Annotated in this window: 40 protein-coding genes, 1 tRNA gene and 1 pseudogene (1 of these 42 only partly in view); 32 read left to right on the forward strand and 10 right to left on the reverse strand. The window is 62.8% G+C overall.

Features of this window, described 5'->3' with window-relative positions:
• Together ACFWEM_RS30320 and ACFWEM_RS30325 are read left to right on the forward strand one after the other, a co-directional pair.
• Positions 1-1,391: the 3' portion of an amidohydrolase family protein gene (locus ACFWEM_RS30320; protein WP_378539435.1), read on the forward strand. The gene continues 400 nt to the left of window position 1, outside the view; the window shows 1,391 of its 1,791 coding nt (coding positions 401-1,791); its start codon lies off the left edge, out of view; its stop codon occupies positions 1,389-1,391.
• On the forward strand, positions 1,388-2,233 hold the full coding sequence (locus tag ACFWEM_RS30325) for an alpha/beta fold hydrolase (RefSeq protein ID WP_378539436.1): 846 nt from the start codon (positions 1,388-1,390) through the stop codon (positions 2,231-2,233). Before ACFWEM_RS30320 ends, ACFWEM_RS30325 begins: the two co-directional genes overlap by 4 nt.
• 73 nt (positions 2,234-2,306) lie before the next feature.
• Here the strand turns inward: ACFWEM_RS30325 and ACFWEM_RS30330 are convergent, their stop codons facing one another.
• Genes ACFWEM_RS30330 through ACFWEM_RS30340 form a run of 3 tightly spaced genes read right to left on the reverse strand, consistent with a single transcriptional unit; the run spans position 2,307 to position 5,405 of the window.
• Positions 2,307-3,446 carry a sulfotransferase family protein gene (locus ACFWEM_RS30330; protein WP_378449311.1) on the reverse strand — a complete coding sequence of 380 codons (1,140 nt, stop codon included), beginning with the start codon at positions 3,444-3,446 and terminating at the stop codon, positions 2,307-2,309.
• A 7-nt stretch (positions 3,447-3,453) separates the two neighbouring features.
• Positions 3,454-4,236 carry an SDR family oxidoreductase gene (locus ACFWEM_RS30335; RefSeq protein ID WP_378539437.1) on the reverse strand — a complete coding sequence of 261 codons (783 nt, stop codon included), beginning with the start codon at positions 4,234-4,236 and terminating at the stop codon, positions 3,454-3,456.
• 2 nt (positions 4,237-4,238) lie between these two features.
• The gene (locus ACFWEM_RS30340) at positions 4,239-5,405 is read right to left on the reverse strand and encodes a hypothetical protein (protein ID WP_378539438.1); all 1,167 of its coding nucleotides are present in this window, start codon (positions 5,403-5,405) and stop codon (positions 4,239-4,241) included.
• 116 nt (positions 5,406-5,521) lie between these two features.
• Between ACFWEM_RS30340 and ACFWEM_RS30345 the strand changes: the two genes are divergently transcribed.
• The 5 genes from ACFWEM_RS30345 (at position 5,522) to ACFWEM_RS30365 (ending at position 10,892) form a co-directional block, all read left to right on the forward strand.
• The gene (locus tag ACFWEM_RS30345) at positions 5,522-6,457 is read left to right on the forward strand and encodes a helix-turn-helix domain-containing protein (protein WP_378539439.1); all 936 of its coding nucleotides are present in this window, start codon (positions 5,522-5,524) and stop codon (positions 6,455-6,457) included.
• Positions 6,458-6,602: 145 nt separating this feature from the next.
• Positions 6,603-7,529 (forward strand): sulfate adenylyltransferase subunit CysD, encoded by a 927-nt coding sequence (cysD, locus tag ACFWEM_RS30350; RefSeq protein ID WP_378539440.1) that lies wholly within the window; start codon positions 6,603-6,605, stop codon positions 7,527-7,529.
• The gene (cysC, locus tag ACFWEM_RS30355) at positions 7,529-9,373 is read left to right on the forward strand and encodes an adenylyl-sulfate kinase (RefSeq protein ID WP_378539441.1); all 1,845 of its coding nucleotides are present in this window, start codon (positions 7,529-7,531) and stop codon (positions 9,371-9,373) included. The genes cysD and cysC overlap by 1 nt, the downstream gene beginning before the upstream one ends.
• Complete coding sequence (locus tag ACFWEM_RS30360) at positions 9,370-10,524, forward strand: 3'(2'),5'-bisphosphate nucleotidase CysQ (protein WP_378539442.1); 1,155 nt, start codon at positions 9,370-9,372, stop codon at positions 10,522-10,524. The genes cysC and ACFWEM_RS30360 overlap by 4 nt, the downstream gene beginning before the upstream one ends.
• Positions 10,521-10,892 carry a limonene-1,2-epoxide hydrolase family protein gene (locus tag ACFWEM_RS30365; RefSeq protein ID WP_378539443.1) on the forward strand — a complete coding sequence of 124 codons (372 nt, stop codon included), beginning with the start codon at positions 10,521-10,523 and terminating at the stop codon, positions 10,890-10,892. Before ACFWEM_RS30360 ends, ACFWEM_RS30365 begins: the two co-directional genes overlap by 4 nt.
• 9 nt (positions 10,893-10,901) lie before the next feature.
• Here the strand turns inward: ACFWEM_RS30365 and ACFWEM_RS30370 are convergent, their stop codons facing one another.
• Both ACFWEM_RS30370 and ACFWEM_RS30375 read right to left on the reverse strand, forming a co-directional pair.
• The gene (locus ACFWEM_RS30370; protein WP_378449318.1) at positions 10,902-12,053 is read right to left on the reverse strand and encodes a N(5)-(carboxyethyl)ornithine synthase; all 1,152 of its coding nucleotides are present in this window, start codon (positions 12,051-12,053) and stop codon (positions 10,902-10,904) included.
• Between the two features lie 233 nt (positions 12,054-12,286).
• Complete coding sequence (locus ACFWEM_RS30375) at positions 12,287-12,664, reverse strand: MarR family winged helix-turn-helix transcriptional regulator (protein WP_003941367.1); 378 nt, start codon at positions 12,662-12,664, stop codon at positions 12,287-12,289.
• A gap of 85 nt (positions 12,665-12,749) precedes the next feature.
• Between ACFWEM_RS30375 and ACFWEM_RS30380 the strand changes: the two genes are divergently transcribed.
• The gene (locus tag ACFWEM_RS30380) at positions 12,750-14,279 is read left to right on the forward strand and encodes an MFS transporter (protein WP_285183982.1); all 1,530 of its coding nucleotides are present in this window, start codon (positions 12,750-12,752) and stop codon (positions 14,277-14,279) included.
• Between the two features lie 67 nt (positions 14,280-14,346).
• On the opposite strand, the pseudogene ACFWEM_RS30385 reads toward ACFWEM_RS30380, so the two are convergent.
• A pseudogene (locus ACFWEM_RS30385) lies at positions 14,347-14,520 on the reverse strand (LysR family transcriptional regulator); the annotation flags it as partial.
• Between the two features lie 122 nt (positions 14,521-14,642).
• Positions 14,643-14,718, reverse strand: a tRNA-Arg gene (locus tag ACFWEM_RS30390).
• Between the two features lie 243 nt (positions 14,719-14,961).
• Here ACFWEM_RS30390 and ACFWEM_RS30395 point away from each other — a divergent pair.
• Positions 14,962-17,331: a phosphoketolase gene (locus ACFWEM_RS30395; RefSeq protein WP_378539458.1), complete on the forward strand. Its 2,370-nt coding sequence runs from the start codon at positions 14,962-14,964 to the stop codon at positions 17,329-17,331.
• 52 nt (positions 17,332-17,383) lie between these two features.
• Here ACFWEM_RS30395 and ACFWEM_RS30400 read toward each other — a convergent pair whose 3' ends face one another.
• The gene (locus ACFWEM_RS30400) at positions 17,384-18,103 is read right to left on the reverse strand and encodes a DUF305 domain-containing protein (RefSeq protein ID WP_378539444.1); all 720 of its coding nucleotides are present in this window, start codon (positions 18,101-18,103) and stop codon (positions 17,384-17,386) included.
• Positions 18,096-18,923 (reverse strand): DUF3105 domain-containing protein, encoded by an 828-nt coding sequence (locus tag ACFWEM_RS30405; RefSeq protein ID WP_378539445.1) that lies wholly within the window; start codon positions 18,921-18,923, stop codon positions 18,096-18,098. Before ACFWEM_RS30405 ends, ACFWEM_RS30400 begins: the two co-directional genes overlap by 8 nt.
• A gap of 216 nt (positions 18,924-19,139) precedes the next feature.
• Between ACFWEM_RS30405 and argS the strand changes: the two genes are divergently transcribed.
• From argS to ACFWEM_RS30515, 22 genes are all read left to right on the forward strand, one after another.
• Positions 19,140-20,792, forward strand: coding sequence for an arginine--tRNA ligase (gene argS, locus ACFWEM_RS30410; RefSeq protein ID WP_378539446.1), 1,653 nt, complete (start codon positions 19,140-19,142; stop codon positions 20,790-20,792).
• Complete coding sequence (lysA, locus tag ACFWEM_RS30415) at positions 20,789-22,210, forward strand: diaminopimelate decarboxylase (RefSeq protein WP_378449322.1); 1,422 nt, start codon at positions 20,789-20,791, stop codon at positions 22,208-22,210. The genes argS and lysA overlap by 4 nt, the downstream gene beginning before the upstream one ends.
• A complete protein-coding gene (locus ACFWEM_RS30420; protein WP_007726192.1) occupies positions 22,207-23,520 on the forward strand; it encodes a homoserine dehydrogenase in 1,314 nt (437 codons plus the stop codon). Before lysA ends, ACFWEM_RS30420 begins: the two co-directional genes overlap by 4 nt.
• On the forward strand, positions 23,517-24,599 hold the full coding sequence (gene thrC, locus ACFWEM_RS30425) for a threonine synthase (RefSeq protein WP_003941280.1): 1,083 nt from the start codon (positions 23,517-23,519) through the stop codon (positions 24,597-24,599). The genes ACFWEM_RS30420 and thrC overlap by 4 nt, the downstream gene beginning before the upstream one ends.
• Positions 24,600-24,643: 44 nt before the next feature.
• Entirely contained in the window at positions 24,644-25,588 is a 945-nt protein-coding gene (gene thrB / locus ACFWEM_RS30430; protein WP_007726194.1) for a homoserine kinase, read from the forward strand.
• Between the two features lie 503 nt (positions 25,589-26,091).
• On the forward strand, positions 26,092-28,248 hold the full coding sequence (gene rho / locus ACFWEM_RS30435; RefSeq protein WP_378539447.1) for a transcription termination factor Rho: 2,157 nt from the start codon (positions 26,092-26,094) through the stop codon (positions 28,246-28,248).
• Positions 28,249-28,474: 226 nt separating this feature from the next.
• Entirely contained in the window at positions 28,475-28,711 is a 237-nt protein-coding gene (gene rpmE / locus ACFWEM_RS30440; protein ID WP_003941310.1) for a 50S ribosomal protein L31, read from the forward strand.
• Positions 28,712-28,857: 146 nt separating this feature from the next.
• On the forward strand, positions 28,858-29,937 hold the full coding sequence (gene prfA / locus ACFWEM_RS30445; RefSeq protein WP_003941341.1) for a peptide chain release factor 1: 1,080 nt from the start codon (positions 28,858-28,860) through the stop codon (positions 29,935-29,937).
• 77 nt (positions 29,938-30,014) lie between these two features.
• Positions 30,015-30,947, forward strand: a complete 933-nt coding sequence (gene prmC / locus ACFWEM_RS30450; protein WP_317555854.1) for a peptide chain release factor N(5)-glutamine methyltransferase — start codon at positions 30,015-30,017, stop codon at positions 30,945-30,947.
• On the forward strand, positions 30,944-31,606 hold the full coding sequence (locus ACFWEM_RS30455) for an L-threonylcarbamoyladenylate synthase (protein WP_230817059.1): 663 nt from the start codon (positions 30,944-30,946) through the stop codon (positions 31,604-31,606). Before prmC ends, ACFWEM_RS30455 begins: the two co-directional genes overlap by 4 nt.
• Before the next feature lie 2 nt (positions 31,607-31,608).
• Positions 31,609-32,934, forward strand: a complete 1,326-nt coding sequence (gene glyA, locus ACFWEM_RS30460; protein ID WP_378539448.1) for a serine hydroxymethyltransferase — start codon at positions 31,609-31,611, stop codon at positions 32,932-32,934.
• On the forward strand, positions 32,931-34,115 hold the full coding sequence (locus ACFWEM_RS30465; RefSeq protein WP_378539449.1) for a glycosyltransferase family 4 protein: 1,185 nt from the start codon (positions 32,931-32,933) through the stop codon (positions 34,113-34,115). The genes glyA and ACFWEM_RS30465 overlap by 4 nt, the downstream gene beginning before the upstream one ends.
• A 32-nt stretch (positions 34,116-34,147) precedes the next feature.
• Entirely contained in the window at positions 34,148-34,618 is a 471-nt protein-coding gene (locus tag ACFWEM_RS30470; RefSeq protein ID WP_378449328.1) for a hypothetical protein, read from the forward strand.
• A gap of 280 nt (positions 34,619-34,898) precedes the next feature.
• Positions 34,899-35,726, forward strand: coding sequence for a F0F1 ATP synthase subunit A (gene atpB / locus ACFWEM_RS30475; RefSeq protein WP_378539450.1), 828 nt, complete (start codon positions 34,899-34,901; stop codon positions 35,724-35,726).
• A gap of 82 nt (positions 35,727-35,808) precedes the next feature.
• On the forward strand, positions 35,809-36,051 hold the full coding sequence (locus tag ACFWEM_RS30480; RefSeq protein ID WP_378539451.1) for an ATP synthase F0 subunit C: 243 nt from the start codon (positions 35,809-35,811) through the stop codon (positions 36,049-36,051).
• Between the two features lie 7 nt (positions 36,052-36,058).
• Positions 36,059-36,616: a F0F1 ATP synthase subunit B gene (locus tag ACFWEM_RS30485; RefSeq protein ID WP_019749173.1), complete on the forward strand. Its 558-nt coding sequence runs from the start codon at positions 36,059-36,061 to the stop codon at positions 36,614-36,616.
• Between the two features lie 5 nt (positions 36,617-36,621).
• Positions 36,622-37,446 (forward strand): F0F1 ATP synthase subunit delta, encoded by an 825-nt coding sequence (locus ACFWEM_RS30490; RefSeq protein WP_003941304.1) that lies wholly within the window; start codon positions 36,622-36,624, stop codon positions 37,444-37,446.
• Positions 37,447-37,508: 62 nt separating this feature from the next.
• Positions 37,509-39,152: a F0F1 ATP synthase subunit alpha gene (gene atpA / locus ACFWEM_RS30495; RefSeq protein WP_007726218.1), complete on the forward strand. Its 1,644-nt coding sequence runs from the start codon at positions 37,509-37,511 to the stop codon at positions 39,150-39,152.
• Between the two features lie 48 nt (positions 39,153-39,200).
• Positions 39,201-40,184, forward strand: a complete 984-nt coding sequence (locus tag ACFWEM_RS30500; protein WP_003941320.1) for a F0F1 ATP synthase subunit gamma — start codon at positions 39,201-39,203, stop codon at positions 40,182-40,184.
• Positions 40,185-40,187: 3 nt separating this feature from the next.
• Complete coding sequence (atpD, locus tag ACFWEM_RS30505; RefSeq protein WP_003941349.1) at positions 40,188-41,639, forward strand: F0F1 ATP synthase subunit beta; 1,452 nt, start codon at positions 40,188-40,190, stop codon at positions 41,637-41,639.
• Positions 41,640-41,645: 6 nt separating this feature from the next.
• The gene (locus ACFWEM_RS30510) at positions 41,646-42,014 is read left to right on the forward strand and encodes a F0F1 ATP synthase subunit epsilon (protein WP_003941287.1); all 369 of its coding nucleotides are present in this window, start codon (positions 41,646-41,648) and stop codon (positions 42,012-42,014) included.
• Positions 42,015-42,063: 49 nt separating this feature from the next.
• Positions 42,064-42,486: a DUF2550 domain-containing protein gene (locus ACFWEM_RS30515; RefSeq protein ID WP_276117342.1), complete on the forward strand. Its 423-nt coding sequence runs from the start codon at positions 42,064-42,066 to the stop codon at positions 42,484-42,486.
• A 10-nt stretch (positions 42,487-42,496) separates the two neighbouring features.
• Here ACFWEM_RS30515 and ACFWEM_RS30520 read toward each other — a convergent pair whose 3' ends face one another.
• Entirely contained in the window at positions 42,497-43,069 is a 573-nt protein-coding gene (locus ACFWEM_RS30520) for a cob(I)yrinic acid a,c-diamide adenosyltransferase (RefSeq protein ID WP_019749169.1), read from the reverse strand.
• A gap of 54 nt (positions 43,070-43,123) precedes the next feature.
• On the opposite strand from ACFWEM_RS30520, the gene murA reads away from it, so the two are divergent.
• Positions 43,124-44,383 (forward strand): UDP-N-acetylglucosamine 1-carboxyvinyltransferase, encoded by a 1,260-nt coding sequence (murA, locus tag ACFWEM_RS30525; RefSeq protein ID WP_095971611.1) that lies wholly within the window; start codon positions 43,124-43,126, stop codon positions 44,381-44,383.
• Positions 44,384-44,949: the final 566 nt, after the last annotated feature.

A 44,949-nucleotide genomic window follows, 5' to 3' on the forward strand; every position in this document is an offset into this window, starting at 1 on the left:
CCGCCGCTTATGCCGCCGCACTCGACGCGCTCCCGCTCGGACCCAACGTCGCGGCATTCATCGGCCACTCCGACATTCGTACTCACGTACTCGGTTTGGGGCGAGGCACAGACAAGAAGGTCAAGCCGAGCCGCTCGGAGCTCGGGCGTATGGGCTCGATGCTCGAGGACGCCATCGATGCGGGGATGCTCGGCCTGTCGTCGATGACCAATGCGCTCGACAAGATCGACGGCGACGAATACCGTTCTCGCTCTTTGCCGTCGACGTACGCGCGGTGGAAGGAGTTCCGATTCCTCAACCGTATCCTTCGTGATCGCGGAAAGATCTTGCAGAGCGCTCCGACCATCAACCTGCATCCGAACGTCGCGGCGTTCTTCGCCGAGAGTTCTGCGATCGGACGCAAGAAGCCGCTCAAGACTTCGCTGCTCTCCGGTGCGGATTCGAAGGCCTACCCGGTGATCGTGTACTTCATGCTCGCTGCGGCCCCACTGCTGAACCGTTTCGCCAAGACCGATTTCAAGTGGCAGCACCTTCCGGTTCCCTTCACGGTCTATGCAGACGGAATCGACCTCGTCGTGTTCGAGGAGTTCGGTGCCGGCGCCGCCGCGTTGCATCTCAAGGACCAAGTGGAGCGCAACAAGCTGCTCCAGGACGAGTCGTACCGCCGCGCATTCCGCAAGGACTACGACAACAAGTTCTCACCCCGCATCTGGCACCGCAATTTCTACGACGCCGTCATCGTCGGTTGTCCGGACGAGACGTTGATCGGCAAGAACTTCGGTCAGGTCGGAGACATCCGGGGAGTGCACCCGGTGGACGCGTACCTCGACTTGGTGGTCAAGTACGGGCGAGATCTTCGCTGGCGCACCACCATTGCAAATCATCGTCCCAAGTTCGCCAAGAAACTCGCTGCGAGTTCCGGCGTACAGATGGGCTTCGGCGATGCCGGTGCGCATCTGCGCAACATGGCGTTCTACAACTACCCGGTGCGGCTCCTCAAGCGCGTCAAGGACGCCCAGAGTGATCGCAAGCCGTTCCTGACCATCGAGCGCGCAATTCACCGCCTGACCGGAGAGTTGGCGGACTGGTACGGAATCGATGCCGGGCATCTACGCCAGGGTGACCGCGCGGACTTCGTTGTCATCGACCCGGCCGGGCTCGACGAGTCGGTCGACGGGTTGTTCGAGGCAACCGTCCCCGAGTACGGCGGAATCAGCCGGATGGTCAACCGCAGCGACGATGCAGCCGTCGCGACAGTGATCAACGGCCGACTCGTCTACAGCGACGGCGAATTCGCCCCGGGATTCGGAACCGAAAAGACGGGTCAATTCCTGCGCGCCGGCGAAAAGGCTCCAACTACGGGTGTCGCGAAGACTAGCGTGGCGCTATGACTTCACCGGCGGATCGCCTCACCTCGTACTCCCGGTCCGGACTGACCTTCGACGTACGCGACGAAGGGCCGATCGACGGTCCGGTCGTGGCCCTCCTGCACGGTTTTCCGCAGGATTCGAGTTCGTGGGATCAGCTCGCACCGCTACTGCACGCCCGCGGCTTCCGTACCGTCGCACCGGATCAGCGAGGGTACTCACCCGGCGCGCGGCCGAAAGCGCGCTGGGCGTACCGCGGGTCAGAGCTTGCCGCAGATTCTGTCGCATTGATCGACGCACTCGGTGTGGGGAAGGTGCACCTGGTCGGCCACGACTGGGGTGCCGCAGTTGCATGGCAGGTCGCTGCCGAGCGGCCCGATTTGCTCAATACTGTTACCGCGGTGTCGGTTCCGCATCCACTTGCGTTCGTCAAGGCGATGGTGACCAGCACACAGGGACTGAAATCGTGGTACATGGGGGCGTTCCAATTGCCCTTCGTTCCCGAGAAGGTTCTGTCCTCCACGTCGGCGGGTGAGAAGTTCCTGATCTCGAGCGGACAGACGCCGGAGAACGCACGGCGCGATCTGAATGCCATGCTGGCTCCCGGCCGCCTGCGCGGTGGTCTGAACTGGTATCGCGCGATGTGGATGACCAAGCCGAACCCCGCAACTGCCCGGGTCACCGTGCCGACCATGCACGTCTGGAGCGACGGCGATGCTGCCATCGGGCCCAAGGGTTCTGCGCTCACCCCCGCGTTTGTCGACGGCCCGTACCGGTTCGAGGTTCTCAGCGGCGTGAGCCACTGGATTCCGGACGAGGCGCCGGTCGAGTTGGACCGACTGCTGGGTGAGCATCTCAGCAGCTGACCGCGTTTCGATCACTGAAGCCCCGCCGGTCGGCGGGGCTTCAGTTGTCAGCAAGGTCGTCGGGCGGCGGGGGTCAGCGAGTTCCGAATCGCTCTTCCACCTGCTCCTTCGTCAGACCGAACTCCTCGAGCGTGTACTTGTGCGAAGGTCGGCGAGCACCCGAGCGGCTTTCCTCGTGCATGGCCTCCATCGACTGCTGCGCGGCAGATGTCAACGGGATGTCGAAGTGTGTGTAGATGTTCTCGACGGTGCCCAGCGGATCGGTGACGAAGTCCTGATAGTCGACGTCGATGAACTGTGCCGGATTGTGGTGTGCGCGTGCACTGTCGAACTGCTCGAGACCCCTGGCCCACAATTCCAGCTGACTTTCGCCGATCACCTTGTCGGTGAACGTGTTCGACCAACCATCCGTTGCCTGAGCGGCCAGGCTGCACACCGACGGAATGATCGTCGTAGGGGAGCGGTGAGTCTGAATGACGAGCGCATCGGGGTACGCCTGCATCAATTCGTCGAGCGCAAACAGGTGGCTCGGGTTCTTGAGGACCCACCGTCGATCCTGATCGGGCAGACCGATCAACTGCAGGTTCTTCTTGTGTCGTGCATAGGCATTCGACCATTCCTGGTCCTTCAGCCATGCGGAGTACGTGGGCAGGTTCGCCAGGCACTCGTAGGACACGGACTTGAACGTCTGGCGTAGCAGCTGCCAGCACTCTTCGACTTCACTGGCTGACATGTAGTGCACGCCCATGAATTCGGGATGCTCGACGTGGTGCTGCCCGAACGTCTCCTCGATCTTGGCGAAGACCGGGTTCGACTCCCACGTGTCACGAGGTGGTCGAGGCTGCGGAAACTCGGTCAGCCACATCTCGAGGCCCTGGTGGGCCGGGTCGACTGTGAGGAGGCGGTGCAGGGCCGTGGTGCCGGTGCGCGGCAATCCGGTGACGAAGATCGGACGCTCGATCTTGACGTCGGCGTGCTCAGGGTGTTCCTTCCATGCCGATTCACTGAGCAGACGTGCCACCAGCGCGCCGCGAAGGAATACCCGAGAGATCTTGCTGCCGAAGGGGGTCAGATCCTCGTCGCGGTCGTAGGACTCGAGGAGGACCGACAGAGCCTCGGTGTAATCGTCGACGCCGAAATCCGTAAGTCCGGTCATCCGCGTTGCCGAGGCGTGGAGATCCTCGACGGTGCCGACGTGAGTGCGTTCAGTCATGGTGCTCCTAGTGATGGAATTCGCCGCAGTTGACGTCGATACATTGGCCCGTGATCGCGCTGGCCATCGGAGACGCCAGGAAGATCGCCGCGTCGGATACTTCATCTGTCGTCGGTAGGCGCTTGAGGTCGGTGTTCGAGGCGGTGTGCTCGTAAATTTGCTCGACGGTCATGCCGAACTTCTCCGCCTGGTGTGCGAAATAACCCTTGAGGGTATCGCCCCAGATATAGCCGGGTGCAATAGAATTGACACGAATTCCGTGCGGACCGAGCTCGGTGGCCAGGGACTGCGACATGGCGAGCAGGGCCGATTTTGCCATCTTGTAGCTGCCGTACCGCTCTTGCGAATGCCGCAACACCATCGAATTGATGTTCACCACGGAGCCGTCCGAATCGGCAAGGGCCGGCGTGAACAGCTGAGTCAGACGCAACGCACCCAGTACGGTCAGTTCGATGCTGTCGCGGATGTGCTGGTAATCGGTGCGAGCCAACGGTTTCATCGACGGTATCGAGAATGCATTGTTGATCAGGGTGTCGACTTTGCCGTAGGCGGCAATGGATTCGGCGACCAGATTCTCGGCGGAAGCCTGGTCGGTGATGTCAGTGGCCACGGTGACGGCGCGTCCACCGGCATCGACGATTTCCTTCGCGACGTCGTCGAGTCGCGATTGCGTGCGCGCTGCGAGAACAAGACTCGCGCCGGCCGACGCACAACGAATGGCCAAAGCGCGGCCGAGTGCCGGACCGACTCCGGAGATGACTACTACACGGTCTTCGAGCAATGCGGTCATGATTACCCCAGCATTCGGTTGTCGATGGCGCCCTGGCGCTGGGCAATTCGCGCTGCCCACTCCTCGGCGGTGATGGCGTTGGTGTCGAAATGCGGCAGGTGCTTCGCAATATCTTCGACTGGAACGATGTCGACGGTTGGGCCGTCCTGCGGCGTCAGCTCACGGGATACGCGCTGCCAACGGAACTGAAGAATGCCGCGCGGATGTCCGACGGTTTCGATCCAGTTGGTGACACCGGGGTTCTTCGCGCTGACCACCATTCGGACCATCCCGTCCGGATCGACCTGCGCCTGGCCGTTGTTGAGGGAGGTCTGATGATTGACGTAGTCGAGCGAGATGTACCAGAGGCTCCCGAGTTGGAATCCCAGATACGGTGCGTCCGACGCCGGAACGGTGATGATCATCGCCTGCTCGTCGGTGAGTTCGTAATGTCCCACCGACGAGTACTGTGTCGCCAGTCCGCCCGGAGTCAGTCGCGGTTCGGTCATGGTGTTGACCGTGAGCTTGAGGTAGAACCACTCTGGAAACTGCAGCCACGTCTTGACCCGCGTGACCAGGGCCTTCCCGGCCCGTGCATACCGCTTCTCGGTCTCTTCCGCGGTGAGGGGCGGCGGAGCGATCCCGATCGAATCGGTGCGCTCGATGCGGATCACGCCGCGCTGCTGACTCCAATCGCTGTAGACCTCGCGCACGACCAACTGCGAGGATCCTGGCGCCAGGGTGTAATAGTTGGCTCGTCCGTCGGCAGGACCGGGGCCGAACCACGCGACGAAGTTGCCGTCGTCGTCTATCTCCAGCTCGCGGTCGTCGAAGGCGATCTCGCTGCCGGGAACATTCGAGTTGGTGTAGTTCCCGCTCAACACCTGGAAGCTGAGATCGGCTGTGGTGCCGCGCTTTCCGGTGACCTTGTATTCCTTGTCGTCGTTGATACGAGCGCCGAAGTACAGGGTGTCCGGGTTGTCGAGGCCCATCTTGGTGAACGGTCCGGTGCCCTGGATGAAACTCGGATGGGTCTTTTCGCCGGCCCACGCGGCATGCGTCGTCGCGATGATTCCGCCGGCCAGATATTGGTATCCCTCCAGTAGATCCTGCTCGGATCTGATGTGCGGCGCAGTCTCGATCAATTTCTCGGCTTCGGCGATCGCCTCGGCAAACGGGTCCGTCAGCACGCTGGCTCCTCACAGTTCCGACTATGTCGCCGGCCCAGAGCGTCGTGGTACAAATATGTACCTATGGGGTAGATGTTTGGTATTCCGACAATAGAACGCGTTCTAGGGAGTGGTCAATGGGTGGACCGGAGAAGGCGCCTGAAGAGGGTCGCTCGAGGGGGAGGCAATCGCCTCCCACCGAACGGGTGGTTCAGGTGCTCGACTACCTCGTCGGCCGCCCTGACCAGCGGTTCGGGCTGTCGGAACTCGCCCGCGCCCTCGAGATCAGCAAGCCGACCTGCCTGGGAATTCTCACGGCGCTGGCTGACCGTGGGTACCTGACACGGGACGAGGTGTCCAAGACATACGGACTCGGTCCAGCTTTGATCGCGGCCGGACGTGCAGCTCAGCGAGGGTTTGCCGTCGGACCTATTGCCCGCACCCACCTGGAGAAGGTGAGCGCGGAGTTCGGCACGACGTGCACGGCGTCCGGTGTGATCGGTGATCAGATCAGTGTTCTCGAAGTGACCGGACCGATCGGCGCGCGTCGCACCGCCAAGGTCGGTCAGGTGTATCCGTTCGCTCCGCCGGTCGGACTGATGTACGTCCTCTGGGGTTCGGATCACGACATGGACAGTTGGCTGAGCAAGGAGCCGAGCTTGCCGGTGCGCTTGGATCGCGAGCGCCTGTGGAACGTGGTCCGCGAGTGCCGATCCGCGGGGTACCTGGTCGAAAGTCTGGATCCGGTGGGGCAGCGACTTCACACGTTGATGGCGGGCGTTGCGACGCACGATCTTCCGCCCGAAGTGCGTGAGCTGCTCGGTGAGATGGTCTCGAGCCTGGGCGAGCGGGTGTACCTGGGGCGCGACATCAGCTCTGACGACGAGCATCCGGTCAGTCTCATCGCCGCCCCGACCTACGACGCCGAAGGGCACCAGGCGCTGGTGCTCACGCTGTATGTCGGCGGCGCAATTTCGGGTGCCGAGATCGAGCGACGCGCCGCGGCGCTGGTTGCGGCGGCAGATGCGGTGACGGCGGAAGTTGGTGGACGGAGTCCGGTTCGCGGTCAGTGACGTCTGGTTGCCGGTCATTGACCTTTGGGTAGAACGAGTTCTATTCTGTGATTGCGTTCAATTTAGAACCAGTCCGGTACATAAATGTACCGATGCGGTGACGAAGTTCCCGCAACGGAGTCAGTGATGCTCAGGAGCGAAAGACATGGCAACACTCCAGACCCCGCCCGCCTACGAGTTGTCGCATCTGCGAGCCCTCGAAGCGGAGGCGGTCCATATTTTCCGCGAAGTGGCAGCGACTTTCGAAAAGCCGGTCCTCCTGTTCTCCGGAGGTAAGGATTCCGTCGTGATGCTGCACGTAGCGGCGAAGGCATTCTGGCCTGCGCCATTGCCGTTCGCCGTGATGCACGTCGACACCGGTCAAAACTTCGACGAGGTGATCGAGTTCCGCGACCGCACGGTCGAACGCTTCAACCTGCGGCTTGTCGTCTCCAGCGTGCAGGACGACATCGATGCCGGACGCGTCATCGAGGACACCGGAGTCGGTTCAAGTCGTAATCGCCTGCAGACGCACGCGTTGCTGCGCGGAATTCGCGACAACAAGTTCGACGCAGTGTTCGGTGGTGCTCGCCGCGACGAAGAGAAAGCGCGAGCCAAGGAACGGGTGTTCAGCTTCCGGGACGAGTTCGGGCAGTGGGATCCCAAGGTGCAGCGGCCTGAACTGTGGAACCTGTACAACGGCAAACACCGTAAGGGTGAACATATTCGGATCTTCCCGCTCTCCAATTGGACAGAGCTCGACATCTGGCAGTACATCGAGAGCGAGCAGATCGACCTTCCCGGCATCTACTACGCCCATCGGCGTGAGGTGGTTCCGCGGGACGGAATGCTGTTGGCACGCACCCGCTTCCTCGAGCTCCGCGCGGGTGAGGAGTCTTACGAGGCGTTGGTGCGCTTCCGTACGGTCGGCGACGCAACCTGCACCGGATGCGTCGAATCGTCGGCCGAAAATCCGGCCGCCGTCGTGGAAGAGGTTGCTGCGAGCCGCATTACCGAGCGTGGCGCAACCAGAGCTGATGACCGTATTTCCGAAGCCGGCATGGAAGATCGTAAGAAAGAGGGGTACTTCTGATGCCGCAACTGCTGAGAGTTGCTACGGCGGGCAGTGTCGACGACGGTAAATCCACACTCATCGGCCGGTTGCTCTACGACTCCAAGTCGATCTTCGAGGATCAACTCGAGGCCGTGGAGCGGAGCAGTCGAGAACGGGGAGACGAGTACGCCAACCTCGCGCTACTGACCGACGGATTGCGCGCCGAGCGTGAACAGGGCATCACGATCGACGTGGCCCACCGGTATTTCGCCACCCCTCATCGCAAGTTCATCATCGCCGACACTCCCGGGCACGAGCAGTACACCCGCAACATGGTGACCGGCGCTTCGACGGCAGATCTCGCCCTGATCCTGGTGGATGCCCGTAAAGGAGTGCTCGAACAGACGCGGCGCCATGCCTTCCTGTCGACTCTTCTGGGTATTCCCCACCTCGTGTTGTGTGTGAACAAGATGGACTTGGTGGGCTGGTCTCAGGAACGATTCGAGGAGATCAAGGAAGAATTCCGGCAGTTCGCGATCAAGTTGGACGTCCACGATCTGACGTTCATTCCAGTCTCGGCGCTGTTGGGAGACAACATCGTTGCGCGGACCGAGAACATGTCGTGGTACGACGGGCCGTCGCTGTTGCACCATCTGGAGCAGGTGCACATCGCGTCGGATCGCAACTTGATCGATGCTCGGTTTCCAGTGCAGTACGTGATCCGTCCGCAGAAGCAGACCGACGCCGACCTCCACGATTTCCGTGGTTACGCGGGAACGGTGGCCAGTGGCGTCTTCAAGCCGGGCGACGAAATCGTGGCGTTGCCTTCTGGATTCACGTCGACGGTGAAGGCAGTGCACGGGCCGGGCGGCGACGTGATCGACGAGGCGTTTGCGCCCGCGGCCGTGTGCATCGAACTGACCGACGATCTCGACGTCAGCCGTGGGGACCAATTGTGTCGGCTCAACAACCGGCCGCAGGTCGGGCAGGAAATCGATGCGATGGTCTGTTGGCTGACCGAACAGACCACGCTGTCGGAAAACAATCGCTACTCGTTGCTGCACACCACGCGCTTCACGAAGGCGCAGATCGTCAAGCTCGACTATCGCCTGGACGTCAATTCTCTGCACCGCGACGAGAAGGCAGAATCTCTGTCCCTCAACGAGATCGGTCGCATCTCGATCAAAACGCAGCAGCCGTTGATGTTCGATCCCTACCGCCGCAACCGCGTGACAGGCAGCTTCATTCTCGTGGACGAGACCACGGGCAACACCGTCGCAGCCGGAATGATCAACGGACCGACACTCAAGGAATCGCGCGTCGTCTGGCACAGTTCGGAGGTCTCTCGCGAGGAACGTGCGACTACCGGCGGGACTGTGTGGCTTACCGGTCTCTCGGCCTCGGGTAAGTCCACGATCGCGGTGGAACTCGAGCGGCGTTTGGTGGCCGCGGGTATCCCGGCGTACCGCCTCGACGGCGACAACCTCCGGCACGGACTGAACGCGGATCTGGGATTCAGTGCCGATGACCGCGCCGAGAACGTCCGCCGAGTCGGCTCGGTGGCGCAATTGTTCGCCGATTCCGGGGCCGTGGCAGTGGCCTGCCTGATCAGCCCGTACCGCGAAGATCGTGATCGAGTGCGGGCGGCGCACGAGGCCGCTGGACTGAAGTTCGTCGAGGTCTATGTCGACACCCCGATCGAGCAATGTGAAGCCCGAGACCCCAAGGGTATGTACGCCAAGGCCAGGGCCGGGGAAATCACGGGATTCACCGGCGTCGACGATCCCTACGAAGCTCCGACAAGCCCCGAGTTGGTGATCAGACCCGAAGACGGAACGCCTACCGAACTTGCGCTGCGAATTATGGAAGTGTTGGACCGGTGAGCGAATCCACACACAGCAGAATCGCCGACGAGGCACTCGCGGCGGAATTGGCGCAGGCCGCTGGTGCGATCCTCCTGGGGATCCGAGCCGAGGGTCTGGGCGTCGACGACGGTCGTGAGCTGGGTCGGCGGGGCGACAAGGCCGCCGATTCCTACATCCTCGACCGGTTGGCGGCCGAGCGGCCGGGCGATGCCGTGCTCTCGGAAGAATCTGCCGACGATCGCAGTCGCCTGGAGGCGTCCCGAGTCTGGATCATCGATCCGCTCGACGGCTCCAAGGAATACGGACTCCCGGATCATTCGGATTGGGCAGTGCACGTGGCGCTTTGGGAACGCGATAGTGGGATTACCGCAGCCGCGGTGTCGCAGCCCGCGCTCGGCGCCGTCTATTCCAGTGGCGACGAGGCAGTCTCGGTGACTGCCAACTCTCCGCTCCGGGTAGTCGTCAGTGGCTCGCGGCCGCCCGCATTCACCGAAGCCGTGGCTGCCGAACTCGGCGCCGACGTTGTGCACATGGGGTCGGCCGGCGCCAAGGCGATGGCGGTGGTGCGCGGTGAGGTCGATGCGTATCTGCACGCCGGTGGGCAGTGGGAATGGGATTCGGCGGCACCGGTCGGCGTCGCGCAGGCAGCAGGACTGCATTGCAGCCGCATCGACGGTTCGCCGTTGCTCTACAACGAATCTCACCCCTACCTGCCGGACCTCGTGATCTGCCGACCGGAATTGGCTGAGTCGATCCTCGGCGCAATTGCCAAGCACTCCACGGAGTCTGCGGTCAGCGGGCGCATCGCCATGGCACGTGAGTACGTGAACGCATTGCTCACTCACGACGCAACGAAGGTCCGTTTTGCCGCCGACGCCTGGCGAGTCGAGAACGGTCAGCGAACCGGTGACACCGGCGTTTTCATCAGCAACGAGCTCGAACAGGGGCAGCAGTATCGCGGAATCGTGGCGATACGTGAACTCGCGCTGCGCGAGTGGGGCGAGAGTGTCGTAGCGCGGTATCTGCTGGATCTCGGAACACCTGGCCAGGCGCCGGCCGTCACGGTTTTCGTCACCGAGTACTTCGGGATACCGGCAGGCGAGATCGAAAGCATCATGGCAATCATCGAACCCCACGAAGACAATTCGAAAGAGGCTGGCACACAATGACACCGGACAAGCTGGTCAACGAATTCTGCGCACTGTGGGCAAATGCCGATGTCGCGAAGATCGTCGAGTACTTCACCGATGACGTCGTTTATCACAACATTCCGATGGAGCCCGTTGTCGGCCGGGAGGCCGTCCGCGCGTTCATCGAGCAATTTGTCGGTGCCTTCGGAAACATCGACTTTCAGATCAAGCGTCAGGTCGCGGACGGCAGCGTGGTGATGAACGAACGCGTCGACGTCTTCACCATCAACGGCGCCGAGGTAGCGCTCCCGGTGATGGGGGTATTCGAAGTCACGGACGGAAAGATCAGCGCCTGGCGCGACTATTTCGACATGGCGCCGATCAACGCGGCAGCCGGCCAGGCCTGATCGGGGCGGCTACTCCGCGATGACGGCGTGCGGGTAGTCCGGCGAGCGGTGCTGGAACCGTGTGATGGCCGGATTCACGATGACGCCGTCACGGATTTCGATGGCCCGATCGACGGTCTCGTCTGCCTTCCATGCCGTCTCTCCCGCCATCACGGTGGGCAGGTAGGGGAGAAGAGACTCGCTGATTTCCCACGATGCCGAGTTCCACAGGTACGACGGACTGTGGTCGACGCCGTAATAGGTGATGTTGTCACCGACGATGAAGGTCGGCTCGGCAAACGAGGTGGGGCGAGCCCAACTGAAGCCCATGCCTTCGTCGCACGACACGTCGACGATGAGGCTGCCGGGTTGGAAGTCCATGAGGTCTTCCTCGGTCAGGAAAGTCAGTGGGGCGTCGGTGTTCTGCAGTACGCAGTTGACGACGATGTCGTGCTCGGCCAAGAAGCCGGGTACCGGCACGCTGTGGTTGTCGAGCATCACGTGGCTGCCACGGACGTCACCGTTGTTGTTGTCGAACGAGACCATGCGCGCCGAGTGGATAGGGGAGCTGACGGCGGTGACTCCACGTTGGGTGAGGACGTTCACTTCGTGGATGCCGTGCGCCTTGAGTGCTGTGACCGCGCCGCGTGCAGTGGCTCCGAAGCCGATCACGGCAGCAGTGAGACGGCGGCCGTAGTCTCCGGTGGAACCGATCAACTGCAGGGCGTGCAGTACCGAGCAATAGCCGGCGAGCTCGTTGTTCTTGTGGAACACATGCAGATTGAACGATCCGTCGCTGTGCCAGAAGTTCATGGCCTCGAAGGCGATGAGAGTCAGTTTCTTGTCGATCGCGATCTGTGTCAGTTCGGTGTCCTGGACGCAGTGCGGCCAGCCCCAGAGAACCTGACCGGATCGTAGTTCGGCGAGGTCACGCACCAACGGCTTCGGTAGCAGAACCACATCGGTTTCCGCCAAAATCTGCTTGCGCGTGCGGATTCCGGCAACCAGGCGCGAGAGGTAGTCGTCGGAGTAGCCGAAGGGGTGGCCGTAGCCCTCTTCGAGGTAGATCCGAGAACGTAGTTCGGCATCGATGCGATCGAAATGCGCAGGATGGATCGGCAACCGGCGTTCTGCCGGTTTGCTCGACTGTCCGATGACTCCAAGGGTGCGTGCGTTGTTCAATTGTGTATCTCTCGATAGGAGCAGGTAGAGATGTCAGGCAGGAGCCTGAGGGACTAGCAGAAGCCGCAGGAACGCTGGCAGATTGCCTCGGCCAGGACCGCGTGAAAGCGTGCTGGCTGCGCTGCTGTCGATCGCCGACGGCAACAGAAAGGCGCGTCGGTATGTGCTCAGTCTAGTCCGGAACGGCCCTCGCCCGGTGGCCGGGCGCTGTGTTGTGCTCCGCTGACGTGTGGCTACTGCTCGCGCAGGCGTGAATCCAGTACGGCCAGTTGGATTTTGCTGGCGTCCGCGTGTACCTGACGTCCTTTGTCGGTGACGTCGACGAAGACTCCGCGCCGGTCGGCCTCGCACAGTGCTCGCTGAACCAGTCCGGCCTTCTCGAGACGAGCCACGCTTCGGGAGAGCGCGCTGGGACTCAGATACATCTCCGAGGCAAGCTCCTGCATGCGTGGACGTTCGCACGTGGCGTCCATGAGTCGGTCGAGAGCCTCGAAGTCGCTCATGCTCAGCCCATGCGCCGACTGCATCTGGCGATCGAGTTCGCACGCGATGTCGTTGTAGCTGGTCGACAGCGAGCGCCAGGTGTTGCGCAATTCGGATTCCGACGTCACGACCGCATTCTAGTTGAAGACTCGATTACGTGCAATTGCATTAAATGCTTGTGCATTATGTGCATGTGCATCTATTCTCGCTGACGTGACTTGCACAGACTCGACACTCAAACCATTCGATTCGCCGGAAGCCCCGGTTTCTACGGAATCCTCGGATCCGGCCACAGGGGAGGGCTGGTCCCTCAAGCTGTGGGGCATCCTCGCGGTGCTCTGCCTCGTGTTGTTCCTCGACGGTCTCGATGTGTCGATGGTGGGCGTCGCTCTTCCGTCCATCGGCAATGAACTGGGCCTGTCCACTACCTCGCTGCAGTGGATCATCAACGGATACGTCCTCGGGTTCGGCGGTTTGCTGCTGCTCGGTGGACGTACTGCCGACCTCCTCGGACGTAGGAAGGTCTTCCTGATCGCGCTCACCGTGTTCGCGATCGCCTCGCTGGTCGGTGGACTGGTCGACAACGGAACACTGCTGATCGCATCACGATTCGTCAAGGGACTCGCTGCGGCCTTCACCGCTCCGACCGCAATGTCCATTCTCACCACGACGTTCAAGGAAGGTCCGGCCCGTAACCGTGCGCTGTCGGTGTTCTCCGTGTTCGGCGCCAGTGGTTACTCGTCCGGTCTGATCCTGGGTGGGCTGCTGACCAGTGCCGGTTGGCGATTCACGTTCCTGATGCCGGTTCCGTTTGCCGTCATCGCACTGATCGGTGGGTACTTCCTCATTCCGCGGGACCGTCCCGCAGATACCGGGGGACACGACCTCGTCGGGGCCGTCACCCTGGTGACGGGAATGCTTCTCACGGTGTACACGATGGTCTCCGCTCCGACCCGCGGGTGGGCTCACCCGATGACGTTGGGATCGTTCGCAGTGGCCGCCGTGCTGCTCGCGACGTTCTTCTTCGTGGAGAAGAAGGTGGCGCATCCGCTGGTGCGCCTCGGACTTCTGCGCGTCGGCACCATCGTCCGTGCGAATCTGGCCATCATCGCGCTCTTCGGTTCCTACCTGAGCTTCCAGTTCATGATGACGATCTTCCTTCAGTCCGCTCTCGGCTGGTCGCCGTTGAAGATGGCGATGGCACTGCTTCCTGCGGGCATCATCGTCGCCTTCGGATCGCCGTTCGTCGGGCGGCTGGTCGACCTGTACGGCAGTGCCAAGCTCATCATCGCGGCACTGACGTCGCTGAGCGTCGGGTACCTCTGGTTCCTCTTCGCCGGCAGCGATTCACCGTCGTACGTCGTGGCGATTCTGCCGAGCGTCATCCTGCTCGGACTCGGATTCGCGTTGGGGTACACCTCGATCATGGCTCAGGCCACCTCGGGCGTCGACGACTCCGAGCAGGGCTTGGCGTCGGGTCTGGTGAACACGTCAGCTCAGGTCGGTGCGGCGCTCGTGCTCGCTCTGACTACTGCCCTCGTGACCGCCGGATCGCACACCGCGTCCGGCGCCGGTACCGCCGGGTTCGAGCAGTTCCATCCCGGACTGATCCTGGTCACCGGTGTCGCGCTGGTGGGCTTGGCGATCACCGTCTCGCCGCTGGTACGTGGAAGGTCGCTGCGGGGAAGATCCGTGCGTGAAAGGCGCGCTGAGGAAGAAAAGGAGTTGGCCGAGGTCAACTGAATACTTGCTTCATCCGCGAATGCGCTCGGCCGCGTAGGAGAGACTCCTGCGCGGCCGAGCTGCCTTCGGCTTGCTGAAGTAGTGCCCGCTCACGCACCAGGACGGATCCACCGGTGCGGGTCAGTTGAATGCCGAATGAGCGACGGCGAACGCACAGTTGAACTTTGAGCGCGCGTTCGAGCCGCGGCTACCGCGTCGTCCCGGTCTCGGCTACTGCGACAAACGCGGCCAGCTGACGCATCGTGTACGTGGGAGCAGGATCGATGCGAGGTGTGAGATCGACAGCAGTCGGGCAGATGACCCTGAAACTTTTGACGTGGCACCGTGAAGAGGCGAAAGATGCATCGCTGACCTGCGTCTTCGTGGTGCCCCCGGCAGGATTCGAACCTGCGACCTTTCGCTCCGGAGGCGAACGCTCTATCCCCTGAGCTACGGGGGCGCACCGAACTTTCGGTGTGCCGATTGGGCTGCGTTAGCGTAGCGCATCACGGGGGGACAAGACCAAACCGGCACCCGTCTCGGCATGGCGTCCTCGCGGGAGGCAGTCGAGGATGCATCCGGGGACCATGGTCGTCGAATCATCTGTACCGACTGACTCGGATGCTTTTTACGCCTAGGCTCGCCTGTGAGCACAGGCTCGGGCGGACTGCTCGGGCACCCTCGTGAGGTACGGGAGTCGTTGATGACCGATCACCACTATTCCGAAGACCAGCTCGCGCTCGACCTGAAGTGGTGGGCAGCAGCCAACTACCTGACCGTTGCGCAGATCTATCTGAAAGACAACACGCTTCTGCGGGAACCGTTACGCGCCGAGCACATCAAGCCTCGTCTGCTCGGGCACTGGGGGACCAGTCCCGGTTTGTCGATGATCTACACGCTCCTCAATCGGCACATCGTCGCCACCGATGCGGACTGGCTTTACGTGACCGGTCCCGGGCACGGCGGTCCGGCCCTGGTCGCGTCGACGTATCTCGAGGGAACGTACTCGGAGATCTATCCGGATGTGTCGGCCGACGCCGAGGGTATCCACCGGATGTGTCGGCGATTCTCCGCTCCCGGCGGGGTGCCCAGCCACGTGAGTGTGCAGACACCCGGAAGCATTCACGAAGGCGGCGAGCTCGGCTACGCCCTTGCCCATGCGGCCGGTGCTGCCTTCGATCATCCGAACCTCGTGGTGGCCTGCGTGATCGGCGACGGCGAAGCGGAGACCGGGCCGTTGTCCGGTTCGTGGAAGCTCCCGGCGTTCCTGAATCCGCGACGCGACGGCGCGGTCCTGCCGATCCTGCACGTGAACGGCGCCAAAATAGCCGGGCCGACGGTGTACGGACGCAGCAGCGACGAAGACATCCAGGCCTATCTCGGTGGACAGGGGTGGGCGCCGATCGTCGTCTCCGGTGACAATCCCGACGTGGTGTTCCCTCAGCTGTATCAAGCGATCTCGCAGGCGCACGAGAAGATCCGCGAGATGCAGGGTGCCGCACGCCGCGGAGAGGAGTCGACGGGTTCGTGGCCGGCAATCGTGTTGCGGACGCCGAAAGGATGGACCGGACCGCACACCGTCGACGGAATTTTGGTCGAGGGCACACATCGTGCGCACCAGGTGCCGTTGTCCGGCGTGCGAACCAATGAGTCGCATCTGCGGCAACTCGAAGAGTGGATGCGGTCGTACCGTCCGGACGAGTTGTTCGACGCCAACGGATCACTGGTCGCGGAACTGGCGGCGCTCTCGCCGGCGGGGGACAAGCGTATGGGGAGCACTCCGTACGCGAACGGTGGACGACTTCGCGTCGATCTCCCGATGCCGCCGCTCGAAAAATATGCGCTACCCATCCAATCCCCGGGTTCGACTTTCCACGAGACGACGAGAGTGCTCGGCGAGCTTCTGCGCGACATCTACGCCGCCACGGAAACCGAAGACGGCGGCGGGATCTTCCGACTCTTCTGCCCGGACGAGACGTCGAGCAATCGCCTCGGCGCCGTGTTCGAGACAACCGATCGCTGCTGGCAGCTGCCGATCACCGACTACGACGACGGACTGTCCGCGGACGGTCGCGTCATGGAGGTCCTCAGCGAGCACCTCTGCGAGGGTTGGCTCGAGGGTTATCTGCTGTCGGGCCGACACGGGATGTTCGCGAGCTACGAAGCGTTTGCGATGGTGAGTGTCTCGATGCTCATCCAACACGCCAAGTGGCTCCAACACGCAGTCGACCTGCCCTGGCGGGCGTCCGTCGCTTCGCTCAACGTGTTGCTGACCAGTACGTGCTGGCGCAACGACCACAATGGATTCTCTCATCAGGGTCCTGGCATGATCGACGCCGTTATTCCCTTGGCTCCCAGCGTGATCCGCGTGTGGCTGCCGCCGGATTCCAACACCTTGCTCTCGATCTCCGATCACTGTCTGCGCAGTACCGACCACGTCAACCTGATCGTCGTGGACAAGCAACCACACCTGCAGTACCTCACGCTCGAGCAAGCGCACGAGCACTGCGCGGCGGGGGCTTCGGTCTGGGAATGGGCCGGAACCGAAGCTCGGGAACAGGAACCGGACGTGGTCCTGGCCGCGGCGGGAGACGTACCGACGCAGGAGATCTTGGCTGCTGCACAGTTGCTGCGCGATCACACGCCGGAACTGATCACCCGAGTCGTCAACGTCGTCGACCTGATGGCGCTGCTGACGCCGACGGAGCATCCCCACGGATTCGGGGAGCGAGTCTTTCTCGATCTGTTCACCGCGCAGACCGACGTCGTTTTCGCGTTTCACGGCTATTCGCGCGCGGTGCACGAACTGATTCACGGGCGTCCGAGCCCCGAGCGTTTCCACGTTCGCGGATTCAGCGAACAGGGAACAACCACAACACCGTTCGACATGGTTGTCCTCAACAAGATGAGCCGCTACCACCTGGTGATCGAGGCGCTACGACGCTCCAAGCGTCGGCCCGCCGGCGCGTCCGAGTTGGCGGAGTTCTGCCGCACCCAGCTCGAGAAGCACTCGCGCTACATCGTCGAGCACCTCGAAGACATGCCGGAGGTAGAAAACTGGACCTGGTCCTGAAATTTCAGGACCAGGCCCAGTTCGGGTCTGAAGTTTCTTAGTTCAGTTCTGCTCAGTTCATGGGCAGCGGCACTGCGCCGCGAGCTGCCAACATGTCGGTCATCAGCTTCGACTCGCTCTGCTGTGTGTTGACCATGGTCTGCGCCAGGCTGCGCACCGGCCCCTCGGTGGCGTCAGCTGCTGCGTACTCCATCATCGGAAGCCCACCTTCGTGGTGACGAAGCATCAACTGCAGGAACAAGGTGTCGAGTTGCAGACCTTCCGCTGCGCGGAGCGCTGCAAGGTCCTCGGGGGACGCCATGCCTGGCATGGTGTCGACCGGGCCCGAATGAGCCATGTCCATCGTGGCCGAAGTTCCGTGCGATCCGTGGCCGGAGCCCGAATCGGACGACATCCATTCCATGTACGGGCCCACCTTGGACAGCGGCTGATCCCACATGGTCAGCCACGCCTGCATCTGACCGAGCTGGTTCTGCTGCGTGGTCAAGATGTCGAACGCGAGCGTGCGCACGTCGTTGTCGGTGGACTTCGTCAGAGCGATCGACGCCATGTCCACGGCCTGGCTGTGATGCACGCTCATGTCCTGCGCGAATCCGACGTCCACCGAATCGGATGCCGGAACGGTCAGGGACGACTTCGCGTCGGGCCCGAGGAGATTGGTGAATGCGCCCAATGCAAAACCGACGGCGATCGCGCCGATCAGACCGATGATCAGCAGCGCGGTGCGCTGACTCGGCTTCGAAGACTGATCGGTGGTCTGTGAACTATCCACCGGCGGGAACCTGCTCGTCGGTGGCCGGGGTAGCGCCCGTGCCGTCCATCTGAATGGCGCCGGGGCCCGGAGGCGTCGGATCGAACGGCGACGTCGACGGAGTGAACAGCGGGTTGGTGCAGCTCGCGCCGACCTCGGGGTAGACGTTCGGGTTCTGGTTCAGCGCAGTGATGAACTGATCGATGCGATCGTCGTCGGCCTTGTCGACCTCGAGGCGATGGCCCCAGGACTGCAGAGAGATGGGGCTGCTCTGGCCGGGATAGGGCGACATCAGCATGTAGGACTTGCCGTTGACGCGTCCGGCAAGGCTGTCGATCTGGTCCTGATCGACGAGATCAGGGTTGTACGTGATCCAGATGGCACCGTGCTCGAGCGAGTGGACGGCGTTCTCGGTGCGGATGGGGTCTGCGTACACGGTTCCGGTGCAGTTCGCCCAGGTGGCGTCGTGCGGGCCACCGAACGGCGGGGTCTGGTCGTACGCGACGCGCTGAGTGGAATCGACGTGCTGGCCCGCCGGGTACTCGATCTTGAGGACACCGTCGATCTTGTCTGACGGATCCTTGTTCTCCGAGCTGTACTTGTACGGCTCGAGGGCCTGCCGCTCCTCGACCTTGGGCCACAGATTGATACCGAGCACGGCGATGAGTGCGAGCACAGCCACACCGGCGCCGATCGACAGCCAGGGGATCTGGCGGGGAGCGGGGACGCCACCCTTGCCCTTCTTGGCCGGCCGACTGCTCTTGTTGGCGGCCTTGATGGCCTTGGCTGATTTGGCCCCGGAGTTCTTGTTGGGACCGCGACTATCGGAACCGCTTGGCATCGATTGGGCTCTTTCGGTGTGTGGGCTTGAGGTGTGGCGCGCCCGCGCATGTAGGTACGCGGTGGTAGCTCGGGCATTACCACTGTACTTTCCGAGTCTGAGGGCAAACTTTGAGAGTGGCGTGCGACACGCCACAGCGGCCTCGACTAGCTTCGCCGAGTGCGAGGCGTGAGGCGAGTCTCCACTTCCGGTGTCCAGGCAATAGGATGAATACCTGTGACTCCAGCTGACCTTGCCGAACTGCTCCGCGGAACCGCAGCGAGCGTCCTTGCCGATCGTGGCCTCGACGTATCCGTGCTGCCCGAAACCCTTACCGTCGAGCGACCACGCAACCCCGAGCACGGCGATTACGCCACCAACATTGCCATGCAGGTAGCCAAGAAGGTCGGCACGAATCCCCGCGAGCTGGCGGGCTGGATCGCCGAAGCCCTCACCGCTGCCGACGGAATCGAATCCGCCGAGATCGCCGGACCCGGCTTCCTCAATATTCGGCTCGACAAGGATGCCCAGGGCGCGATCGTCGTGTCGGTTCTCGAAGCCGGCGCGTCGTACGGTTCGGGCGATTCCCTCGCCGGCAAGAAGATCAACCTCGAATTCGTCTCGGCCAACCCCACCGGTCCCATTCACCTTGGTGGAACCCGTTGGGCCGCAGTCGGAGACGCGCTCGGACGCATTCTGTCCGCGCAGGGCGGGTTGGTCACACGTGAGTACTACTTCAACGACCACGGTGCCCAGATCGACCGCTTCTCGCGTTCGCTGATCGCTGCAGCGAAGGGCGAACCTGCTCCCGAAGACGGTTATGCCGGTGCATACATCGCCGACATCGCCGCCTCGGTGCTGAAGCAGCGCCCCGACGTCATGGAGCTGCCGGCCGACGAGCAGCAGGAAACCTTCCGGGCCATCGGCGTCGAATTGATGTTCACGCACATCAAGCAGACCCTGCACGACTTCGGCGTCGACTTCGACGTGTACTTCCACGAGAACTCGCTCTTCGAATCCGGTGCTGTCGAGAAGGCCGTCGAATCCCTCAAGGGTTCGGGCAACCTCTTCCACGAAGACGGTGCTTGGTGGCTCAAGAGCACCGATTACGGCGACGACAAGGATCGCGTCGTCATCAAGAGCGACGGCAACGCCGCTTACATCGCCGGTGACATCGCCTACTTCCAGAACAAGCGCGCCCGCGGGTTCGACCTTTGCATCTACATGCTCGGTGCCGACCATCACGGATACATCGGCCGTCTTAAGGCTGCCGCCGCCGCTTTCGGTGACGATCCGGACACCGTCGAGGTGCTGATCGGCCAGATGGTCAACCTCGTCAAGGACGGCACCGCCGTCAAGATGAGCAAGCGTGCAGGCACCGTCATCACCCTCGACGACCTGGTCGAGGCAATCGGCGTCGACGCCTCGCGCTACGTCATGATCCGCTCGTCGGTCGACTCCAGCATCGACATCGACCTGGACCTGTGGACCAAGACCAGCAGCGAGAACCCGGTCTACTACGTCCAGTACGCGCACGCCCGCCTTTCCGCGATCGCCCGCAACGCCGCAGACCTCGGACTCTCGGCCGACGCGAGCCACCTCGCCCTGCTCACCGTCGAGCAGGAGGGTGACCTCATCCGCACGATCGGCGAGTACCCGCGCGTCGTGTCGAGCGCAGCGAATTTGCGTGAGCCACACCGTATTGCCCGCTACCTCGAAGAACTCGCGGGTGCGTACCACCGCTTCTACGGCGCGTGCCGCATCCTTCCGCAAGGCGACGAAGACGCCACCGACGTGCATCGCGCGCGTCTGGCTCTTTGCGCCGCCACCCGACAGGTCCTGGCCAACGGCCTCGAACTGCTCGGCGTCACCGCACCGGAGCAAATGTGAACGCGCACCCCGCCGGCCCCAAGCATGCCGAGCAGTTGCAGGCCCCCGGCTTGCCCGACCGTCCAACCAGCCCCGAAGCCTTCGGCGAACTCTCACCGCAGGTGTGGCCGCGCAACGCTTCTCGCGGTGACGACGGCGAAGTAACCCTCGCGGGTGTCAAGGTCAGTGAACTTGCCGAGAAGTACGGCACCCCGCTGTTCGTCATCGACGAGGACGACTTCCGCTCGCGCTGCCGTGACATGGCGCGCGCCTTCGGCCCGGATGCCAAGGTGCACTACGCATCCAAGGCGTTTCTCTGCGGCGAGATCGCACGCTGGGTTGCCGACGAAGGCCTCTCGCTCGACGTCTGCTCCGGCGGTGAACTGGCGATCGCATTGCACGCTGATTTCCCGGCCGAGCGAATTGCCATGCACGGCAACAACAAGTCCGTCGCCGAACTGGCCGCCGGTGTCGCCGCCGGTGTGGGGCATGTGGTGCTCGACTCGGCGATCGAGATCGATCGACTCGATCGTGTCGCCGGAGAGGCCGGTGTGGTTCAGGACGTGTTGATCCGCCTGACCGTCGGCGTCGAAGCGCATACGCACGAATTCATCTCCACCGCACACGAAGACCAGAAGTTCGGTTTCTCGTTGGCCGGGGGAGCGGCAATCGACGCGGTCCGCCGCGTCTTCGCCGCCGAAAACCTGCGACTGGTCGGACTGCACAGCCACATCGGTTCGCAGATCTTCGACGTCGACGGTTTCGAGGTGGCAGCGCACCGCGTGATCGGTTTGCTCCGCGAGGTTGTCACCGAGTTCGGCGTCGAGAAGACCAAGCAGATTTCGATCATCGACCTCGGCGGCGGCATGGGGATCTCGTACATCCCGTCCGACGACCCGCCGCCCGTCGACGAACTGGCAGCAAAGCTCGGTCACATCGTGCGCAACGAGTCCGCACTGGCCGGGCTGCCGGAGCCGACGCTTGCCGTCGAACCCGGCCGCGCCATCGCCGGACCGGGCACGGTGACGCTCTACGAGGTCGGCACCATCAAGGACGTCACGGTGGGTAGCTCGCTGACACGCCGCTACATCAGCGTCGACGGCGGGATGAGCGACAACATCCGCACGTCCCTCTACGGTGCGGAGTACGAAGCCAAGTTGGTTTCGCGAACTTCCGAGGCTGATCCCGTCGTTGCACGTATCGTCGGTAAGCACTGCGAGTCCGGTGACGTGGTCATTCGGGACACCTGGATGCCCGAGGACGTCGGGCCCGGTGATTTACTAGCGGTAGCAGCGACCGGTGCATACTGCTATTCGATGTCGAGCAGGTACAACCTGCTCACCCGCCCAGCCGTGGTGGCGGTGCGTGACGGAGTCTCACGCGTGATTCTGCGGAGGGAAACAGTGGAAGATCTGCTCAGCTTGGAGGTATCGCAGTGACGAGCGAATCGGCGCATCGCGCTATCGGTGTGGCCGTTCTCGGCCTCGGCAACGTCGGGAGCGAGGTCGTCCGGATCATTCGTGAGCAGGCCGAGGAACTCGAAGCCCGCGTCGGCGCCCCGTTGGAACTGCGGGGAGTTGCCGTTCGTCGTATCGGCTCGGACCGCGGAATCCCCGAGGAACTGCAGACGACGGACGCCGAGTCCCTCGTCGGTCGCGACGACGTCGACATCGTCGTCGAGGTGATCGGCGGAATCGAGCTCCCTCGCAAGCTGATTCTCTCCTCGCTCAATTCCGGTAAGTCGGTCGTCACCGCCAACAAGGCGCTGCTCGCGGACCACACCGGTGAATTGGCGGAGGCTGCAGAGGCCAACTCGGTCGACCTGTACTTCGAGGCCGCTGTTGCCGGCGCGATCCCCGTGATCCGCCCGCTCACGCAGTCCTTGGCCGGAGACCGTGTCAACAAGGTCGCCGGAATCGTGAACGGCACCACCAACTTCATCCTTTCGGCGATGGACGAGACCGGCGCCGACTACGAGGAGACACTGGCCGAAGCCGGACGCCTCGGATACGCGGAAGCCGATCCGACTGCGGACGTCGAAGGCTACGACGCCGCTGCGAAGGCAGCGATCCTCGCGTCGATCGCGTTCCACACCCGCGTCACTGCCGCGGACGTGTACCGCGAAGGAATCTCCACGATCACCTCTGCCGACCTGGCGTCGGCGAAGGCACTCGACTGCACGATCAAGTTGCTCTCGATCTGCGAGCGCATCGTCACGCCCAAGGGCAAGGAGCGGATTTCCGCTCGCGTGTACCCGGCGCTGGTTCCGCTCAGCCACCCGCTCGCTTCGGTCAACGGCGCGTTCAACGCCGTTGTCGTGGAAGCGGAGAACGCCGGCCGACTCATGTTCTACGGCCAGGGCGCAGGCGGCGCCCCCACCGCTTCCGCGGTGATGGGTGACCTGGTGATGGCGGCGCGTAACAAGGTTCACGGCGGCCGCGGCCCCCGTGAGTCCAAGTACGCCAAGCTCAAGGTCGCCCCGATGGGCGACATCCTCACGCGCTACTACGTGAACATGGAGGTCGCGGACAAGGAAGGCGTGCTGTCCGCAGTCGCCGCCGAGTTCGCCAAGCATGGCGTGAGCATCTCCGTCGTCCGCCAGGAGGGCGCCGGCGCCGGCGCGCGTCTGGTGGTCGTCACTCATGTAGCAACCGACGCGGCTCTGTCCGAGACCGTGGCGGCCCTCAACGAACTCGAATTCGTCACCGCTGTGACCAGCGTGCTGCGACTGGAAGGCACTGAACAATGACCGGCATCGTCAACCCCGTCCACAAGGCATGGCCGGGTCTCATCGAGGCATACCGGGACCGTCTCGCGATCGGTGACAACTGGAAGACCGTCACCCTGCGCGAAGGCGGCACCCCGCTCCTGCCGGCCGGCCACCTCTCCGAGATCACCGGTTGCGACGTCTACCTCAAGGTCGAGGGTCTCAACCCCACCGGTTCCTTCAAGGACCGTGGCATGACTATGGCCGTCACCGACGCCTTGGCCCGTGGCCAGCGCGCAGTTCTGTGTGCGTCCACCGGCAACACCTCCGCCTCGGCCGCTGCGTATGCAGCCAAGGCCGGCATGACCTGCGCCGTGCTCATCCCGCAGGGCAAGATCGCCATGGGCAAGCTTGCGCAGGCAGTCATGCACGGCGCCAAGATCATTCAGGTCCAGGGCAACTTCGACGACTGCCTCGAGTTGGCACGCAAGACCACGGCGGAATTCCCCACCATCGGTCTGGTCAACTCGGTCAACCCGGTGCGCATCGAAGGTCAGAAGACCGCGGCATTCGAGATCATGGACGTGCTCGGCAAGGCTCCCGACGTGCACGCCCTCCCGGTCGGAAACGCCGGAAACATCACCGCGTACTGGCGCGGTTACTCGGAGTACTACGCCGACGGTCTGACCACGGTCAAGCCCCGCATGCTCGGCGTTCAGGCTGCCGGTGCGGCTCCGCTGGTCAACGGCGCACCCGTCAAGGATCCCGAAACCATCGCTACCGCAATCCGAATCGGTTCCCCCGCTTCCTGGAACGGCGCTGTCGCCGCGAAGGAAGAGTCGAACGGTGCATTCCGTGCCGCCACCGACGAGAAGATCCTCGAGGCTTACCGTTTGATCGCCGCCACCGAGGGCGTCTTCGTCGAACCGGCGTCGGCAGCCAGCGTCGCCGGCCTGCTCGCCGCACGTGCAGAGGGCTGGCTCGAGCCGGGCCTGACCGTCGTGTGCACGGTGACCGGTAACGGTCTCAAGGATCCTGACACGGCTTTGAAGGGTATGCCGAACGTCGAGCCGATCGGTGTCGATCCCGTTGCCGTTGCGGCTGCCCTCGAGCTTGCATAGTGTCCGTGGATTCATCGACCACTCCGCGGAATCCGGTGTCTGACATGACTATAACCCTGCCTATCGGCCTTTCGGTGACTGCTCGCGTCCCGGCCTCGAGTGCAAACTTGGGGCCGGGGTTCGACACCCTCGGTCTGGCGTTGGGGTTGTACGACGAAATCGTGGTCACCACAACGGATTCAGGTCTCCAGATTCGCGTCGAAGGTGAAGGCGCCGCCGACGTCCCTTGGGGTCCTTCGCATCTCGTAGTTCGCGCAATCGAGCGTGGTCTCGAAGCGGCTGGAGTGTGGGCCAGTGGCCTGGACGTGTTGTGCCGCAACGCGATCCCGCATTCACGCGGGCTGGGGTCCTCGGCTTCCGCGGCCGTCGGTGGACTCGCTGCAGCCAACGGTCTGGCACGCGCACTCGATGCCGAGATCGGTTTGACGGAAGAGCAGTTGGTTCAGCTCTCTTCCGAGTTCGAAGGTCACCCGGACAATGCGTCTGCCAGTGTTCTCGGCGGCGCAGTCGTCTCGTGGAGTTGCCCGCCGGCCGTCGAAGGCGACGAGCCGATCTACTCGGCGGCGAAACTCGACGTACATCCCGATATCCGTGCCGTTGCACTGGTTCCCGAGGAACGGTCGTCCACCGCACACACCCGTGGGCTCCTGCCCGAATTGGTTCCGCACCAGGATGCGTCGTTCAACGCGAGCCGCAGTGCACTGGCCGTCGTCGCGCTCACGGCTCGTCCCGATCTGTTGATGGCAGCCACCGAGGATCGCCTGCATCAGGCACAGCGCGCGCCCGCTCTACCGCTCACGACTCGGTGGATCGGCATCCTGCGTGAGGCTGGCATCGCTGCGACCGTTTCCGGAGCAGGTCCCACTGTGTTGGCGCTCAGCACAGAACCTTTCCCCGTCGAACTCGCCGAAGCGGCGCGGGCAGACGGACTCCGTGTGCTCGAATTGGACATCGCCGACGGCGTCGAAGTATCCACGACCACGGTCTGATCCCCGCCTTGGTCCTGGTGATCGCGCACTACCGATCGGTAGTGAACTGACACACCCACTCGTCCAAATTCTTGCCGGACTCAGGTTTGGGCGCTATCCTGGGCTATGTCCGTACATCGTGCGCGTCAGTCGCCGGTGCATCACCAGGGGGCAAAACTCCTTCCCAATCGGGGTCCACAGTCCTTGGCATGATTCTCGCAGGCATGATCCTCGCGCTTGTACCTTCTCCGAAGGTTTGGATCCTCCGCGGATCGAACACTCAGAGGTTCCACAACTCTGGGGTTCACCACACGGGGGAGTGAATCGACGACGAAGGCGCGTTGGGCAGGTTTGCGAGCGCATGAAAAGTTTGAGGCGAGAGTTTCCGACAATCATGTGACGGCGGACAAGCCGGCAGTTCTGGACAGCAACCACGTACGGCACCACCGAGTTCGGTATTCAATCGAACTGCGGGACGAACCCTCGACTTTGCGCAGTGCGAGTGAGGGAAGGAAAGGACCTCCGTGACCGATACGGACCTCATCGCCACTTCTGCACCCGCCGGGTCGGAATCAGGCGACAATTCTCAGGCGTCATCTTCAGCATCGAACGGTGCGGTGGCGACCTCCACGAAGCGTGCCGAAACGCGCCGTGGTGCCGGACTCTCCGGCATGGTGCTCACCGAACTCCGCACTCTTGCGGGTGAACTGGGCATCAAAGGCACTTCCGGCATGCGCAAGGGCGACCTGATCGCAGCCATCAAGGAGCGCCAGGGCGGCAGCGCAAAGGCTGCACCCGCACAGAGCGAACTCACGCTCGACGACGCACCCGTAGCGCGCACCCGTGCCAAGAGCACTCGCGCAGCACGTACCGAAACCCCCGCAGCCGAAACGGCTCCCGCGGCAGAATCCGCTCCTGCCGAGGCAGCGCCTGCGCGTACCGAATCCGCCGAGGATTCCGATCAGAGCGCACCCCGTCGCGGACGTCAGCGTCGCGGCGCCGCTCGTCGTGCAGGTTCGCCCGACCAGGGTGAACTGAGCATCGAGCAGGAATCTCCTTCGGCCAAGTCCGACTCGGACACCTCGAAGGCCGCGGACACCGCGAAGGCCGCCGACGCCGCGAAGGTCAACGAGACCGCCAAGGCTGAGGCTCCGGCCGAGCGTCCGGCGCGCACCGAGGGCAAGTCCGACGCTGATCAGGCTCCCGCCGAGCAGGGCAACGAGCGTCCCCGCCGCGAGCGCAACCGCGACAACCAGGGCCAGCGCGACAACCAGGGCCAGCGGGACAACCAGGGCCAGCGCGACAACCAGGGCAACCGGGGCAACCAGGACCGTCAGGACCGCGGTAACCAGAACAACGCAGGCCAGAACAACGCCGGTCCGCGTTCGGACAACCGCAACAACGGCCCGGACGACGACGAAGAGGGTGGACGCGGACGCCGCGGACGCCGCTTCCGTGAGCGTCGTGGCCGTGGTCGCGACCGCGGAGAGGGTGGCGCACCCAACGATTCGCGCGAGACCGAGATCCGTGAGGACGACGTCCTGCAGCCGGTCGCCGGCATCCTCGACGTCCTCGACAACTACGCCTTCGTGCGTACGTCCGGGTACCTCGCCGGTCCCAACGACGTCTACGTCTCCATGAACCTGATCCGCAAGAACGGCCTTCGCCGTGGCGACGCCATCACCGGTGCCGTCCGGGTCTCGCGTGACGGTGAGCAGGGCAGCCAGCGTCAGAAGTTCAACCCGCTGGTCCGTATCGACACGGTCAACGGCGGCGACGTCGAGGCCGCGAAGAAGCGCCCCGAGTTCAACAAGCTCACGCCGCTGTACCCGAACCAGCGTCTGCGCCTCGAGACTGAGCAGCACATTCTCACCACGCGTGTCATCGACCTGGTGATGCCCATCGGTAAGGGCCAGCGTGCCCTCATCGTGAGCCCGCCCAAGGCCGGTAAGACCAGCGTGTTGCAGGCGATCGCGAATGCCGTCGCCACCAACAATCCTGAGTGCTACTTGATGGTCATCCTCGTGGACGAGCGTCCCGAGGAAGTGACCGACATGCAGCGCAGCGTGAAGGGTGAGGTCATTTCCTCCACCTTCGACCGCCCGCCGGGAGATCACACCGCAGTTGCCGAACTGGCAATCGAGCGTGCGAAGCGCCTGGTCGAGATGGGTAAGGACGTCGTCGTACTGCTCGACTCCATCACGCGTCTGGGTCGTGCGTACAACAACTCCTCGCCGGCATCGGGACGCATCCTCTCCGGTGGTGTCGACTCGACCGCCCTGTACCCGCCGAAGCGTTTCCTCGGTGCTGCCCGCAACATCGAGAACGGTGGATCGCTCACCATCATCGCTACCGCAATGGTCGAGACCGGATCCACCGGCGACACCGTGATCTTCGAAGAGTTCAAGGGCACCGGCAACGCCGAGCTCAAGCTCGATCGCAAGATCGCCGAACGCCGCGTCTTCCCGGCCGTGGACGTCAACCCGTCCAGCACGCGTAAGGACGAGCTGCTTCTGAGCCCGGACGAAGCTGCGGTGCTGCACAAGCTCCGCCGCGTCCTGTCCGGTCTGGACTCGCATCAGGCGATCGATCTGCTGATCGATCGACTGAAGAAGAGCAAGAACAACCTCGAGTTCCTGATGCAGGTCTCCAAGACCGCACCGGGTGCGATCGACGACTGATCGACTCGACGTCAAAAGGCCCACAACCAGCTGGTTGTGGGCCTTTTGCGTGGACGGAACAAAACCGAGGTGCAGTGCGTTGACAACTTCGTACAGCCACCCCGAGGCGTGTGAGACGCGGAATTTCTGGTGAAGTACCGCATCTGGCATACTGAACGGCCGAGTCCGGTTCCGGTTCACGATGTCGATTGGCGACGTCGACCCGGCGACCATTGAAAGGGACACCATGAAGGCAGGAATCCACCCAACCTACGTAGCGACCACCGTCGTCTGCGGTTGCGGTAACACGTTCGAGACCCACAGCACCAAGGAGTCCGGACGCATCAACGTCGAGGTTTGCTCGCAGTGCCACCCGTTCTACACCGGCAAGCAGAAGATTCTCGACACCGGTGGACGCGTCGCTCGCTTCGAGGCTCGCTACGGCAAGCGTGCAGACAGCAAGGTCCCGGCCACCGAGTCCTAGCTGTTCCGCCGACGCCCGATTTGCCATGTGCAGATCGGGCGTCGGCTTTTTTGTGCCTGCACTCGGTTTGCGCGTTTCCCGGGTGCCGGCGTCGCACTATCTTCAAGCGCGCACCGTAGGAATCGAAACTCAGAGCGGAGCGAACCATGGCAGGCGCAACCCAGCCCTCGGCCATCGACGACATCTTGGCGGAGCACGCCGGTCTCGAAGCACAGATGTCCGATCCGGCGCTGCACAACGACCCTGCTGCTGCCAGGCGCGTCGGTAAGCGGTTCTCCGAGCTCTCGCCGATCATGTCGACGTACAACAAGCTCACGGCCGCGCAGGACGATCTGGAAGCCGCGCGCGAACTCGCTGCCGACGATTCCAGCTTCGCCGCCGAGATCCCCGATCTCGAAGCCGAGGTCGCGCAACTCGAGCAGACGCTGACCGATCAGTTGGCACCCCGAGATCCGCATGACGGCGACGACATCGTCCTCGAAGTGAAGTCCGGTGAGGGTGGCGAAGAATCCGCACTCTTTGCCTCGGACCTGGCCCGCATGTACGTCCGCTACGCGGAACGGCACGGCTGGCGCGTCGAGATTCTCGACGCGACGGTCTCCGATCTCGGCGGATACAAGGAAGCCACACTGTCGATCAAGAGCAAGTCCGATACCCCGGACGGAGTGTGGGCGCGGCTCAAGTTCGAGGGCGGCGTTCACCGCGTGCAGCGAGTGCCCGTCACCGAATCCCAGGGACGCGTTCACACTTCGGCTGCGGGCGTTCTGGTGTACCCGGAACCCGAAGAGGTCGAGCAGGTCCAGATCGACGAAAGTGACCTGCGTATCGACGTCTACCGTTCGTCCGGCAAGGGCGGTCAGGGCGTCAACACCACGGACTCCGCTGTTCGAATCACGCACCTTCCGACCGGCATCGTCGTCACCTGTCAGAACGAGCGCTCGCAGCTTCAGAACAAGGCTCGCGCCATGCAGGTGCTGGCAGCCCGTTTGCAGGTAGTCGCCGAGGAGGCCGCGGACGCGGAAGCGTCGGCAGGCCGCCAGAGCCAGGTACGGACGGTGGACCGTTCGGAGCGCATCCGCACCTACAACTTCCCTGAGAACCGCATCACCGATCACCGCATCGGATTCAAGTCGCACAACCTCGACGCGGTGCTCGACGGTGAGCTCGACGCACTTCTCGACGCATTGGGCAAGGCGGACCGAGAGGCGCGTCTCGCGGCCGAGTAGATGCAGACCATGACGGACCTCGATCCCGCCGGGAACTCGGTGAACCGCGTGTCGGTCGAGCGTGGCAGGCTGTACCCGTGAGTCGACTTCCACTTCGTTTGGCGCTGATCGAAGCTGCAAAACAGCTCGACGCCGCAGGTGTGCCCAGCCCACGCACCGACGCCGAGTTGTTGGCATCCCACCTGCTCGGTGTCGAACGCACGCGCCTCGGATTGATTCCGTTGGTCGATCCCGAGGTCATCGCGGCGTTCGACGAGTTGGTTGCGCAACGCGTGAAGCGGATTCCGTTGCAGCACATCATCGGAGTCGCGTCGATGGGCAACATCGACGTCGCTGTCGGTCCGGGCGTCTTCATTCCGCGGCCCGAAACCGAACTGCTCATGGGTTGGGCGCTCTCGTTCCTCGAAGGTTGCGGAAGCAAGCCGCCGGTAGTGCTGGACCTGTGCACGGGATCGGGTGTCCTCGCGCTGTCCATCGCCGAGGCTCGCCCCGACGCGGTTGTTCACGCCGTGGAGAAGGAGCCCGCCGCGCTGGCGTGGGCGCGTCGTAATGCCGCCGACCGAGAGGCCGCCGGTGATACACCGATCCACCTGCATCAGGGCGATGTCACCGATCGGAACCTGTTGCCAGGGCTCGAGGGTGGCGTCGATCTGGTCGTGTCCAATCCGCCGTATATCCCCGAAGGCGCGCAATTGCAGCCTGAGGTCATGGATTACGACCCACACACCGCGCTGTTCGGCGGTGCAGACGGCCTGTCCGTCATCAAACCCATGATCAGCAACATCGCGCGGTGGCTTCGCATCGGTGGTGCGGCAGGCATCGAGCACGACGACACCAACGGTGACGGCGTCGCTGCGCTGTTCTCGGCGCGTCGGGTGTTCGGCGAGGTCGCGCAGCATCCCGATCTTGCCGGTCGTCCGCGATTCGTCGTCGCCAGACGCGTCGCCACCGACGTCGAAGCCCAGCGGAATCGAACGCCCGAAGCGCAGAGTGAAAGGATGGCTGAGTGAGCACCGTGTACGACTGCAGTCAGACAGATTCCCGAACCGCAGGCTTGGCCGCCGCGAAGAACGCGCTCAAGGCCGGCCGACTCGTAGTTCTCCCTACCGACACCCTCTACGGACTCGCCGCCGACGCGTTCGACAGCGAAGCTGTCACGAGTCTGTTGCGCGCCAAGGGCCGCGGACGAGACATGCCCGTCCCGGTTCTGGTCGGATCGTGGAACACCATCGACGGACTCGTCTACAGCGTGCGCCCGCAGGCGCGGGATCTGATCCGCGCGTTCTGGCCCGGTGGACTGAGCTTGGTCGTCGAGCAGGCACCTTCACTCGCTTGGGACCTGGGCGATACCCGCGGAACCGTCATGCTTCGCATGCCCTTGCACCCGGTTGCCCTCGAATTGTTGCGCGATGTCGGGCCGCTTGCCGTCTCGAGCGCCAACATTTCGGGGCGTCCGCCGGCCACCACCGCCGAGGAAGCCCGCGATCAGCTAGGCGGCTCTGCCAGCGTGTACCTCGACGGAGGCAAGGCCGAACACGCCGTTGCTTCCACGATCGTCGACCTGACCGGCAATTCACCGCGTATCTTGCGAGTGGGTGCCGTCTCGGCAGAATCCATCGCCGAGGTATTGGGCACCAGTCCGGAAAGCCTCGTAGAGGGAGTTTCGTAACGATGGTCGGCGCCGGCGGCGAGCGCGCGGGGGAATCCACGTACTGGGGACCGGATTTCGGTGAGCTTGCCACGGCAGATCCCGAGATCGCGGCTATTGCGCTGGCCGAACTCGAGCGTCAGCGCGGCGGGCTTCAACTCATCGCGAGCGAGAACTTCACCAGCCCCGCGGTACTGGCCGCCTTGGGTTCGACCCTGAGCAACAAGTACGCCGAGGGCTATCCGGGTCGGCGTTACTACGGCGGGTGCGAGTACGTCGACACAGCCGAGAATCTGGCGATCGACCGGGCAAAGGCACTGTTCGGCGCTGAGCACGTCAACGTCCAACCGCATTCGGGGGCCACTGCGAACCTCGCGGTGTACGCCGCATTCGCCAAGCCCGGCGACACCGTACTGGCGATGAGTCTGCCGCACGGTGGGCATCTGACTCACGGATCTCGGGTCAGCTTTTCGGGGCAGTGGTTCACCACCGTTCCCTATCACGTCGATTCGGCCACCGAATTGATCGACTACGACGAGGTTCGCGCCCTGGCTCTGGCGCACAAGCCGAAGATCATCGTCGCCGGCGCGACCGCATACTCCCGCACCATCGACTTCGCAGCCTTCCGCTCGATCGCAGACGAGGTCGGTGCGATCCTGTGGGTCGACGCCGCCCACTTCATCGGACTGGTGGCGGGCCAGGCGATACCGTCGTGCGTTCCCTATGCCGACGTAGTGTCCGCGACGACGCACAAGGTGCTCAGGGGCCCGCGCGGTGGAATGATCCTGTGCCGCAGCCGGCATGCCTCGGCTGTCGATCGCGCGGTCTTCCCCTTCATCCAGGGTGGGCCGATGATGCACGCGATCGCCGCAAAGGCAGTGGCATTCAAAGAAGCGTCGACACCGGAATATCGTTGGTATGCACAGGAAGTGGTTGCCAACGCGTCGGCGCTCGCACAGTCGTTGGAAGCTCGCGGTCTGCGCACCGTGTCCGGTGGAACCGACACCCATCTGGCGCTTCTCGATCTGCGCGCAAGCGGGGTCACCGGAGTCGACGCCGAGCGTAGGTGCGGCCTGGCATCGATCACACTCAACAAGAACGCAATTCCGTTCGATCCGCAATCGCCGGCCGTCACGTCCGGCATCCGCGTCGGGTCCGCAGCCGTGACGACACAGGGTTTCAACCGTTCCGACATGAGCCTCGTGGGGGAGTTGATCGCGCGCGCAGTTGTCGCGGACCCCGCCACTACGTCCGGGGAGGCCGAGTTGGCATCAGTTGCCGACGGCGTTCGCGAACTGGTTCGGGCAAAGCCTGCGTATCCCCGCCAGACGGGTGATCTCGCGCAGTGAGCACTACTTACGAAGCGACCTCATATCTTGCACAGGGGGGCGGGGGAGCGGGTGTCCCCATCCGTGAACTGCTGCTCGTGCTGTGTACAGCGGCAGTGGTGACCTACCTGGCGACTGGCGCAGTCCGTTTGTTGGCGCTGCGGTTCGGCGCCGTCGCCATACCGCGTGATCGGGACGTGCACGTCGAGCCGATTCCGCGTCTCGGTGGCGTCGGAATGTACATCGGCATGGCTGTCGGCCTGTTGTTTGCGCAGCAATTACCTGCGCTCACAAGGGGTTTCGGCTTCGGTAGTCCCGACGTTCATGCCGCACTCGTTGCGGGAGCCGTCATCGTCCTCGTGGGCGTGATCGACGACAGGTGGGGTCTCGACGCTCTCACCAAGTTCGTGGGTCAGGTCACTGCGGCCGGCGTTCTCGTGGTGATGGGTGTCAGCTGGTTCATCATCTACAACCCGTTCGGTGACGGTGGATCCACCATCATCCTCGATCAGATTCAATCGGGACTGTTCACCGTTGCTGTTGCCGTGGCGACCATCAACGCGATGAATTTCGTCGACGGTCTCGACGGTCTTGCTGCCGGGCTGGGACTGATCGCAGCACTGGCCATCCTCATCTTCTCGATCGGTCTACTCCACGATCAGGGCGGCGACGCGAGTGTCTACCCGCCGGCAATGATTGCCGCGGCGCTGGCCGGGGCTTGTCTCGGTTTTCTTCCGCACAACTTCAACCCGGCACGCATTTTCATGGGCGATTCCGGGTCGATGTTGATCGGTCTGATGCTGGCTGCGATCTCGACCAGCGCGTCCGGACGGATTCCGCTCACTGCTTACGGAACCCGGGACCTGGTCGCGCTTCTTGCGCCGTTGTTGCTGGTCGGGGCTGTGATGTTCATCCCGATGCTGGATATGCTGCTGGCCGTGATCCGCCGGACGAAAGCGGGCGTCAGTCCGTTCAGCCCGGACAAGATGCACCTGCATCATCGCCTCTTGCAGATCGGACACACCCACCGACGAGTCGTGCTGGTCATCTACCTGTGGGTCAGTGTGCTGGCCTTCGGTGCCGTCGGATCGTCGCTGCTCAATCGGCAACTAGTGGTCATACTCGTTGCGGCCGGGTTGGTCCTTGCTCTGTTCTTCACCGCGGTGCCATCTTTGATCGATCGCAAGCAGCAGCGGCGCTAGCCACTTTTTCCGATCCATTACCCTTGGGCATCGTGACGAACACGCCGCAGCCTGTACCTGCCTCGCAACCCATCCCTGATTCGACCGCCGCCATGAAGTCGGCCGTGAAGTGGGGTGTGATGGGGCTGATCGCGCTGGCCGTGGTCGGCGCGCTCCTGGGCGGGCTCTTCGCCGGTAAGGAAGGCGTCTACGGCGCCTTGATCGGCGCAGCCGTTGGCGGCGGGTTCATCCTGTTCACTGCGTTGGGCGTGCTGCTCACGGCAAAGCTGCCCGCGCTTACGGCCGGCGCAGTTCTGCTCGGCACGTGGCTGCTGAAGATGATCCTCGCGATGGTGGTTCTCTTCGTCCTATCGGACATGGATTTCTACAACAAGACCGCCCTCGTGCTGGTCATCATCATGTCGCTGGTCGTGGTGCTCGGTGCGGAGACGTACGGCGTTCTCGGGACCAAAACTCCGTACGTCGATCCCACTCCCAGCAGCAACGTCGACGACGCTGAGTAGTACTACAAGACGTAACTAATCGGACTTCCAGGTACCCCATCTACACAATGTCGTAGATGACTTGATAAGGTTCGGTTCAAGCGAGAGCAATGGTGGGCCGAGTAACACTCAGCCGACGATGCCATGTGCTCGCAGGTGGTCGAAATTCTGACCGCTGAGTCGACGAGAGTCGCCGACACCGACAGACGCCAGGCCCCGCTAGGGTTCTCCAGCTGCTGACGAATGCGCGAGTCGAACTTGTCGACTTGTAGATCGTCAATGTCCGATCGAACCGCAGTCAATGATGGCTGCGGACCGACTACGGGAGAGAACGCTGAGCGTCACCACCCTGGCCGCGGATGAATTCCATGCGCCGTCACTAGACGATTTTTTCCCGCCCTCCGTGTTGATTCACGCGGGCCCCTTCGAGCTCGACCGTCTGATGCTGATCCGTCTGCTGATGTCGGTGCTGGTCGCAGCCTTCTTCGTGATCGCGATGCGCAGCCCTCGACTGGTTCCCCGCGGACTCCAGAACGCAGCTGAGCTTGCGCTCGACTTCGTTCGGATCAACATCGCCGAGGAGATCCTGGGCAAGGAACAGGGCAAGCGCTTCCTGCCGGTCATCACGACGATCTTCTTCATCGTGGTCGCCAGCAACCTGGCCAGCATCATTCCTTTCCTGAACATCTCGCCGAACGCGCGAATCGGTATGCCGCTGGTACTCGCAGCGCTCGCCTACATCGTGTTCAACTACGTGGGAATCAAGAAGTACGGCTTCTTCAAGTACGTCAAGAGCAGCATCGTCGTTCCCGGCGTCCCGTTGCCCTTGCACTTCCTGTTGGTGCCCATCGAGTTCATCTCGACCTTCATCCTGCGTCCGTTCACGCTGATGGTTCGTCTCATGGCCAACATGTTGGCCGGCCACATCCTGCTGGTGCTGTTCTTCAGCGCGACGAACTACTTCTTCTTCGTGTCCGGCGGATTCCAGGCAATCTTCGGTGTTCCGTCGATCATTGCCGGTATCGCATTCACGTTCTTCGAACTGCTAGTCATCTTCCTGCAGGCTTACGTGTTCGCGTTGCTGACTGCGGTGTACATCGAACTGGCGCTACACGCCGACGAGCACTGACCTTTACCTCCTCACCAGCTACACCAAGAACTGAGCCTCTTGCCGAATCCGGCAGAGGTCAACAGAAAGGGAATGGAACATCATGAGCGTCGCTTACCTTGCGCAGGAAGTTGCCGAGCAGCGGTCGACGGGCTTCGGAGCCATCGGCTACGGCCTCGCCGCCATCGGCCCCGGCATCGGCGTGGGCATCGTCGTCGGTAAGGCAATTGAGGGCATGGTCCGCCAGCCCGAGATGGCCGGCCAGGTTCGCACCACCATGTTCCTCGGTATTGCATTCACCGAGGCCCTCGCATTGATCGGCCTTGTCGCCGGTTTCATTTTCTAAGACAGACATGGGAGCCACCTTCGCAGTGCTCGCGGCAACCGAGGAGACACACAATCCTCTCTTGCCCGAGACATACGACATCGTGTGGTCCGCGGTTGCGCTCGTCGTAGTCGGTTTTGTCTTCTGGAAGCTCGTTCTTCCGAAGTTCCAGAAGGTCTTGGCCGAACGCACCGAGCAGATCGAGGGCGGCATCAAGAAGGCCGAAGACGCACAGGCAGAGGCGGCAGCAGCGCTCGAGCAGTACCGCGCACAGCTCGCCGAAGCTCGTACCGAGGCAGCGCAGATCCGTGAGGAAGCGCGTACCCAGGGTCAGCAGATCATCGCTGACATGAAGGTTCAGGCGCAGGACGAGAGCGACCGCATCGTGGCCGCAGGCCACAGCCAGCTCGTTGCCCAGCGTCAGCAGATCGTCGCTGAGCTCCGCTCGGATCTCGGCAAGACCGCTGTAGACCTGGCCGAGAAGGTCATCGGGGAGTCCCTCGCCGACGACGTGAAGCGTGCCGGAACGGTTGATCGATTCCTCAACGAGCTCGACACCGTCAGCGCTGATTCAGCCAGGAAGTGAGCAACATGTACGCAGCGAGCCGTGAAGCCTTGGCGCAGACTCGTTCTGCGCTGAGCAGTGCCCTGGGCGCCGTCTCTGCAGGAGCCGCAACTGCTGCTTCTGCTCAGGCTGGGTCCGAGCTCTTCTCGGTGGTCGAGGTACTCGACGGCCAGCGCGCTCTTCGCAGCGCGCTGGCTGACGCTTCGGCACCGGCCGCTGGTCGCCAGGCTTTGGCAGAGCAGTTGTTCTCCGGAAAGGTCGGCGCCGAGGCGCTCGCCACCGTGAAGGCAGCTGCAGGCCAGGACTGGTCTGCGGCCCGCGACTTGGTCAACTCGCTCGAACTGCTGGGACGCGAAGCTCTGCTCCGCGCCGCAGCCGATCAGAGCCAGTTGGACACCGTTGAGGACGAGCTCTTCCGTCTCGGTCGCATCGTGGCAGGGGATCCCAGCCTGGAGCAGACGCTCTCGGATCTGTCGGTTCCCGCAGCCCGCAAGCGTGAGTTCCTCTCCCGCTTGCTCTACGGCAAGGTCACCGCGGTCACCGAGGCACTCGCCGGACAGGCCGTCGGCCGGTTGAAGTCTGCGCCCGCAGACACTTTCGATCAGCTGTCGAATCTTGCCGCAGCGCAGCGCGATACCACCGTTGCTCACGTTCGCAGCGCCTCGGCGTTGAGCTCGGAGCAGTCGGATCGCTTGGCCAGCACTCTTACCCGCACCTACGGGAAGCCGGTAGCAGTACACGTCGAGGTCGATCCAGAACTCCTCAGCGGCTTGGTCGTCCGGGTGGGCGACGAGGTTATCGACGGCAGCGCAGCGGGTCGACTCGCAGCACTGCGGAAGAACCTCAAGTAGTCCTTCAGCCGAACACATACTCCAGATCTTTTCGAAGACCAGACACCGAGAGCAGGAAAAACATGGCGGAGCTGACGATCTCCTCCGACGAGATCCGTAGCGCGATCGACAACTACACCGCGAGCTACTCCCCGGAGGCCTCCCGTGAGGAGGTCGGCACAGTGACCGACACCAGTGACGGCATTGCGCACGTCTCTGGCCTGCCTTCGGCTATGTCCAACGAGCTGTTGGAGTTCCCCGGTGGAATCGTCGGCGTCGCGCTCAACCTGGATGCCACCGAAATCGGTGCCGTCATCCTTGGCGATTACCAGAACATCCAAGAAGGCCAGGAAGTAAAGCGCACGGGCGACGTTCTGTCGGTTCCCGTCGGCGATGCTTTCCTCGGCCGCGTCATCGACCCGCTGGGTGCGCCCATCGACGGCCTCGGCGAGATCGAGAGCACCGAAAACCGTGCACTCGAACTGCAGGCTGCTTCGGTGCTCGAGCGTCAGCCGGTCGAAGAGCCGCTCCAGACCGGTATCAAGGCTATCGACGCCATGACCCCGATCGGCCGCGGCCAGCGCCAGCTCATCATCGGCGACCGCAAGACCGGCAAGACCGCGGTCTGCATCGACGCCATCCTGAACCAGAAGGCCAACTGGGATTCCGGCGATGTCAACAAGCAGGTGCGCTGCATCTACGTTGCCATCGGTCAGAAGGGTTCCACCATCGCGGGCGTCAAGGCTGCCCTCGAGGAGAAGGGCGCGATGGAGTACACCACCATCGTTGCTGCTCCGGCCTCTGATTCCGCAGGCTTCAAGTGGCTCGCACCGTACACCGGCTCGGCCATCGGCCAGCACTGGATGTACCAGGGCAAGCACGTTCTGGTCGTGTTCGACGACCTGACCAAGCAGGCAGAGGCGTACCGCGCCATCTCGCTCCTGCTGCGTCGCCCGCCGGGACGTGAGGCTTACCCCGGTGACGTCTTCTACTTGCACTCCCGTCTGCTGGAGCGTTCGGCGAAGCTGTCCGACGCACTCGGCGGTGGCTCGCTGACGGCTCTGCCGATCATCGAGACCAAGGCGAACGACGTCTCGGCTTACATCCCGACCAACGTCATCTCCATCACCGACGGTCAGGTGTTCCTCGAGTCCGACCTGTTCAACAAGGGCGTTCGCCCCGCGATCAACGTCGGTATCTCGGTCTCCCGCGTCGGTGGCGCTGCACAGACCAAGGGCATGAAGAAGGTTTCCGGTTCGCTGCGTCTGGAACTGGCTCAGTTCCGTGAGCTCGAAGCGTTCTCCGCCTTCGCATCCGACCTCGACGCTGCCTCCAAGGCTCAGCTCGAGCGCGGTGCCCGTCTGGTCGAGCTGCTCAAGCAGGATCAGTACAGCCCGATCCCCGTCGAGGACCAGATCGTCTCGATCTACCTCGCCGGCGAAGGCATCTTCGACAGCGTTCCGATCGGCGACGTCCGTCGCTTCGAGAAGGAACTGCTCGAAGACCTCAAGCACTCGGCTGCAGGCGTCTACTCCAGTATCAACGGCGGTAAAGCACTCGATGCCGACAACGCTGCTGAGCTGATCGCTGCAACGAACAAGTTCAAGGAAGGCTTCATCGCATCCGACGGAAGCCGGGTCGTGAACGAAGCCGAGGCTGACGCTTTGGGCGCCGACGAGGTCGCGAACGAGCAGATCAACGTCAAGCGCAAGACCGTCAGCAAGTGACGTACGCGCCCATGACACTGCGAATTCCGAAGGGAGAGTGATTGATCGATGGCGAGCATTCTCGAATTGCGGTCTCGTATCAAGTCGGTCAACTCGACCAAGAAGATCACCAAGGCACAGGAACTGATCGCGACTTCGCGTATCACCAAGGCTCAGATTCGCGTCGCCGCGTCCAAGCCGTATGCCGAGGAGATCACGAAGGTACTCACCGAATTGGCGAGTGCGTCTGCTTCGCTCGATCACCCGTTGCTCAACGAGCGTCCGGAGCCCAAGCGGGCTGCCGTGCTTGTTGTCACCAGTGACCGCGGCATGTGTGGCGGCTACAACTCCAACGTCCTCAAGCAGGCAGAAGAGCTCATGGCTCTCCTCCGCAGCGAGGGCAAGGAGCCGGTCGTCTACGTGCTCGGTTCCAAGGGGCTCGGCTACTACACGTTCCGCGGCCGAGACATCGGTGCTGCGTGGACGGGCTTCTCGCAGGATCCGGGTTACTCGGATGCAGCGAAGGCCAGCCGCCACCTGGTGGAGCTGTTCATGGCTGGTTCGGGTAACCAGGTTGCCGCTCCGAACGGTGAAGGCACGATCGAGGGCGTCGACGAACTCCATATCGTCTACACCCGTTTCGTGTCGATGCTGACGCAGACTCCCGAGGTTCGCCGCATGGCTCCTCTCGAGGTCTTCGTGTCGGAAGAGCGCATCGAACTCGGTGACGACATGCTGACCAACGGCCACGACGACGACCATGACAATGGCCCCGTCGCGGACTTCAGCTTCGAGCCCGAGCCCGAGAAGCTTCTCGGCGCTCTTCTCCCGAAGTACGTCAGCACTCGTATCTTCTCGTCGCTTCTCGATGCTGCGGCATCGGAGTCGGCAGCCCGTCGTACAGCTATGAAGGCCGCGACGGACAACGCAAACGAACTGGTGAACACGTTGAGCCGTCAGGCCAACCAGGCTCGCCAGGCCCAGATCACCCAGGAAATCAGCGAGATCGTCGGCGGCGCCAACGCGCTCGCCTCGAGCGCAGGAAGTGACTAGCACATGACCGCAGCAGTAACCGAAAACAACGGGGCAGGTTCGGCTTCGGCCGTAGCCGGCCGCGTCGTGCGGGTCATCGGTCCCGTCGTGGACGTTGAATTCCCGCGTGGCGCTGTTCCTGAACTGTTCAACGCCCTGAACGCCGAGATCACGCTTCCCTCGGTCGCCAAGACGCTGACGCTCGAGGTTGCACAGCACCTCGGTGACAACCTGGTCCGCACCGTCTCCATGCAGCCCACCGACGGCCTCGTCCGCGGCACTGCAGTGACCGACTCGGGCAAGCCGATCTCGGTTCCCGTCGGTGACGTCGTCAAGGGCCACGTGTTCAACGCACTGGGCGATTGCCTCGACACCCCGGGCCTCGGCCGCGACGGCGAGCAGTGGGGCATCCACCGCAAGCCACCAGCCTTCGATCAGCTCGAAGGTAAGACCGAGATCCTCGAGACCGGCATCAAGGTCATCGACCTCCTCACCCCGTACGTCAAGGGTGGAAAGATCGGCCTGTTCGGTGGCGCCGGCGTCGGCAAGACCGTTCTGATCCAGGAAATGATCACGCGTATCGCTCGCGAGTTCTCGGGCACCTCGGTGTTCGCAGGCGTCGGCGAGCGTACCCGTGAGGGCACCGACCTCCACCTGGAAATGGAAGAGATGGGCGTCCTCCAGGACACCGCCCTTGTCTTCGGCCAGATGGACGAGCCGCCCGGAACGCGTATGCGCGTCGCCCTGTCCGCACTGACGATGGCGGAGTACTTCCGCGACGTTCAGGGCCAGGACGTTCTGCTGTTCATCGACAACATCTTCCGCTTCACGCAGGCAGGCTCCGAGGTTTCCACCCTCCTCGGCCGTATGCCTTCGGCAGTGGGCTACCAGCCCACGCTGGCGGACGAGATGGGTGAGCTCCAGGAGCGCATCACCTCGACCCGTGGTCGCTCGATCACCTCGCTGCAGGCTATTTACGTGCCCGCCGACGACTACACCGACCCCGCGCCGGCTACGACGTTCGCGCACCTCGATGCCACAACCGAGCTCTCGCGCCCGATTTCGCAGATGGGTATCTACCCCGCTGTGGATCCACTGAGCTCGACCTCCCGCATCCTGGAGCCCGGCATCGTCGGTGCCGAGCACTTCCGCGTTGCCAACGAGGTCAAGCGCATCCTGCAGAAGTACAAGGAACTGCAGGACATCATCGCCATCCTCGGTATGGACGAGCTTCAGGAAGAGGACAAGGTCCTCGTCGGCCGCGCCCGTCGTATCCAGAAGTTCCTCGGCCAGAACTTCATCGTTGCCGAGAAGTTCACCGGTGAGCCCGGCTCCGTCGTGCCGCTCCGCGACACGATCGAAGCCTTCGACCGCGTCTGCAAGGGCGAGTTCGACCACCTGCCCGAGCAGGCATTCAACAGCTGCGGTGGACTCGACGACGTCGAGGCTGCAGCCAAGAAGATGGCCGGGAAGTAGTCCACGATGGCTGAGATGACCGTAGAACTCGTTGCCGTCGAGCAGCGCTTGTGGTCTGGTTCGGCGACGCTGGTCAGCGCTCAGACCACCGAGGGTGAAATCGGAATCATGCCTGGGCATGAGCCGGTCCTCGGTCAGCTGATCGAAGGCGGAACCGTGTCGATCACCTCGGTCGACGGCGAGCGTATCGTTGCTGCAGTACACGGAGGATTCCTCTCCGTCACTGCGACGACGGTGACGATCCTTGCCGAGTCCGCGGACATGGCACAGGACATCGACGTCGAGGCAGCCAAGGCTGTCTTGGCCGAGAACTCGGGCGACCTCGAAGCGATTGCGGTCGCCAAGGGTCAGCTCCGGGCCGTCGAGCGCGCGTAAGTTACTCGAGTAAAGCCGCGACGGGAGCCGACGAACAGTGACATTCGGAATGACTGTATTGATCATTCTGGTTGTGCTGCTCGCGGTTCTCGTCGCGGCTTTTCTGTATCGTCTTGTAGTTTTGCGCCGAGGCGGTACTGCTGCACTGCTTCGTGTCTTGCCATCCCCGGGGGACAGCGGGTGGCGGCACGGAATCATTCGCTACGGCGAAACCACTTTCGTTTTTTTCAAGCTGTCGAGTCTGCGGCCCGGCCCGGACTCCAGAATTGATCGTCAAGGTATCGAGGTCGAGAGCCGTCGCTCTCCCTCAGGCACCGAATTCGACATCATGAGCGACGACATCGTCGTCGTGAAGGTCAACGACGGCTCGTCGGCCTACGAAATCGCTTTGGACAGTGGGGCATTGACAGCTTTCCTGTCCTGGGTCGAGTCGCGGCCGGACGGGCGCGCCCGTAGGCGACGCACCGCCTGACCGGTCCCGCTCAAGCCCCGGCGCCGGGCTTCCAGAGCACATCGCCTTCCGGGTTTGCCACTCTTCCCATGATGAAGAGCAGATCCGACAACCTGTTGAGGTATTTCGCGGGGAGGACGCTTGTGTCTTCCGGGTTCGCATCGATGGCGGACCAGGCCGCACGCTCCGCACGCCGTGAGACGGTTCTTGCTACGTGAAGCAGGGCACCCAGGGCAGTTCCGCCCGGCAGAATGAACGAATTCAACGGTGCCAGTTGCTCATTGAGCTCATCGCACCACCCTTCGAGTCGATCGATGTAAGCCTGAGTCACTCGCAATGGTGGGTACTTCGGATTCTCGACTACAGGGGTGGACAAGTCGGCCCCTGCGTCGAAGAGGTCGTTCTGGATCTGGCGCAGCATCGCGAGGAGATTCTCCGGGGGAGTGCCGAGGGCAACGGCCACACCGATCGCTGCATTGGTCTCGTCGCAATCCGCGTAGGCGATCAGACGCGGATCGTTCTTGGACACGCGGGAAAAATCGCTGAGGCCCGTGGTCCCGTCGTCGCCGGTCCGGGTGTAGATCTTCGTCAGGTGAACAGACATAGGGCTACGGTACCGGCGCGGTGCCGACGAGGTTGTGGCTCTAGGCTGTGAACCGTGAGTGAGCACTTTCTTGTGACCGGGGGTAACCGCCTCGAAGGTGAAGTACTGGTGGGAGGGGCCAAGAACAGTGTGTTGAAGCTGATGGCCGCTGCGCTGTTGGCCGAAGGCACAACTGTCGTGACCAACTGCCCGGACATTCTCGACGTACCCCTGATGGCGGACGTCTTGCGAGGTCTGGGCTGCGAAGTTGAACTCGAAGACTCCGAAGTGCGGATCACGACGCCGGCCGAGCCGAAGTATCACGCTGACTTCGACGCGGTGAAACAGTTTCGAGCGTCGGTGTGTGTGCTTGGTCCGCTGGTTGCGCGTTGTCGCCGCGCTGTTGTCGCCCTGCCTGGTGGCGACGCCATCGGTTCGAGGCCCCTCGACATGCACCAATCCGGGCTCCGCCTGTTGGGTGCGCGCAGCGAGATCGAACATGGATGTGTAGTTGCCGAGGCAGATGACCTGCACGGCGCGAACATTCGCCTTGTGTTCCCGTCGGTGGGTGCAACCGAGAACATCTTGATGGCAGCGGTCCTCGCCCGTGGTGAGACCGTGATCGACAACGCTGCACGTGAGCCCGAGATCGTGGATCTGTGCAACATGCTCAACGAGATGGGCGCCAAGGTATCTGGCGGCGGAAGTTCGACGCTCACCATTCAAGGCGTCCGCAAGTTGGAACCGACTACGCACCGTGTCATCGGTGATCGGATCGTAGCTGCAACGTGGGGCGTCGCAGCCTCTATGACCAGGGGTGATGTCCGCGTTCGCGGGGTGAACCACAAGCATCTCGGACTGGTCCTCGACAAGCTTCGGACAGCCGGCGCGGAGGTGACGCCCGAGGTCGACGGCTTCCGTGTCATCCAGCGAGAACGGCCTAAGGCGGTCAATTTCGCAACCTTGCCTTACCCCGGATTCCCCACTGACCTGCAGCCGATGGCAATCGGTTTGGCTGCGGTTGCCGAGGGCACGTCGATGATCACCGAGAACGTGTTCGAATCACGCTTCCGATTTGTCGAGGAAATGATCCGACTCGGCGCCGACGCTCGTACTGATGGTCACCATGCTGTGATCCGCGGCGTTCCAGTGTTGTCGAGTGCGCCGGTGTGGTCTTCGGACATTCGGGCCGGAGCCGGGCTCGTGCTTGCCGGGTTGGTCGCGGACGGAACCACCGAAGTTCACGACATCTTCCACATCGACCGTGGGTATCCGCGATTCGTCGAGAATCTCCGTGGACTCGGGGGAGTAATCGAGCGGGTGGGCACCGAATAGGTATCAGTGCTCGGCGTCACACTCGGGCCTAGTCGCCGTTGGTGGAATGACAGAACTGTCTGACCTGGCCTTGGCTGACCAATTCGCTGCAGTGACCAGGCGATTTGTGAATTGATTGAAGGTTCGCGTAACTTATTCCAAGTCAGAGCGACACGGACACCGACTCCCGCTTCACGGCGAGTGACACGAGGTTGTACGAAGTGCCTGACCAAATTTCGAAGTAGTTTCCATCATGTATGGTTGTGCTTCACCTCCAGTTCTTACCCGAATGTTTAGCGGTTTGCGCCGATGATCATGATGAGATAGGCTGGAAAAGTTGCCCCGGATCGGCGGCCATAGGGTCGTGGTGATGGTGTGTGCGTGTTCTTTGAGAACTCAACAGTGTGTCGATGAATGTCAGTGCCAAAATTTTTTGGTACTTCGCATGTCGGATGATGTTCCGGGCCTTCGGGTTTCGGTTCTGATGTTCGGGGTGTGAGTATTTTTTGTCGGTGATTGTTCATTCTTCCGTCTGAATGGTTGCCGACACATTTTTTGCTAGTTGAGTTTTTTTGCTAGTGATTTGA

This window comes from Rhodococcus sp. NPDC060176 (genome assembly GCF_042728675.1).
Lineage (GTDB): Bacteria > Actinomycetota > Actinomycetes > Mycobacteriales > Mycobacteriaceae > Rhodococcus_F.

Bases quoted from the DNA above. Each gene is read 5' to 3' on its own strand.
- cysC (WP_378539441.1), top strand. From the start codon at position 7,529: ATGCCGCAACTGCTGAGAGTTGCTACGGCGGGCAGTGTCGACGACGGT.
- ACFWEM_RS30515 (WP_276117342.1), top strand. From the start codon at position 42,064: ATGACTGTATTGATCATTCTGGTTGTGCTGCTCGCGGTTCTCGTCGCG.
- prfA (WP_003941341.1), top strand. From the start codon at position 28,858: ATGGCAGGCGCAACCCAGCCCTCGGCCATCGACGACATCTTGGCGGAG.
- ACFWEM_RS30510 (WP_003941287.1), top strand. From the start codon at position 41,646: ATGGCTGAGATGACCGTAGAACTCGTTGCCGTCGAGCAGCGCTTGTGG.
- glyA (WP_378539448.1), top strand. From the start codon at position 31,609: ATGGTCGGCGCCGGCGGCGAGCGCGCGGGGGAATCCACGTACTGGGGA.
- atpA (WP_007726218.1), top strand. From the start codon at position 37,509: ATGGCGGAGCTGACGATCTCCTCCGACGAGATCCGTAGCGCGATCGAC.
- ACFWEM_RS30520 (WP_019749169.1), bottom strand. From the start codon at position 43,069: ATGTCTGTTCACCTGACGAAGATCTACACCCGGACCGGCGACGACGGG.
- rpmE (WP_003941310.1), top strand. From the start codon at position 28,475: ATGAAGGCAGGAATCCACCCAACCTACGTAGCGACCACCGTCGTCTGC.
- ACFWEM_RS30395 (WP_378539458.1), top strand. From the start codon at position 14,962: ATGACCGATCACCACTATTCCGAAGACCAGCTCGCGCTCGACCTGAAG.
- ACFWEM_RS30335 (WP_378539437.1), bottom strand. From the start codon at position 4,236: ATGACCGCATTGCTCGAAGACCGTGTAGTAGTCATCTCCGGAGTCGGT.
- cysD (WP_378539440.1), top strand. From the start codon at position 6,603: ATGGCAACACTCCAGACCCCGCCCGCCTACGAGTTGTCGCATCTGCGA.
- ACFWEM_RS30500 (WP_003941320.1), top strand. From the start codon at position 39,201: ATGGCGAGCATTCTCGAATTGCGGTCTCGTATCAAGTCGGTCAACTCG.
- ACFWEM_RS30490 (WP_003941304.1), top strand. From the start codon at position 36,622: ATGTACGCAGCGAGCCGTGAAGCCTTGGCGCAGACTCGTTCTGCGCTG.
- ACFWEM_RS30345 (WP_378539439.1), top strand. From the start codon at position 5,522: ATGGGTGGACCGGAGAAGGCGCCTGAAGAGGGTCGCTCGAGGGGGAGG.
- ACFWEM_RS30330 (WP_378449311.1), bottom strand. From the start codon at position 3,446: ATGACTGAACGCACTCACGTCGGCACCGTCGAGGATCTCCACGCCTCG.
- thrB (WP_007726194.1), top strand. From the start codon at position 24,644: ATGACTATAACCCTGCCTATCGGCCTTTCGGTGACTGCTCGCGTCCCG.
- ACFWEM_RS30325 (WP_378539436.1), top strand. From the start codon at position 1,388: ATGACTTCACCGGCGGATCGCCTCACCTCGTACTCCCGGTCCGGACTG.
- ACFWEM_RS30405 (WP_378539445.1), bottom strand. From the start codon at position 18,923: ATGCCAAGCGGTTCCGATAGTCGCGGTCCCAACAAGAACTCCGGGGCC.
- thrC (WP_003941280.1), top strand. From the start codon at position 23,517: ATGACCGGCATCGTCAACCCCGTCCACAAGGCATGGCCGGGTCTCATC.
- ACFWEM_RS30485 (WP_019749173.1), top strand. From the start codon at position 36,059: ATGGGAGCCACCTTCGCAGTGCTCGCGGCAACCGAGGAGACACACAAT.
- ACFWEM_RS30365 (WP_378539443.1), top strand. From the start codon at position 10,521: ATGACACCGGACAAGCTGGTCAACGAATTCTGCGCACTGTGGGCAAAT.
- ACFWEM_RS30480 (WP_378539451.1), top strand. From the start codon at position 35,809: ATGAGCGTCGCTTACCTTGCGCAGGAAGTTGCCGAGCAGCGGTCGACG.
- atpD (WP_003941349.1), top strand. From the start codon at position 40,188: ATGACCGCAGCAGTAACCGAAAACAACGGGGCAGGTTCGGCTTCGGCC.
- atpB (WP_378539450.1), top strand. From the start codon at position 34,899: ATGATGGCTGCGGACCGACTACGGGAGAGAACGCTGAGCGTCACCACC.